Consider the following 41,986-nt stretch of genomic DNA (forward strand, 5'->3'; position numbering starts at 1 on the left):
CGGATCATGTGGCGGTGCTGCGCTAGATGCCCTGACGACTTATATCGAGCAACAAAATAGACCTAAGTAACGTTAATGCTTCGCAACAATGATTTTCATCACCGCCATGAATGACGGTGTTTTTCATCTAAATGGATAAATAAACTGCACAGAGTAAGGTAAAAGGTCTAAAATTTAATGGCGTTACTTGATGCGCTTCATGACCCAGGGGTAAAGAACGGGTGAGCTCTTTTGTGTCTCGGCAAACGCCACCATAAGTGGTGAGTAACGCAGATTTCAATTTGTCATTACTCTTAGAAAACTTAAATGTATGGTGATCATCGAGTGTTACTTTAATGGCGTTGGGAAGTTCTAGTTTTCGATAAGCAGCACTGGCATTAACCAATTCCCAGGGGGTATGTTTAGTCTGCCAATTAACTAAGTATTGCTTGGCCATATGTAAACTTTTTTCTGAAAATAATCTCGTTAGCAAACCAACCTCATCTAACCATTGCAGGTCTTTATTCTCAATTTCTTTATGGCGTAGTTGGTTAAGTAGCTTTGCGACTCTGGAGTTTTTGATCACATCAGCGATATCAAAATCTGAAAATCAATATGATTTTTCTAATGTGCAATTTTTGGTTATCTTAATTTCTCTTTCTGTTGCTGCAACTTTTCTTGCTGCTGTTTTTTTTAAATGACTTATTGCTGGCGATTAAATCCATCTATTTTGATCTGGCATTGGGACATGACAAGATCAGCAACCGCTTTGTTTGTATCGTTCGCTATTTCTGAGTTTGTATTTTTAATTCGTTTCTTTACTGCGACTTTTAATGCAAGGCCATCGGTAATAATGCTTTTCAACTTTTAGTTTATAGTCGAGCAGCAAGAAACTGACTGAAATAATATCTGTTCTTCATGGCCTAATGCTAAAGACAATATTTCCATATCAACACGTGACATATTAATATCTTTACCTGTGACCATATTGGTCAGTAAATAAATGTATTTATAATGAAAAGGATAATTAGCTTTTGGAAATAAATACTTTTGGAAATAAATAATTGGTATTCATTGTTGTCATCCTTGTTAATCGCATTGCTATTCCCAAGTAGAGCATGGGAGTGAGAAAATATCTTTTCTAACATCAGCACACCAGCTTATTGCGTTTGTTAAGGCAGTTGTTCCGTCATTATAAATCCGAATATCTATTCACTTGTTTATTCGTTACTCTGCTGAAAGCACCCTTTTATCATTTAGTTTAATGGCATTATTTTTCAATAACGCCATTTAATGAGTCACAAAACTTAACAGCAAACCTTCTGCCGTTAAGGTAACTATATTAACGTTTACAATCTGATAGTTAAACGTACTGTTAACCTTCCTCTTTGAAAATAGTAAATTCATCTATCACCTGTCCGGCAATGTTCTTGAAGTAACAATCTGCGCGATCGGGATCTCCTTTAGATCTAAAAGTGCAGAACAAGGCACCATAAGTCGCACCTTGGGTACTAGTATAGATGGATGCCCAATGCTCATTATTAGTAGTTCTTTCCTGATCTCTAATACTCTTTCCACCTAAACCGGATACAAACATAAAAGTCTCGCCGTTTTCACCGCCTTTTATCTTCATATTTTTTGAATTAGTAGAGACCACGGTTTGAGTTTCAAAATTACTTAACACATGGGTTCGGGAATAACTATGTTCATGCCCGACAGCCACAATGGCTCCCGCTTTCCTGCATGTGCTAAAAGGCGCCCAACCAGTTTCATCGTGTTTACCACCCACTTGCAATGTACTCATTGTCTTATGCCAGGAACAAATTTTCCAAGTCGCACTACTCGCCGCCAACTTTTCCTGAAGATATGCAACGTGAGTTGGATCATCTTGACCATCTCTGCCATCAGGATATGTACCTATGCCAGAAAGCACAAAGAAAATCCCTTTGTAGGTACAAGCTGAGGCTACGCCCAAATCGCCCTCGCACTTAGCACCTGCAGTATTCTTAAGTAAAGTCTGAAACCCTTCCTGGTAACCACCTGTCATTAGCCACTCATCGGTAGCAGCAAACGACTCATGATCATGATTCCCGATGGAACCAAAGTATGGCATTTTTTCACCTAACGCTTGGGCTATTTGGTCAAAAAACAGATCCACAGCAACACCTATGCGATAGTCATTATAACCAAAATCACCCTGATGAAGTACCATGTCTGTGCCCTCTGCAGCGATAAGTTGTAAAACTTTCTTGGCTCCGTCACCGACTCCCGAATCTCCGATAAAGGCGATTTTGACGGAAACGGGCTCAACTGTAATTGAGGTGCTATACGTGTTGGTAGAGCCTTCACTATCGGTAGCGACAAGTTGGAAGCCTAATAAGTCTCCCTCAAAAATAACCGGCATGACAAAAGAGGCGTTGGCAGAATCCGCGTTTAAAATTTCCACGCTGGTCCCCTTCGTTTGTGTCCACTGATAATCTGTGATTGAGCCATCCACATCGATATCTCCACTTGCAAGGTAGACAATTGCTGAACTATCTACTTCTTCTCCAGCATCTGGTAGCTGATGTAGCACATCACTATTACTTGCAACTGTTACTTGATTACCTTCATCATTACAGGCAACAAGCTGCACAAAAAAAAGAACTCCCAGCAATTGTATAATTAATTTTCCCATTATTAATAACCTCTTTAAATATCATCAAGTTACTGACAGTAATTTATCATCAGATCTGATTATGACATTGAATATAGCATGCACATTACAGGTTCTTTCTAGCCTCACTCAGTGCCATTACACTGAAAACTTTATTGGTCAATACCAAGTAGAGCAGTTTCTTGGATTTGTATTCAGTTCAATAAAATTACCCGGGTCGGTGTGAATTGAAGAACGCTTTCTATTCAAGTGTAGTATAGGCACATTCATCGCTTTTCTTTTTTTAGGCTTGGCATTTCAAGTACCCGTTGTTATTGAATTCATTTTGTTAGCAGACAAGAAAAATCCAAGGCACTGACGGTAAGGAGTACAAGTTTACCAATAAAGCGCAGCAGTATTTCTATCCGACAAGTGAAGACGATTTGGCATCATGTTATCCGCTTAGAGAAAGTCCTTAAAAAGGATATTGAGTTGCCTAAAGTAACTGCAGGTAACGGGATATGTCCGGCGGAAGATTCTGGCGGCATTTGGAACTGGGATCATATATTAAAGATGCACAACAAGAAAAGCCTGACAGATGAAGAGCTAGAGCATTTGGAATGGCTCGGATTATCACCTGATGAGCCGCTGGTACCTTTAAATAAAGAGGAAATCAATCAGCAGCTACATGTGACGAATATTTATAATCATAAATGCTCATCAAGTGCAGGATTCTTTACATTAAAGCGATGCTGCACTGTTGTATTTTTCAAGCTCTTTCACTATAAATTTGCTGATGAAAAATAAAAAAAATATATTTAACAAGTAAATTTCATTAACCGCCCTGCTGAATGATTGAAAACTTAACAGACCATTATATGTTCACTTACCGCGTTAAAAAATAACTAATAACTTATTCTTGGAGTCAAAAATTTCAGGCTAATTAGTGATTTTCTAATTAGCCTGGTCGTCTATAAAAAAACTATTTCAAATTGATAATTTTGCCTTTATTGGCTTTTTTTTCTTGTTTTTCAATACGTTTTTCTTTAAGCGTTTTTTCAGGTTTTTTCTTTTCTGATTTTTTTGAATCTTGACTTTTAGCCATGATTTTATCCTTTATGACCGTTATAGCACATTACTGATTCTTTGTTTATTACACTAAAGTGTAGTGGTTAGACGGGGTTAAGAACCCTCAACTAACGCTTTCAGCATACTCCAAATAAATAGGAAAGATATATTCAAAACACATAATTTTAATAAATATTTCACTTTTGCTCGCTGGCAGGCAAAACTTTATTTTTCATGTTCCGTATGGCAAATAAACTGGTGAAAAAGGCGAAAATTATATACTAACGAGTTGGATTTCTAGCTATTGTTGTCCCAATTTTTAATAAAGTAGTGTTCCTGCACATTCATCAGGATCGCCAAATCGTGACATTGGTGTGCCGGCAATAATTCTTTCAGAACGTGCTGTTAATGATCAGTCCTATTTTTCCATGATATGTTTATTTAGATTTGTAACAAAGAATCCAGGCGCAATTGCATTTACACGACTATCCACTAACGAAAAATAATTAGAGAGCCAGGCCGTAAAGTTACTCAGCCAGCTTTTGCTGCACAATAAATGGGAACCGTTGTTGTAGGGCTATTCCCCAAAATGATTAACTGGAAGATCGCACTATTTATCTTTGCTATTTGTCATATTGTTTATTGCAACTGCCAATATTACACCGAGCAACACTACGCCTAGTGTGGATAATGAACGCCAAACTAATCCGGTATCTCCTATATAACCCCATATACCCAAAATAGACACTGTAGTGCCGAGCAAAATACAAATTATACCAATTATTAAAGCCACTTTATTTAAATTCATAACTTCCTGCTTTTTTGTGAAACACATATTTGTATATTAGATTGTAAATTTTCCAATATGTACATTTATACTTTTATTAAAAATAGTCTGAAGCGGCAGACCAGTCCATGGGTACTTCTGAAAGCTTTTGTATCCACACCTAAGCGGTGACATGGCCGGTTATGGCAGCCTTTCCATTGTCTTTGTAGTTGGGAACATTACCTGCGTATTGGGCATCCTGCCCATAAAGAGCTTTTTATTCACTTGGGCACTTTATAGATTCACCATTGTTGTAACAGAGGCCCTGTGCAGTATCGACAATTGGGGACGTTATGGTGAATACTTTTGCCATGGCAATGCCGGAAAGACTCAGTAATGCGGCACTGCCTATTAGATATTTCTAATATTTTAGCACCTTTCTTCAACCCTGTTATTGTCTGTGAGTGCACTAAGTGTAAATATAAAATGTGCAAAAATTGAGGAAAATTACGGAAAAAGATGAAGTGGCGTCGGTTAAAGGGAATATCTAACAACCAGACGCAATTTAATTTTAAACTAATTAAATTGCGTTCAGGGTGGCTTTCCTTAGAAAGTTTTCTTATCGTTGTTAACGATTAGGCCGGAAACCTAAGTGGAGCAAGGTCTTATTGATCTCCGTGTTTGCAAATTTCGGCAAATTTTCTCAGAATAGTTGCCGCTTGAGGTGTCTCCCTGACAGTGCCGTAGATTTCCGTGAGATTCCTCCCGGCAGATTCAAGCTTCCCGGCTTGTTCTTCGATATAAGAGTTCATGATGTGCGTGTCATACTCCGGATGAAACTGTACACCCCAAGCGCACTCACCTATGCGTATCGCATGACATTTTTCGAACGCGTTAGCGGCCAGGCGTATAGCGTTACTCGGTAAAGAAAGCACTGTCTGAGAATGTGTCGTGTGGACGGGAAATTGGGAAGGAAGACCTTGAAACAACTGATCCGTTGAACTTTCCGGGAGCAATTCAATGTCGACAGTACCTATCTCCTGCCCCTGTGGGTGGTAGCCTACGGTTCCACCTGCTGCCCTTGTCAGTAATTGATGGCCGTAGCAGATCCCGAGGAATGGCACCCCCGAATCCACTAATTTGGCTATCCATTTAATAAGACGTTCGCTCCAGTCATGGCCATCGGTTACCATTGAATGGGATCCCGTTACTACGACTCCGTCGAACTCCTTTGCGCAAGGCAGACAATGATCGTGAATCGCATCGAACACCAGCACCTGTTCCGGCGGAACCCCCAGCCCCTGACGAGTCCAGTCCTCAAAATCACCATACTTGCGGGATATATTCGGGAAGGTCGCTCCCGCCTTGATAATAATAAAACGGCTCATACTCTCTCCTCTTTTTGACAGCTATCAGTTTAACAGCCGCATATGATTTGCTTACCCGCTTTGCCATTTTGGCCATGGGTCTCATAACCATCCCGAAGCCACCAATCTAAGCCCCCGAGTAATTCTTTAACCGTAAAACCAAGCTTGGTTAATTTGAGAGCCGCTTTGGTCGATGCATTACAGCCAATGCCATCACAATAGCTTACATAAGTTTTAGGTTTATCAAGGTGTGCCGTGCTATCAACATTCATAGAACGATGAGGAATATTAATCGCGCCAGAAATATGCTCAAGTTCGTATGCCTCCGGGGAGCGCGCATCAATAACATCATCGCCATTTGCAATAGCCTCACTTAGGTCCCAGGAGTCTGTTTCATATTCTAATTTAGCTTTATAAAAAGTAATTTGATCCATCAGATTATCCTTATTCTTATATAACCTCATGCACAAGACCTCTCTGCGGGTTTCCGTCCGGTAAAGAATCGCGCTAATTCAATTGTATAATTTACTGGCCCATAATTTTCAAAGCAATATATGGTACAAATATAAAAACCAAAGTGACAATTTTATAATGACTTAAAAAATCAAAATATTTTGTGTTGAGCTCTCTCTCATCCATTTTCAACATCCTGCAATGAATAGAAGATATTGATCCTCTCATGCATACAATGACTATGGTTGCCAGGAGAAGATAAGCAATATTGATAATCGAAGCCCAGCCGAAAAACTCGGTTAATTGTGAAAGTGTGATCATAACTTACTACTTGCAATTGACTACAGATTTGTTGACACACGACGTCGGTGTGCATAGGTAATTACAGCTTAACTCATTAATTTAGACACCATCTTGTAACTCTCCAGCACAACTTTTTTAAACCAAAATCATAGCACTCTGCCACTAACCAAGGGGGCCTCGGCTTCAGCCGAGCAAAATAAATTCAGAAAACTAAGAGTAAAAAAACGCGGCTAAAGAGTTTCTCCGCTCATAAGCCCAGGCTGTCGCCTGATTCGTCCACTGCCCCTGATTACGATTAAAACGTAGCTTAATGTATTCAATATGTTGCATTTTATTACTGTTGGGGGTCCCCTGACTGAAGTCCACGTCCGACAACATGAGAGTGTGAACTTTTAGCCAAAAAATAAATTGTAAACCTATTCTGAAGCATCTGTGCAAGGCAAATATTTATTAAAAAATTATTGATCTTTTTAAAGCTTTTAAACGTAAGTTACTCGAGTAAATGTAATAAAGGAATAGTTAAATGGCTGATACACAAATTGTTCAAAGGCAAAAAATTAACCGTATTAGTCCAAAGGCATTGCTGCATAGCAAATGGACAAAAACAACAGTGGTGAATAAAGAACGGCACTTTGTTGTAACTGAAATTGAATTTAATGAAGATAAAAAAATTATTCGCGCTGTTATTCAAGCTGTTATCAACCATGCAGAATATGAAATTGATTGGAGAGAGCTCAAAGATGGCAATTTGTGGTTAATTGGCTGGCAATGACCTTGCATCTGTTAACCGTTTTACAATATGTAGTTTCTTAACATGAACTAAACTTATGGTAGGTGTTATGAGGGAGGCATTCATTATGGGTGACTTTACTGAAAAAATTAAAATGAGAGGAAAGGCAGAAGAAGATCTCTATTTTGATAAATTAAACCGTAAACTGATTGAAGCGATGCATGAAAAAATGAAGCAGAAGCTTGCACAAGAGAATGATAACAAAAACAATACAAGCAAGGATGAAGATCTATCTGCTGAAGATAAATCCAAATAGTTTCTTTTCCAAGTGGTAGAAATTGATAACTCAACTCATTGCCAGTTTGCCAGCAAAGAGTCCACCCTTTTTGTTGGTGTCCTGCATAGCTTTTCAACCAGTGCAAAAGGTATGGTTTTTAATTCGTAATCCAGGCGAATTATCTCCAGCATTTTTAGCCAAATCTTTGCTGTCATTTCCGCGTCGAACAAGGCCCGGTGAAATCCCCCCTGAGTTTGAATATTCAGATAATCCACCAGAGTGCTTAGCTTATGGTTAGGTGCAGCCGTTAACACCCTTCTTGCCAACAACATTGAGCAGCATATTTTACCCGGATAAGTTCTATCAATAAGATTTAACTCCGCATCTAAAAAGTTTTTATCAAAAGAGGCATTGTGGTCAACCAGGTTAAAATAACCAATAAAATCACAAAAGTCGCTCATCATTCGCTGCAGGGAGCCGCTTCTGCCAGCATCTGATTGCTTATGCCGGTAAAATTTTCAATAAAGGAGTTCACCCTTATCCCGGGATACATAAGCGCCTGGAAGCGATCCGTTAACAGACCGTTTTCAATACGCACTGCCCCTATTTCAATAGCCCTGTCGCCCATTCTTGGAGAAAGTCCCGTGGTTTCAAAATCAAAAACCACAATATTATTCGCATCAGACAGTTACAGAACCATTTTATTAATAGATTGCAACATTCGAGAGCTTTAGCACTTACGGCGTTTGTGAAAAATAGATATCACCATAATAAGTGGTTGCCTGCTGCCCGGCATTATCACTGTCTGTCATTACTGCAACAGCATCAATATAACGCTCCTCTTTGCCGATTAGTCTTTTTAAATCCTGCCGGACATTACGGCTGTAATGTAACCATTTTCCTAAATTTTTTTCGCCTGATTCAATGGCAAACATGGTCGCATTAGCCGTAAATGGATTTGCCCAGACCTGACCTTCTCGAAATGAGGATGACCAGACATAGTTTAACGCTTCTGTTTTCCAGAAGAAAACACCGCCATCAACGACAATATAGATTCGGGCAACAAAATCATCGCCCTGCTTTTTGCCTTCGTTTAAATCTTTATAAAGTTTATCTGTTTTCCAGGACCAATGCAGATAAGGTGTTTTGCTAAGATCAATCTTTTTTTCCACAAACAGGCCGGAAGCTGAATTATTGCTTTCCGCCTTAAGTACCGACTTGGTAGTGTCTTCGCTGTCTTTAACAATACTGTATCGTGTTTGTCCGGAAAACTCTTTCTCTTCCCAGTTATCTAAGTTCCCTTGAGAAAAATTTCCCAAATAGAGGTTTTTATCGGCACTATGAGCCCCAACAGAAAACAGAAGAAATAGTGCGGACAAAGGCGGTAAATATCTGGTTATTTTCATGATTTCTCCGGTTAAATTTTTTAACAATCCATCTATTAGACCTGCATAGTGTATGTTTTATTTCCAGCAATGAAAGTTTCGTGTTGTTTATTTACATTGGAGGTTGGGTCTGTTTGTAATTTTGCAAAATTGAAAAAAATCCGCTTGATTAAATACAGTTCAATGGGTTATTTATAGCTGTATCTAATCGCTTCTTTTTTTCCATTTTTGTTTAAAGCCTGTAATCTGCTATTTTCAGCCAGAAAGATAGGCAATGAATTATGTTTTTTTCGGACTATCGCTTTGTCCAGATCATCTTTATTACGCAAGGTTGCTTTGGCTTTCGGGAAAAAAACATTGCTGTGTTTATTATGTTTTTCCAGGCCAAAATAGATCGAGTCTACGGGCTCCAGTATATGCACTAAATGACGGTACAATTCATTGGTTACAAAATGGGTAAAACCGCAGATATGATGGACAAAATAAAAGCGTTTATCCGCCTGCTTTCTGGTATCGACGTCTTTGATTGACGTAATAATTTTTTTGCATTTGTCTTTGGCGGCATTAATACGGGTAATATGCAGATCCAGCACCTCAACCGGTAAAGAGGTTTGGATAAATCCCGCTAACTTTTTAGTGTCCTGTGATGAGTCTTTCTGCAGCTCAAAACTTTTAATAAAATGCAGGGTTTCATGGACAGCACTCTCTGCAAAAAAACTCAGCACATCAAATTCTATCTGATCATCAGCCCGGTCAATAAGAGAAAAAACCACAGATTGGCGTTGTTTTTCTTTGTCCTGTAACAACAGCACTGCAGAGAAATCGGCTAGCCCCTGGCGAACATCTGCGACGGCTGTGAGTAAATCTTCTTTTAACTGCTCGCTATTTTTAATGTAATAATATTGCTGGTCCATAGTCCGCCCTTTTTGTGGTGAATATTTTCTCTTATATTGTAGGTTGGGTCTGTTTGCCTGTCTATAATTTTTCCCTTGAAAATAACCAGTTAGCAGAAAAATAAGTTTCTCAAAAAGTAACAACAGTGATAACCGGATAAAGCCAGATAAGCCGTTTTTGTTTGAAAAACAGCAGGCAGGCGAGATTCTATTTTAATAGAAATTAAGATACCCTATTCGTATATTTAATCTGAAAAAGGCTTTAATGTGAAACAGTTACAAAAAATGTTCAGCCGTTTTTTTTACCGCTCTCCCCTTTTCTGGGCCGTTATCCTACTTGGCAGTTATACATTCGGTGGTTTTATCATCTTGCCCAAGGTGGTGAAAAGCAAAATAATTGAACAGGTAGAGGTTAATTTAGGCTGGCAGACAACCATAGACAATGTCACATTTAACCCTTATACCTTCATTTTAGATATTGATAACCTGGCGATTCAGGATCAGCAGAACAAGACTGTTATCGCATTTGCACAATACCATGCTGATTTTGAAGTGCGCTCCCTGTTTGAAGGTGCTTTCACCTTTGCCGAAATGAAACTGTCAGGGCCTGCTGTCAATTTGCTTATCGACAAAAACGGTGTCACTAACCTGCAGTTGGCAGTACAGCAACAGGCGGCCAAGTCGGAAAAAATCGACGATGAGCAGACAAAAGCAGACGCAGCTTTAGTGAAACTACTGTTTGATAATATCGCCATTGCTGATGGTGCAGTTAACATTGTGGATCATAGTCCGCAAAATACTGTTAAGCACCATATTGCCCCGCTAAACTTCAGTCTGAAAAATTTTTCTACTTACGCCGCAGATGATGATGCAGAATATCAACTGAGCCTCTCTCTGGGCAAAGCACAGACACTGAAATTGACCGGTGTTGTCGGTATGGCGCCAATAGATTCTTCCGGAGAGATAGATATTGCCGGGATAAAGGCACACCAATTTTGGGATTATGTTGTCCAGCAATCACCTTATAATCTGCTGCATGGCTTGGCAAACGTAAAAGCCAACTATCGTTTCAGCATGGAAAATGATATTCCCGAATTTGCATTGTTCGATAGCAGCATTGACCTGCAGCAATTAAAGGTTGCTTTAAAAGAAGAGCCGCACAGTTTTATGGATATTGAATCAGTAGCACTGGATTCACTCGTGTTTAATTTGGCACAACAGCTTGTGCAGATAAAAGCGGTCAATATTAACGATATAAATTTACAGATTGAACGGGACAAACAAGGGCAGCTTACTTTTCTGGCCCCTTTTGCGTCTCAATCCGAGCCGGCAAGTAATGAACAAAACACAACAACTGCTGAGGAAAATCATTTCAAATGGTCAATAAACAATATAACGGTCAGTAATAGTCGGGTAAATATCGTTGATAAAGTACCGGCGACGGAAGCGCAGATTGCCATCAATAAGATCAACTTTGACCTGTTACAATTAGATCAAACACTGACTAATCCACTGCCTTTTAATCTTTCTTATCAGATTAACGATTCAGAAGTTAATAAGGTTAAAGGGCAAGTAACCCCAACGCCCCTTAACTTAACTGCGGCAATCAACTTAAATGCAATAGATTTAACCTCCCTGCAGCCTTATCTGAATGATATTGCGAGAATAAATATCGAACAGGGTAAACTTTCACTGGCCGGTGATCTGCATTTATTAGTGGATGCGCAGGGAAAAACTCAGGGTAATTTTGCCGGGGCGGTTAATGTTCTTAACTTTAATACTAAAGATAAGATAGCCAGAAAACGCTTAGTCGGCTGGCAGAAGTTAGCAGTAGAACCGTTCACGGTGAATTTCACCCCGTTATCGATCAACATTGACAAAATCAGTTTATCTGAGCCTTACAGCCGTCTGGTCGTAACAGAAGATCGCAGCCTCAATTTTGCACAGTTACTGCAGACACCTGCTGCTCAACAGAACTCTAGTCTGGCGCAGGAAAAAGCTGAATCAAAAGCAGTGGCAAAAAAACCGGCAGCAACTGAGAAAGAAAGCGAACAACCATTGGACCTGACCATCAGTGAAATTGAGTTTGTAAATGGCAATGCATTTTTTGCCGATCTCTCTCTGCAACCTGAGTTTGCCACTGCTATTGAGAATATCAACGGTAACATCAGCGGCTTATCAATGAACAACCTTGAGCGTGCAGATATCGACATTACCGGCAACGTCGATGAGTATGGCAAAATGTTTGTCGATGGTAAAATTAATCCCTTAAGCGGAGATCTGTACACCGATATTAATGTCAAATTTGAAAAGATTGAACTGCCGACACTAACCCCCTATTCCGGCCGTTATGCCGGTTATGTGATTAACAAGGGTAAACTAAATCTGGAGCTTAATTATCAAATTGCGCAGCGCCAGCTTAACGGCAGCAACCGCATGATTCTCGAGCACTTCGAACTGGGAAATAAAGTGAATAGCCCGGAGGCGGTAAACCTGCCGCTTAAGTTAGCGGTTGCGCTGTTTAAAGATCGTAATGGCATTATAGATATTAGTCTGCCCACCAAAGGGGATATGGATTCTCCGGATTTTGCCGTTGGCGGACTGCTGCTCAAGGCTTTCATGAATGTAATGACCAAAGCGGTGACATCACCATTTTCAATGCTGGCCAATTTAGCCGGCGGCGATGATTCGCAACTTAATCAAGCCGCTTTCGATTTTGGCCAGAGCAGTTTAACGACGCAACAGTTAACGAATCTAGACAGCCTCGCCGAAGTGCTGATCAAGCGTCCGCAATTAATTTTAGAAATTCATGCCAGTGTTGATAAAGAAAAGGATGGTTTAGCCTTAAAAGAGCAGAAATTAACTGAAAAATTAAACGCCCAAGCAGGTGATAATGCGCAGCAGGAAAAGCGGATCAGCACCATGGAAACGATGCTGAACAACCTGTCCGGTCAGGGAACCGTTGACGCGCTGAAAGCTCAGCTAACCGCCTCACAAACTGAAGTCAGGCCGGAAGCAGCAGGCGCTGAATATGAGGCAGCACTTTATAAAACGCTGCTGGACAATCAACCTTTAGCAACGCTGGAATTAACGCGATTAGCCAAACAGCGGGTGAGTATTATTCAGGAAGCGCTGATTAAAAATAACAGCGTGCCTGAAAATCAGGTTTTTGTTATTCGCCCCTCTTTAAACGGACGTGCGGAAAGCGATAAAGTCTTAACCACTTTTTCATTAACGACTCATTGATATTATTAATACTTTTTGCGCCAATCTACATAAAGCTGCAGGTTGGCGCAGCGCAGAATATTGTTTAGAATATATAAGATTTTGTCCTCCAATCGCCCTGCAATATATTGTATAATCTGTTTTCTTTAATTGCGAATAAGACAGATCCTGTAAAATTTTTGGAACCTTTGTGATGTATAAACTTGTTGTTTTAGATATGGATGGCACCCTACTTAATAGCCAAAAAGAGATCACCAGTAACGTGCGCGAAGCGATTAAAAGTGCGAAGGAACGAGGCGTTAAGGTGGTGCTCGCTTCAGGACGTCCCTTTGAAGGTATGCTGCCGGCATTACAAACACTTGGTTTAACCACTGAAGAAGATTATGTATTAACCTGCAACGCATCATTGATACTGAATGCAGCCTCTAAAGCTGTTATCCGCAGTGAGTTTTTAAAAGGGCAGGATGCAATAGAGTTATACCACTTATCTAATCAGTTAGGTGTTAATACCCATGCTTATTCTGCTAAAACCGGGTTAATTACCCCGAAAATCAGCAAATATACTGAGCATGAAGCAAATATAAACGGTATAGAAATTAATATCTGCGATTTTACCCAACTTGATCCTGAAGAAGAGATGATTAAGGTGATGATGATTGATGAAGCTGAAATCCTCACGGCTGCGATTAATCAGCTGCCCGACTCTCTGCAGGACAAATATCATATGGCTCAAAGTGCCCCCTTCTTTTATGAATTTATGAGCAAAAAAAGCGGCAAAGCAAATGGCGTTGCCGCCCTTGCGGCGCACCTTGGACTGAGCAATGAGCAGGTTATTTGCGTCGGTGATGCCGGTAACGATCTGGAAATGATTCGCTATGCGGGACTTGGCATCGCCATGTCTAATGCCACCGATGATGTCAAAGCGGTGGCCGATTACATTACCTTAAGTAACGATGAAGATGGCGTCGCACATGTGTTCGAAAAATTTATATTAGCCTGATAAATATTCACCACAAGGGTTATAACCCTGCGGAAAGACTCAAAAAGCACAATTAATTTGTGCTTTTTGCCCACTATTTTAAGAATGCACGGGCAAATCTATTCTGTTATTATGATGCCCCTAAGATCACGGGACAAGGCCCCCTTGTTTCATCTCATTTCGTATATAGGAAAAAGTTTTTTATGAATCTTGCCAACAAAGTATTAGCTGTTAATAATGATCTTCCAATCAGATCAGATCAACCGGTCCACAGTGGTAAAGTTCGCTCAGTTTACTGGTTAACAGAAGCTGACAGTAAGCGTTTAATCGCGGAAAAAGGTTATGATGTAGCTGCCGATGCCCCACTTGCCATTATGGTTATCAGTGATCGCATTTCAGCTTTTGATTGCATCTGGCATGGGGAAGGCGGAATGAACGGGGTACCCGGGAAAGGTGCTGCCCTGAATGCTATTTCAAACCACTGGTTCAAACTGTTCAAGGAGCAGGGTTTAGCCGACAGCCATATCCTGGATATTCCGCACCCGTTGGTATGGATTGTACAAAAAGCACGCCCGGTAATGATTGAAGCAATCTGCCGCCAGTACATTACCGGTTCAATGTGGCGCTCTTATGAAAAGGGTGAGCGTGAGTTCTGCGGAATTGAAATTCCGAACGGGCTTAAAAGAGACCAGAAGCTGCCTGAGTTGCTGATCACCCCTTCTACCAAAGGTATTCTTGAGGGCATTCCCGGCGTACCTGCAGTTGATGATGTTAATATTACCCGTCAAAACATCGAAGATAACTTTGCCGCATTTAACTTCAGCAAAGAAGATGATATTAATCTGTACGAAAAATTATTAAAAGAAGGCTTTGATGTTATCAGTGATGCATTAGCCAAAATCGATCAGATTTTCGTTGATACTAAATTTGAATTTGGTTATGTCAATGATAAAGCAGGCAATGAAAAACTGATTTATATGGACGAAGTGGGTACACCTGACTCATCACGTATTTGGGATGCCGCTGAATATAAAAAAGGCAAGATTGTCGAAAACTCTAAAGAAGATTTCCGCCAGTTACTATTAAACCACTTCCCGGATCCGGATATTCTGTTAAATAAAGATCGTATGGCAGAAAGAACAGCTTTGGCAGAAAACAATGCCCTTCCGGCTGAAGTACTGATGAAAATTTCACAGACCTATGTCGGCATTGCTGAAAAAATTATCGGTCGTAAAATTACTCTTTCAGATAATCCTAAAGCTGAGATCATTGAAATTCTTGACCAGCAATATGGTTTGATCGATTAAAGAATTGCTATTCTTTAAGATACGTAAGATCCAAAAGCAGGAAATTATTCCTGCTTTTTTTTATACTTTATTATCCGTAAGTTTTGTAAAGGAATTTAAATGAACGGCTGGGCAGTGACATTACTTATCGCATTGGTATTAGGCGTAATAGTCAGTAACTTAATGCTGTTAAAACACACCGCAAAAATGAAGGTACCCAAAGAAATATTAGACGCGATCCAAAAAAAGAAAGAGAAAGCAATACAGGAAGAAAAACAGAAAAAAAAACCAAACGATGAATAATCGATTGGTTTTTTTTCTGTTTAATTTTCTACGACACTACAAAGATTTACTTTGTGCCTCATTTAACAATAGAACATCGCGAATTTTCGGGGTAATACTGAAATAAATTTCCGATACCTTTTTATCCGCTAAAGGATTTTTCTGTGCATCTAACCAGCTAATTGAAGTGCTGCCGCTGTCCAGTTCACCCAACTGAATAAAATATTCTGCATTATTCAGCTTGAACGGATTAAGGTTATTGTCCTGCCAGTAATCATCATTCGGTGCTTTGAATTTAACTAAGAAATAACCTAAGTTTTTATCCGAATCGACCAACTCGAATCTTAACAATTTTAATAAATCGGGTAATTTCACCCAGGTATTTATAAACGCCGCATCAACAATCCAGGCCATTTGATTATTATCATCATAGCCAAGTTTGATTGGCAATGGCTTCAGACCGGCTTGTCGTAAATCAGTGGCTTCTTTTAGATCGTAAGCGTGTTTTAACAAATCATTGACAAGACGCAATTCAATACTTTTTTTACTGCGTCCGGTTAAATTCACTTTTAAAACTTTACCGTCATTCTTTTCAGAATAATTTAACGCATCAACGGTCAACGCAACACTTAAACCATCGCGCGCCTGGTTAAGAGTAAAACGATAACTGGACTCTTTTTCGACATCATTACGAAAAAGAAGACCATAGGATGATTTTTCACTGAAAATACCGGTTTTAATCTGAGAGCGGTTGCTATCTTTTGCGACAACATCAATATTATTGGCTGCGATATATGACTCTAAAATTTGCCATACTTTCACTTTCATGTTTTCAGACTGGTTAAAAGCATTAAATAATACGGTGGTTTTACCGCTATTATTTGCTTCCAGCACCACCCCATCGATCAGAGGAATTAGTTGTGCGGGAGGACGAACATCAACATCGGCAAATTTTAAACCTAGTTTTTTCTGCTGCTCAGTCAATGCGGGAATATCATAAACATTACGGGCTTCATCATTAGTGAAACCATCCTGCTTATATTTTTCATGCTGCGTATAACCATCATAATCAAAAGGCTCGTTAGCCTGCATGCGCGTATCAAAACGCGTGCAGGCAGTTAACGATAAAGCGACAACAACAGATGCAGTTATTCTGCTTGATTTAAATAATTTAATCATAAGATTAATTTAGCTTTAATGAGGGCATCGCGGACAATCGGCTGATGTTTTTCTTCTAAAATCGTTAACGGTAAACGACAGTCAGCAGTCGGGATCAGACCAAGTTCTGCACAGGCCCATTTTACAGGAATAGGGTTCGATTCGATAAACAGGTTTTCATGCACGGGTGCTAATTGGTTGTCTATCTCTTTTGCCATATCTGCATTACCGACCAGCGCATATTCACACATTTTAGCCATTTCAGCAGCGGCAATATTGGTGGTCACCGAAATAACGCCATGTCCGCCCTGCAGCATAAAATCACAACCGGTTGCATCATCACCGCTATACAGGACAAAATCATCATCAACTAAGGCTTTAATTTCAGCAAGACGCTTCAAGTCACCTGTCGCTTCTTTAATGCCGATAATATTTTTTATTTTAGATAGACGTGCAACGGTTTCCGGCAACAAATCAACCGCTGTGCGACCAGGTACGTTGTATAAAATTTGCGGCAAATCGCATGACTCAGCAATAGCTTTAAAATGTTGAAATAAGCCTTCCTGAGTTGGTTTATTGTAATAAGGAGTAACATTAAGACCGGCAACGATACCGCTATTGGCAAAAAGTTTACTTAGTAAAATAGCTTCTGAAGTGGAATTTGCACCATTGCCCGCAATAATTGGGATACGACCGGCGGCGAACTCCAGCGTTTTCATTACAACTTTCGCGTGAGTATCAACATTCAATGTTGCAGACTCCCCCGTAGTACCAACGGCAACGATAGCAGAAGTTCCGGATTTTATATGAAATTCTACAAGTTCTTTTAATGCGGGGAAATCTACTTCGCCGGTTTTATCCATTGGTGTCACGAGAGCGACAATACTACCTGTTAACATCTTAAAACTCCTATTTATTGATGCACTAATGTTACTTTTGCATGCTCTTAAAAACAAGCAATAAAGCTAATAGATTGAACTTCTTAGATCAAAAATTCGGCATTGATGCTTGCGTTCCTCTTTTTAAACGATAATCTAGGCTGAAAATACCCGAACGACCTCAATATGCACATTCAAATCATATTGATTTAGCTTGGTTATATGAACAACAGCTAACCTTTGAGGATAAAATGTATACTAACAGTCACGATATTAGCGTCTCTAATTTCCAGGAAATAATTATTGAAGGTTCTAAAGAAAAACCTGTATTAGTAGTTTTCTGGTCCCAGCAAAATGCAGTGTGCCATACCTTACTACCTTTACTTGACAAGCTGCATGCGGAAAATAAACAAGCCTTTACGCTGGCCCGTATCAATTGCGATGTAGAGCAGCAGATTGTTTCTCACTTTGGCGTACAAAGCATACCCAGTGTCTTTATGTTTATAAATGGTCAGGGTGTAGATGGCTTTGCCGGAGAACAGAGTGCAGAATTTATTAGCGCTTTTATTAAAAAGCATACACCGGATCAAAGCGCAGCTCTTCTGCAGCAGGGGCAAACTTTATTCGCCCAGGGGAAATTGCCGGAAGCAAAGGAGAAAATTATTGCAGCCGCCAAAATAGAGCCGGAGGATTTTGCAATTAAATTAGGCCTGGCACAGGTTTATCTGGCAATGGGTGAGCACGAGAATGCACAGCCTATTTTAGATAACATCCCCCCGGCAGAGCAAAATATGATTTATCACAGCTTAGTTTCGCAAATGCAGATAGCCCAACAGTCAGCACAAACCCCTGAAATTACTGCATTAGAAAAACAACTTGAAACGGCTTCTGAGAAACAACCGATTGAATATCAACTGGCGCTGCAATATAAAATGGCTAACCGTAATAAAGAAGCACTCGCTTTGCTATACAATATTTTAGTGAGCGATTTAAACTACGACGACGGCGCCCCTAAAAAGACCTTTCTTGAGATACTGGAGAGCATAGATGATCCTGCTTTAGTCAGTGAATACCGTCGAAAATTATATAGTTTGTTATATTAAACGAAACCAACCGAAGCAATTAATTAAAGCCACGCCCTCTTTCTCATATAGGGCGTTTTCTGATTATCCCTAAGAAGGGAGCATCACGGCAGCTTAATTACCCACCACCTGAATCACTCTGCTTCAAAATTACCGCACTTATACCCATTCAAATTACATTTAGTGAAAATAAATTGAGATCTTGACTATGCTCTGACCTACGAAAAATGGGATAAGGCTGATGCCGAGGACGGCTCCCCATTGAGCCGCCGTCAGCGGCGTTGTTTGTAGCACATCGGAGAGACCGGGCAGATGCACTGCGATAAACAGCAGGCTCGTACAGAGGGCGAGCGACGCCCAGATCCAGGGGTTACGCACGATATCATTGGATAGGAGTCGGGAATCCGGCTCTCGGAGGTTAAACACAAACCAAAGCTTGGCAAATCCCAGTGTGAGAAAGGACATGGTTACCGCAGTATTTTGTGGAACCTGAAACCCCTGCAATCCCGTAGCCAGTGCGGCGAGTACACAGGCGGCGATGAGGATGCTCCAGCCGGCAATGGCCTTCCATTGCTTAGCCGTCAGCACTGCTTCGCCGGGATCACGCGGAGGGTGGTGCATAACGCAGGGGTTGCCTTTATTGACGCCCAGTGCGAGCGCCGGAAAGACATCTGTGACCACATTTAAGAATAAAATCTGCAGCGGCAGCAGCGGAAGCGGCGCGCCGGAAACTGCAGTCACAGCAACAGCCAGCACCTCGGCGGCATTTGTACAGAGCATAAAGATCACCGCTTTACGAATGTTGCCAAAGATGACGCGCCCCTGCCGCACGGCGGCGACGATCGAGGAAAATGCATCATCGCGCAGCACCATGTCGGCGACTTGACGTGCGGCGTCGGTGCCGCGCTGTCCCATTGCGATACCGATGTCGGCCTTCTTCAACGCGGGGGCATCGTTCACTCCATCGCCGGTCATGGCCACAGTTTCGCCGGCATTCTGGTAGAGCTGAATAAGGTTGAGTTTTTGCTCGGGGCTGACCCGGGCGAACACGTCCGTTGCATGGATTTGCTTACGATCCTCGTGGTCAAGCTGGTTAAGATTTTTCAAATCTTTGCCGTGCATAACCGCGAGTTCTTCTTCAGGCTCCCCGAGTCCGGTCTTGCGGGCGATGGCCTCGGCGGTGCGCGGCTGATCGCCGGTTACCATAACCACACGGATCCCGGCGCGCTCGCATTCATCGATAGCGTTGCGAACATCCGGGCGCGGCGGATCGAGCAGGCCGACAAGACCAATAAAGCGAAGTTCTTGATAGGGCTCGATGTCCTTGTTATCGACCTGTTTGTCGGCAAAAGCCAGGATGCGCAGGCCCTCACCCGCCAATTCATCACAGCGTGCCTGCCAGTATTTTCGATCCTGATTGTTTAATTCCCGGGTATTTCCGTCGGATTCTGCGATCCTCGAACAGGATTCGAGCACGGCTCCCGGTGCACCTTTAACCATCACCTCACATCCGTCGCGGCTTAAGTGATAAGTCGCCATCATCATCACGCTAGGATCAAAAGGTACCTCCCTCTGCTCGGGTTGCATCTGCAGTTTTTCGGCGCGCAATATTCCATAGCGCTTGCCGGCCTCAAGCAGAGCGACTTCCATGGGATCGCCCTGGACGTCTTCATTGTCGGCCCCCTCGAGCGTCGCATTGTTACACAGCACGCCTATTTCCAAAAGGCGCAGCAAGAGCGCCTCCTGCGATCCGGACGGCTTGACGTCATCCGCTATCTCAACGCTGCCGGCATCGGTATCCAGAGTACGGAGCACCATCTTGTTATCAGTGAGTGTGCCAGTCTTGTCGGTGAAAATGATACGCGTCGCGCCGAGCGTTTCCACCGCGCTCAAACGGCGGATCAGTGCATTGCGTTGCGCCATCACCCACATACCCCGGGCAAGCGCGATGGTGGCCACAATAGGCAACCCCTCCGGCACCGCCGCAACCCCGAGAGCGATACCGGTCTCGATCATTTGCTGCAGGGGCCTGCCCATCAACAACCCCGCTGCCGTCACCGCCAAGCCGCAGCTGAGGGCAACCCAGCCAAGACGACCACCGAGCCGATCAAGACGTTTCTGCAAGGGAGCCTTCATTGCCGCAGCGTCCTGAACCATGCGTGAAATACTGCCCAGTTCGGTGTCCATCCCGGTGGCCACGACGACGGCGATGCCGCACCCTTCCGTCACCGATGTTCCCTTGAAAAGCAGTCCCGATTGCTCGGCGAGAGGCGCATCCGCCGCGACCGGTTTGACCGTCTTGCTTACGGGTACCGACTCACCGGTGAGCGCAGCTTCGTTAACCTGCAGGTTTTCGGCTTCGAGGATTCGCAGATCCGCAGCCACCAGATTTCCACGGGAGAGCAGAACGATGTCGCCAGCCACCAGCTCTTCGCTGTTGACATCTAAAGCGACGCCGTCCCGCCGGATCTTGACTTTACTTTCGCTCATCCGATACAGAGCCTGCATCGACTGCATCGCATTCCATTCACTGACGAAGCTAATGCCCGTATTAATGATAATCACCGCTGCCACCGCGATAGCTTCTGGCCATTGTCCGCTTACAATAGCCACCAGCATCGCCACCACTAGAATCAATATGACAATATTACGGACCTGATCGAGTAGCACACGCCACAGGGAGCGCTGGTGAGCCTCTTGCAGTTTGTTCGGCCCCTGCTCTTCAAGGCGCTCGGCAGCAGCAGAGGCTGACAAGCCTTTTTCCAGATCGACACCTAGTTTACGGGTGACTTCCTCTCCCGTTTGGGGTGCAAATTGTTCAGTCGCGGACATGAGCTGCTAACCAGCTATTTCGCTGATGCCGCCGGGAGCTTTGCAGCCAAAGACGATCTCGGGATGTTCTCTGCTTCGTAACATCTGGCGGCGTTGCTGGTCAGCCGAGATAAGCACGGCGAACTGAACAATGATGTTAGGTTTGCTGTTTTGCGTAGAAAATTTTATGGAAAATGGAAAATCAGCTTGAAAGTGATCATTAAAGCCACGCACAAAATAAAATAGTAAAACCTGAAAAATGGGCAAAAAATAGCTGTAAGGGAGCATATTCAATGTTTTTCATGTCGTTGAATTGAATAAAAAGCTTAGTTAGAAAATGGCTAAGAGTAAAGGAAAGATATAAGCGCTACATCTAATCTAAGCTCTGAAACAGACTTACTATCTTAATCTGCAGTGACTCTATTTCCCCCCCCCCTTTTTTTTTGCAAATATACAAAAGTTTATCGATTTTTTTAAAAATTGCATCTTTACAGTCATCACCACTAATTTCTGTAATCCCTATACTCAGTGTTAGGTTAATACTGTCTTCAACACAAATATTTTTATCAGATTAGACCATAAAACTCCGCTGCTTTAGCTCGGGGGTATAAGGTCTTGAGCACGAAGTGCTCATGTTGCTTGCAGAATTAATCAACTTGTTTTCTAATTTTTTCTACAACTATTTTACTCTCTGCCTGAAGTCTAACAATAAACTCCTCACCACCTATTCTAAAAAGCATATCACCACTCTAGTACTAGATTTTAAAGCGTTAGCTATATCTTTAAGTACAACATCTCCAAAGCGATGCCCATAAGTATCATTTATCTTTTTAAAATTATCAGCGTCAAAAATAGCGATGGAAAAAATAGTCCCATACCTTTTATCCAGGTAGACTAATTCTTCAATTTTTTCACCATAGGCTTTTCTATTTTTAATTTCTGTTAGAATGACTTAAGAATTTAACCACTCTTTTCTTATCCTGCTTCGTAATCGTTTGCACGCGTGATAAGTTATGTATTCGGTATAGCGTAAACCATAAATAAGAGAAAAAATTCATGAAAACTGTCAGTTTGATTAATATTGAAGAGGAAGGTGTAGACCTTATTTGATCATTTGCTGTCTATGAGTCAGAACCATTCGATATAGAAAGTCTGATCCTTATGAGGACGCCGGTTTATGAGCATATTCTGGATAAACATAAGCGTGGTGTTAGGTACCGATAATATTGAAATTTCTGATCAGGAAAAAAATATGTTCTGGATATGAGTCGTATCGGCAAAGAAAATATAAATAAATTAGAAGAAATCATACAGAAAATGAATTTTGATAATAGCTTCACTATAGTCAGAATCTAGCAAGACAGTATCTTAAGGCAAGAAGTTGAAAAAACGGACGTTAACATTGTTAGTTCAAGTGCAGTAGCTTCGATTACATGTACTATTTTATCTTTTCAGTATTGGCAATAATCATTGTTGGCTTATTTTTTATAGCTATCCACCTGGGTTTTCGTGCCCCTATCAACAAAGAAACAGGCAACCCCAAAGATCTTCTTGGTGTTAACTATCATCAGCTTCATATTCCGATCAATGCAGGCAAACAATTATTTGCCTGGTTGCTTCCAGTATCTGATTCCAATGAAACGCTTATTATCCTGCATGGCTGGGGCAGTAATGCGGAAATGATGCTGCCCCTTGCAGCACTCTTTTATAAAGCGGGTATTAATATTGTTCTTTTCGATGCCAGAAGCCATGGTAGCAGTGATCCGGACACTTTTTCATCATTACCCCGTTTTGCAGAAGACCTGGGAAATGTTATCGATTGGTTAAAGCAGCACCATCCCGACCGCGCTAAAAAGATTGCCTTGTCAGGGCATTCTGTTGGTGCCGGCGCGGTATTATTCGAAGCATCTAAACGTCAGGATATTGCGGCGGTTATCAGTATTTCAGCATTTGCACATCCTGAATGGATGATGCAGCGTTATTTAAAAAGGTTTTATGTACCAGCATTAGTCAGACAACTGGTCATGCGTTATGTGGAGTGGGTAATAGGACATCGCTTTGCTACATTTGCGCCGCTAAGCACGGTTTGTAAAATAAACTGCCCGATACTGATCGTTCATGGCAAAGAGGATACAACCATCCCCATCGAAGACGCCAGAGCAATCATAGCAAACTGTCCTGAACCACATTTAAGCTTGCTGGAAATAGAAAATGCGAACCATGATTCCGTTGATAAAATAGAACAACATTGTGAGAAACTTATTCACTTTCTACGAGTATCCGGGTTTAATATTTAACCCCTTCCTACATTATTAAACAATTCTCTTCACCCTGTTACATAAGCAAAGTGATTAATATCCGCTTTATCGGATACAATTACCCTGATTCAGGCTACCAGATCCAAGGTATGAATGCTTTATTGCTTTTTTGATATGTTCGGTACCCCGGATAGTGCGCGCATAAAGCTTTTTCTTCAACACGCGCTTTTAAAACCAGCACAACAATCAGCAATAACCACCCACCTAATTTCCAATAACTAAACTGGCAAAAAAGAATACCTAAACCGCCAAAGAAGAGGGAGCTGTACATAGGATGGCGAATATATTTATAAGGTCCGTGAACAATCAATATCCCCGTTTCTTTGGGATGCGGACGAACATTAAAATTACCTGGGCGGTTAGCCATTAATGCAGACAAAGCTATAAAACCGGAAAGCAGAATGAATAATAAACCGACAATGGAAACCTTTAAAGTTGCCAACGGCCAGGCAATCACCACCAGCAGTATAAATTGCGCGATCACATAAACCATAACATCCCCCTATTTTCTTCTAAAAACGCAAACAATACTATAGCCAGTCAAGTGTGTTATTTTAGCTTTTTTTGAATAAATCAGAAATAACGACCTGGCTATTACAGCGTTTTTAACTTTCCCAAAACAGATTAAATAATGCGTTGTTGTTCAGGGTTTTCTGCAGCGCTGATAACAATAGCAATTGATTTTGAATTAGGTGTAAAGGTAAAGTCACCGTAGTTACCTAACGCTACTAACGGGTTTGTTTCCGGGTAATAAGCCGCTGCATTACCGCAGGGAATGTCGTAACCTATCACCGTAAAGTTAGTGACTTTTCGGATCACATCATCTCCCCATAAGGCTTCAATATCGACTTTATCACCGCAGCTTAGCCCTAACGCACTGATATCTTCGTCGTTAAGCATAACAATATTACGATCGCCACTTAACCCGCGGTATCTGTCGCTAAAACCGTAAATCGTGGTGTTGTATTGATCATGAGATCTTAGTGTCTGCAAAACAAAGATACGATTTTTTGTTAACGCGCGTTGCGATTCAGGGACAATTGCTTCGGGTAGAGGGAAACTATGGAATTGCGCTTTATTATCACTGCTATTCCAACGACGCTGTGCAGCAGCATTACCCAAATAAAACCCGCCGGGTGATGCTAAACGCTTATTCATATCAGTAAATCCCGGAATCGTTGCGCTGATAAGATCACGAATCAGATCATAATCATTAATAAGATCAAGCCAGTTAACGGGAGTATTACCCAATGTTGCTTGCGCCATACCCGCAACAATCGCTGGCTCTGAGCGCATTTGTCGCGTATCACTTTCTACAACGCCCTGAGACGCGTGCACCATAGAGAATGAATCTTCTACGGTTATTTTTTGTGATTTTCCCGCTTGAAGATCAATATCAGTACGGCCTAAACAAGGTAGAATTAATGCTGACTTGCCCGGATATAAATGAGTGCGGTTTAATTTTGTCGCAATATTTACGGTTAAATCACATTGACTCATCGCCTGACGTGTAATTTCGGTGTCCGGCATCGCCGCAACAAAATTCCCGCCTAAACCAATAAAGACTTTACTGTCACCGCGAAGCATCGCTTCTACTGCCTGTACGGCATTGTGCCCTATTTGTGCAGAAGGTCTAAAGTTAAAGGTTTTTTCGATACTTTCCAACAGCACTTTATTCGGTTTTTCATTTATCCCCATGGTGCGATCACCCTGCACATTAGAGTGTCCACGTACCGGACACAAACCTGCGCCCTGTTTACCCACATTAGCAAACAGTAGCTGCAGATTAGTTAATTCGTGAATCGTTGCTACTGAGTGCTTATGCTGGGTCACTCCCATTGCCCAGGTAATAATAACCCTTTTTGCTTTCTGATAAATATCTGCAGCCGTTCTGATTTGTTCTTTAGATAAACCGGATTGCTGAACAATCAAATCCCAGGGCGTTTGTTTTACCTGTACTAAATAACTATCTGAACCACTGGTATGCTCGGCAATAAAATCAACATCAAACACTTGTTCATTATTTAATAATGCTTGTTCATGGCGATCCAGTAAGATTTTAACCATACCGCGAACAGCTGCCATATCACCACCTAAATTGGGCGTGAAATATTGACTTGATAATTTTGTTGCTCCCCCCAGTACCATATGTGCTGCTGATTGTGGATTAGCAAAACGTTGTAAACCACGCTCTTTTAAGGTATTGAAGCTGACAATACTTGCGCCACGTTGTGTCGCATGATTTAAAGTATGTAACATACGCGGATGGTTGGTGCCGGGGTTTTGACCAAAAATGAAAATGGCATCCGTATGTTCAAAATCTTCCATCGTTACGGTGCCTTTACCAACACCGAGCGCCTGGCCCAGAGCATAACCACTGGCTTCATGACACATATTTGAGCAATCCGGAAAATTGTTTGTACCAAATTTTCTGACAAATAATTGGTATAAAAAAGCCGCCTCATTACTGGCGCGTCCCGAAGTGTAAAACTCAGCTTGGTTGGGGTTCTCTAAGGCATTTAAATGTTGTGCAATTAATGCAAAGGCTTTATCCCAGCTGATCACCTGATATTTATCCGTTTCCGCGTTATAAACCATCGGTTCTGAAAGGCGTCCCTGATCTTCAAGGTAATAATCACTTTGCTTACGCAGCGCAGCCACGGAATAGTCTGCGAAAAACTCAGGTGTTAATCGACGCGAAGTCGCCTCCCAGTTAACCGCTTTTGCACCATTTTCACAAAAACGAAAACGCTCATTTTTATCTTCTTCACCCCAGGCACACCCGGGACAATCAAAGCCGTGATCCTGATTGGTTTTGAGCAGGTTCCTAACGTTTTTCGCTAAATTTTCGCTATGCAGCAAATGTTTCGCAGTGCTTGCAAGAGAACCCCATCCACCAGCTGCCGCCGTATATTTTTTAACACTCATGAAAACCTACCTATATGCTTTGTGCTTATTATTGATATTGATACTGTTTTTTGTAGCGATGAGGTACATCGATATACTTCATAAAACTGGCTAACTAGCTACTTTTGTTATTAAACGAAAGCCACCGTGGTAGACATTGCAGCTGTTTTCACTGACAAAACCCAGTAGCGTAATATTAAATTGTTTGGCTACAGCTATCGCCAGGCTGGATGGTGCACCGATCGCCACAACAACGGGAATTTTTGCTGCAACCGCTTTTTGCATCAATTCAAAACTGATGCGTCCACTTAGCATTAATATATGCTGATCGCTGCAAATATTTTCCGTCAATATCTCGCCAATCACCTTATCAACGGCATTATGTCTGCCGACATCTTCTTTGATAGACAAACAGCCTTGGAGAGCAAATATACCGGCACTGTGCACACTGCCGGTGGCCGAAAAAAGAGATTGCTGCTGCCTTAGCTGCTTAGGGAGAGCAAGAACAGATGAGAGAGGCAACCAGTGTGGTTTATCATCGATTTCGACATTAAAAGTACGCGCTAACTTTTTAATATCATTTGTGCCGCAAATGCCGCAACCAGAATGGCTAACAAATTGTCGGGTTAATGTTTTCCAATCAAAAATAACGGAGCGGTGTAAAGTAATATCACATTGATTATGTTCACTGCTGATAATTGACTGGATTTGTTCGGCATGGCTAATTATTGCGTAGGATAATAATAACCCGGTTACCAAAAAGGCATCTTCGCCCGGCGTCCGCATGGTAACCATAAAGGTTTTTTCGAGTTGCTGTTGTGTTTTTTGGCAGGTCCAATGTAATACAATATTTAAAGGCTCTTCACTGATAACCATATCCTCACTCAACCGCGTATCAAGGATCCCATCCGCAGATAAACGGTAACGCTGCCGATTAACATGTTGACATGGTTGTTCGTCCATTTACTTCCCTTTATATTGTTATTACTTTGAATAAATAATATTGATTGTTATTCAATCCATACAATCCAAATAACTATCTGATATTAATGAATTACTGTGCATTAATTAGAGTTCGCTTTTATAACATATTTATGATGAAAATATGAGATCCAATGCTATTTTTTGTTAATAGGTTTTTATATTCTTTAACTTTTTGGCAACAAGCAAAGTTAAAAGAGGCGCAACTAACACCTTGTTGCTTGCTTATAAAACAGGAAGAGTGAGCGTGGAAGATAGGAATGCCACTAATATACGTTGCTGGAACGGCTGTACCAAACAGTCGATCAATTTATTGATTACGTTGCGCATAGCCGTTGAAATAAACCATAACACTTTACAGCAGGGTTGGCTGGTTCAAACAGCCCTTTTCCTGAGTTTTCAGGTCGACTAGAGCGCCATATAGTTTAAAAAACGGACTGCGAATTAATTTCTCGATATCTGTAAAGTATAACTACACTTAGAGGAATATAATCATTATCAATTAAGGATTAGAGATGAAAAGATTAGTTATCAAAGTTGGGAGTGCAGTGTTAACACACAAAAATAATATTGCTAAAGAAAGAATGTTGAACCTGGTAAGTCTGATATCAAAGTTAAAAAGTAAATATGATGTCGTGCTAGTAACTTCCGGTGCTGTTGCCGCGGGTTATTCGGCACTTAAGTTAGACAAAACGATGCAGATAGGTAAAAAAGCGATAGCAGCAGCCGGCCAGCCAATACTAATGACCAGTTATAAAAAGAAATTTGATATTTATGACATAGATACAGCGCAAATACTATTGACTGAAGACGATTTCGATTCCAGAAAAAGAACTAAAATGTTTCAGGAAATTATTGATGCCCATCTTAGCAATGATATCCTGCCCATAGTAAATGAAAATGATATAACTTCAACACCGGAACAGCTTTTTGGTGATAATGACCAGCTCTCAGCCAATGTTGCACACGCGATAAAAGCTGATTTGTTAGTCATTCTTAGTGATATTGATGGTTATTATGATAAAAATCCTCAAGAGCATAAAGATGCAAAGATTTATAAAGTTATTCATGAGATTCCAAAAGATGCATTAAAAGATGATAGTACGCCAAATAATGATTTTGCAACGGGCGGCATAGTTACCAAGCTGAAAGCTGCAGACTTCATGTTAAAAAAAGGCAGAAAAATGTTTTTGTCAAATGGCTTTAAACTCTCTTATACAGAAGAGTTCTTGTTAAATGGCACCCATACTTTAGGTACACTCTTTGAAGCAAAGAAAGAAAAAATAATTTAAATATAGGGGATCGAAATGAAAGCATTTCTAGAAGAGGCAAAAGCTGCGAGTAGAGTTTTATCAATAATTAGTGGAAGTGAAAAAAACAGAATATTAAAAGAGATGGCAGATGCCCTGAGAGTAAACACAAAAGATTTACTTGCAGCAAATGCACTGGATATGACAGAGGCAGATAAAAGTAATTTAAGCCCCGCACTTAAGGATAGGCTGCTTTTAGATGAGAGTCGTGTTGATACAATGGCAGTGGCAATAGAAGAGATAGCAGCACTAAATGAACCGGTTGGTCGTGTGCTTGATGGTTGGGTAACTGAAGATGGACTTAAGATAGAGAAGACCTCTATTCCTATTGGAGTGATTGGCATTATTTACGAGTCTCGTCCAAATGTTACATCGGATACAGCAGCACTTTGTTTTAAAAGCTCGAATGTCTGCGTATTAAAAGGTGGTAAAGAAGCTGAACATTCGAATAAAGCTATTGCAAAAGTTTTGCAAGCTGTTTTAGGCAAAAACTCATTACCAAAATCTTTAATTTCCCTTATCCCCGATTCATCAAGAGAAGGGGTAGCAAGACTGATTAAGATGGACAAGTATGTCGATTTGATTATTCCTCGCGGTGGAGCGGGACTAATAAAGTATGTAAGTGAAAATGCAACTGTCAGTGTTGTTAAACATGATAAAGGGCAGTGTCATACCTATATAGATAAAGATGCAAAAATAGATCGTGCTATCGCTATAGCACTAAATGCCAAAGTACAAAGGCCAGGTGTTTGTAATGCAATGGAGACACTTTTAGTTGATAGTGCGATAGCAAAAGATACTTTACCTCTGTTAAAGATTGAGTTCGACAAAGCCCATACGGAGCTCAAAGGATGTAAAAACACTCAGGATATCATCTCAGTGAAAGATGCTACTGATGAAGATTACGATACTGAGTATTTGGCTAATATCTTAAATATAAAAGTTGTAGATGGAGTGGATGGAGCAATTGAGCATGTTGTAAAATTTAGCTCAGGTCATTCAGAAGCAATTATCACTGAAAATATATCAACAGCTGAAAAGTTTTTAAATTCAATAGACGCAGCCTGTGTATATGTTAACGCCTCAACGCGTTTCACCGATGGTGGCGCTTTTGGCTTCGGTGCAGAGGTAGGCATCAGTACTAACAAGCTTCACGCCCGTGGACCAATGGGCATAGAGGGCTTAACGACTTATAAGTTTAAGATTTATGGAAGTGGACAGGTTAGGGAATGAGCTTCCCTCCCCCACTAAACTAACTCGCTTAGGTCCAGAATAACACTGCATGATACACAGGGATGATGGGATGAACACCTCAAGTTGTATCGGCGTCACAATGCGCCATTATTGAAGTAAAGTTATCAATAACATAACAAGAGGTGTTCGATATGAAAGTTACATTAATTGGGATTGATTTAGCAAAAAATATTTTTCAACAGAAATAAAGAAACGAAATAAAGGACATCCAAACCTTTAAAAAAATATTAATAAAAAGCTAAAGCAATAACCACAAATGATCGGCTTTTTATGCGCTGAAGTTATAAAAAAGTTAATTTGTTGTAGTTGGGTAAAATAATGAGGAATTTTCAAAATTTAAGCCATTAGCATCCCTTAGAAAAATACTAATGAGAAAAAAGATTGATGCAAAGGAATTTTAATGCAGCAGTCGCTGTAACTTGTTTTTTCCGGCTATCCAACGTTTACCAGTGTGCTCAGCAAATAAAGTAAGTTCATATAATATTCGGTTATTTATTTCGATCAAGGAGCAGAATGCCAATGAAATCCCCCGTTGATAGCACGTTGCAAAAACACCAAGAGCTTGTTCATTGCGCGTTGATGCAGGTTAACTCTCATGTCCAGCGTTTTAATGGTGAATGTGTGCTCAATACCCTGATGATGGATGGATACGATTGCCCGTTTAAATACTGTCGGGATTATAAATATCAGAACCTTGAAGGCAAACAGGTCGAGCTCTCCTATTATCCCGCAATCGAACTGATCGCCGGCTTGGAAGTGGATATCATGAAGGTGGTACAGATCAAGGCCATTTGAATGTGCTGATCAGCCTTGTTGTTACTTTGATGCTAATGTTGATAAAAGGCATGTCAACCATTAATATCCCATTTATTGCGGTCCGTAAGTCGTGTTTATCACGCTCAAAATCGGGATTTGCAAACCAATACACTGTTAGATGATCATATGGAGCCCTACTAATAAAAATGAGCAATCGACCTAAAAAATATTCATTCGCCTTGAATCCAGATCCTGACTATAAGGTTAGTAAATGCCCCCAGTGCCATAAATCTACATTTAAACGAAAGTTTCCATTGGTGATTCATGTTGATAATGCAAAAAATTTACTTAATCTTGGTTTTACCTGTAAGTATTGTGCAAAATGTGAATTTATCGTAGCAGATAAATATGACTTACAAACTGAATTAACAATTGCTTTTGAAAAGTTAGATCCTGCCTGTATTGGCAATGAATACATGGTGATAGGAACTTCAGATAAAAGATTATGGAACAAACAGATGCAGCAAAACAGGACGACATCTATAGAAAACTTTCAAATAATAGAGTTCGAATCAGTATATAGTTTACAAAGTGATGGTTGAATCACCTATCAAGGCAATCAAATCGGTTGATAAATTACGGTTATAGTGATTTTTGTGCCTTGAGCACCGTATAGTTTAACGGTACGGTGAATTGTGCGACAGCATAGTGTCACGAAAAAACTCTTTTTACCTGCTTTTCTCTTACTGTTGAGTGTTGAGAGAAAAAGAACTAAGTCACCGTCATGGCGAAACACCTTGCAATTAAGGTTACACCACCAGCCAACAAACAAAGACCATCAGCAAACTTGCAAATTCATAATACATGAGTTCATGTTTAATTTATCTTTAACGCAAATTCACCCTGGGCTGGTGGTGCTGTCATCACTTTATCGAGCAAAAACATGCTTTGTGCAAAGTAAGGGTTATAGGTGAGACGGGCGTGAATTTTACCGGGTTCGCGGTAGCCCCATGCAGAGTACCAGACTTCCTCGCCCTGAGCACATAGGAGTTGCAGCCCTTCCTCCTGGCCGTTATCGCATATTCGATTGCGCCCGCTGATGCCGTATTCAGGATTGTCGGGGGAAAATAACAACCCCATATGTGAGCCATTGGAAATACGTTGTTCGGGCAGCTTCATGCTGAAGCGCACAGCCCGCTCATCATTCAAAGGGGTTTCACCCTGCCATACCAGAACGTTATCCGGGTGATCCATTTTTTCAGTGAAGACCTGCAGCGCATATTGGGTATTAATGACACTGTCACCCTCGCTGATCATCATAAAAACCGGCCGCTGAAAAGAGTTCCCGGCAAGCTTGTTACGAACGGTTTCGGAAGTCTGGTAATATACCGCAGCACCATTCATAGGCAAAGAGTTATAGCGCAGGTAATTATCTTCGGGATCCTGATCCGCCCAGGTGACAAATAAACTGGCGGCCCCAGCCCAGGAAACAATATCACTTTCCGGTTTAAAGGCCGGCGAAAACAGCAGCAGACCTTGAATATCATCATCCTGAATAGCCTCTGCCGTCACCAGATTAGCACCTGTGGAGTAGCCGCCCAGCCAGACTTTTTCGGAGACCTGCTTAAGCAGTTGACTGTGATGGTGAACCACACCCAGCCAGTCTGCTTGACTCGGCAAGATCAGATCGCCCACTTTTGAACCATGCCCCGGTAACAAAATAGTGCGCACCAGATAGCCTTTTCCCGCCAGGTGACGGGCAATATCAACAAATGAGTATGGCGAATCTCCAAGACCGTGTACCAGCAGTACCGATTCTCCATTGGGCACTTCGGGCTGGTATTCGCCTGGCAGGTTGAGAGCTATCTCACGCGCCTGGTTGTCGCTGATAAATACGCGGTTATCCTCAAGCCATCGGCGGGTATCGGCCACATATTCGCTAAAGCTGGCCTGATTAAAGCGTGGCAGTGATGCTGAAGCTGCATAACTTGGATTATCCGCTTTTCCGGAGCAGCCTTGAAGCAGAAAATAAGCGCCAGTCACAGCCAGCATAACTGCGGCTGACAACATCTTTTTATTAGCCGGGAAAGTAGCATTTTTCTTTTGCTGATATTTGTTCATAAAACTGTCCAGTAAATCCTGTGATTAGCGGATTAAAATACTTGATAAATAAGGTAATGTTGAATTTAATGATTCACCGTTTTTTCTTAGCCAGCATCCCCCGAACCGCTCCCCCTTGAATTTCTTTTCCCCCTATCCAGCGACATAAAGGAAAAGCGAGGAAAAAGCAGATATCCGAATTTTTATAAATAAAGATCTCAATTATATATGCTGATAGTCCTGTTCTCACTATGACGGCTTCTGCTGGATATACGTAAGACCATTACAAAGGGTTCACTTCTATCCTCATACTCAACATAAGAAAAAAGAACAAGATGCGGACTAAAAAAAAGGATGCGCAGTGCTTATCCGCTCATGATAGTAGACTGTCGCATAGCCACTATGGGGAATAATTGAATCACCATCGTTAACCTGCTCAACAGGCCGATTAAACCTACTTTTTAAAAGCCTGTTGCCATTGCCCTAATGTTACTGCATATGTCGTTTTTGTCGCTGCGCTAGCTTATTTGGACTTGCCGATTGTTTTTGCAGCCCAGCGTAAAGATTGAGGGTATTGAAATGACCTTTTAATTTCGTTTCGGCGTAATCTAATTCCATTTTCGAAACAACAAGTTGATGTTTTTCAGGGAATAAAGCCTCAACCGCTTGTGACACCAGTTCATATAACCTTTTAAGATTAATCTGGTGCGTTTGCTCCGTTTTGTTAAACAACCAATTTGAGATTGCCATAAAATCGTCAAAAGCATGTTCAGATAAAATATGTGCTAGCGAATGTTTAAAGCGCCCTGAGTTACCTATCATATCCCAATATCTTGCAAAGCGATTAACCCGTTGCATGGTCGAAAAATCAATACGATCTGTACTTAATATATTAAATGGAGGCAGAGGGCTGAAACGCAGATCAAATGCTTCAGTGTGCCGGATAATTGGGCTTCCTTTGAGGCGTTTTAAAATACCCATCTGAATTTCGTGAGGCTGGCATAAATAAAGTTCGTCGAAACTTTCCCTGAATGTGTCGAGAGTCTCACCCGGCAATCCAAAAATAAGATCAGCATGGATATGAGCATTAGTATTCTCTTTTAGCCACAGCAGATTTTGTTTTGACTTCGGGTTATTCTGCTTACGACTGATATTTGCCTGCACTTCCTGGTTAAAAGTTTGGATTCCCACTTCAAACTGCCTTCGGGAAAGTGAGTTACAGCACTGACAAACGGAACTGAGCGGACATGATCTTTTTTGCCAGCTTTGGGGCACAAGCGAATTAGAAAATTATTTTCTGAATAAATGATCAGACTCACTATACCGTTTCAGAGCTGAATCAATATATAACACAACCATGTACTATGATTATTTGCAGTCGTAAGATAAAATGACTTGAGAAAGTGACTGATTATCAAAACGCTTCTCACACGCGATGCTTGTGTCTACTTTACAGGTTCTACGTTAGTACAGATCATCTATGAAAAATATAAGGAAACAATTAATTATGTCAGGTTTAGACAACCAAGATAGTAACCCGAACAGTGAAAAAAACCAACTTAAAGCCTTACTCGATCAGCCTATTGAAGATTTACCACTAATATCTCTGTACCGTATCAGATACCTGGCTACTGAGCTTTCTATGGAAGGTGTAGTAGCACACGCTCAACAGATTATTGATAAACGTCAGCAACCAAAGTCGTAACAACGAACTTACCATAAACAAGAGAAGACTAAACATTAGCTATCACTTCAGGACGAAAGCGAGATAGCTTTTCACGCTCGCAGGAGTTTTCGGGCTAGCAGAAATAAAAGGCAAAATAAAAAGGCAAAATAAAGGACATCCAAACCTTTAAAAAAATATTAAAACCAAAATAAAGGACATCCAAACCTTTAAAAAAATATTAATAAAAAGCTAAAGCAATAACCACAAATGATCGGTTTTTTATGCGCTGAAGTTATAAAAAAGTTAATTTGTTGTAGTTGGGTAAAATAATGAGGAATTTTCAGAGTTTAAGCCATTAGCATCCCTTAGAAAAATGCTAATGAGAAAAAAGATTGTTGCAAAGGAATTTTAATGCAGCAGTCGCTGTAACTTGTTTTTTCCGGCTATCCAACGTTTACCAGTGTGCTCAGCAAATAAAGCAAGTTCATCAAGTGAACCTACTGCGCCATAATAATTTTTGCCAAAACTACAGGCTAATTCTAACCAAGTTTCACTGTCTAAACCGAGCGAACTAAGTAGAGTGGGTATTTGCACACTAATAGCGCCGCGTTTATCATCTCTAATAACCCGTCCAGTCCAATCTACAAGCTCTAAATAATCGATAAGAGCATAGGGGATCCCTTCTGGCTGTTCATTACATTCGCCAGCCACAAAACCAAATAAAGGTTTACAGACACTATCAGTACACACCTTGTCTTCTTCAGAAGAACGACTATGAACTCGCTCAAATATAGAGGTATATTCTGATTTTTCAAGGCGTTCAGCCAGTTTCGCACGAATAGGATTTAGATCAACATAAGCCATACAAGTTAACAAGGCCTGTTTATCGAGTAAAGCTTGTGATTTAAACCGCCCTTCCCAGAATCGTCCTTTGCAATTATCTTCTTTATTAGCTTTACGGGCAATAAACTCATTTAATGAACGCATGAACCAAGAAATATCAAGTAAGCGATGACGCCATTTCCTTATCACTTCCAATGCTACATTAATTTCAGTTTCCGGTGCTAACTCTCCTTTTAGCCAACGAGATACAATTGCTGAACCGGAATAAAGTCGATACCAACGATTGCAGATTTCCTTATCAGAACAAGCGCTGATTTCTGCTTCATTTACATGTAAAACGAGATGATAGTGGTTAGACATAATGGAGTAAGCGCAAACATCAATAGCAAAAATATCACTGAGTTGATGAATGCGATCAACCATCCATTGACGCCGGTGTTCAAAACTTTGACCACTATATTGATCTTCACCACACAAAAAAGCACGACGTACGCAACGAGAAATACAATGATAGTAAGGTGTATCAACAAGTGAAATTAACGAAGATCGAGATTGCGTCATGCTCACCCCTGTGAACTGTATATAAAAACACTGTTTATATAGTAGGTGTAAACTCGTTATCCGTCAAAAAGGTTTGGCTGTCCCCCAATTTACTACCTCAATTTACTATACGGGGATTAATTTGCGTTTACAGTATACCTACCTATATTTCTATTAACTGGCATATCATTTTATTGAAGGGTCTGCGTATCAAATAGAATAAGAGGTCACTAAAATATGTTGCTGGACCACCTGTACCAAATAGTCGATCAATTTATTGATAAAGCAAACGCTGCATTTGCCCAACCGGGTACTTACATACAAATCGGCATTATTTTAGCAATCTACGCTACTGCATTCGCGATTGCCAATCGCATCAGAAAATATGCACCATTTCTTGATACTCAATCTGATAAGGTCGCCGTTCACCCCTTGCGGAGATTTACCCGTAAGTTAGGCGGTTTGATATTTCCGGTACTCGCTATCTTTATGTTGCGGATATCGATCGAAATAAATGATAACACTGTAAACCAGGGTTGGCTGGTTCAAACTGCGTTCACCATTGCCATATTACTTTTATTTCATTCAATAATCCGTAACTTCGTCCGTAACAAAGTAGCCGCCGGTATATTCAGATGGGTGGGTCTGCCGCTGTTATTTCTGCACCTGTACGGTTTCCTGGGCAGCTTAATAGGAATACTCGAATCCATATCAGTCAATCTCGGGAATATTCAGATTTCAATCTACGGTATCGCTCGCGTAACTATTTTCGGAACGCTTTTGTTCTGGCTTGGGCGCATCAGCAGCAAAACTGGCCGTGAGTTCATCTCCCATCAGGAAAGTCTCGATAAACGCACCCGGGAAGTAGCCTCTAAACTATTCGAGATTTCGATTTTCATCATCATTTCATTGCTCATACTGCAGATTATGGGCATCAACCTGACGACACTCGCAGTGTTCGGTGGCGCTTTGGGCGTCGGAATAGGCTTGGGACTACAGGCAATTGCTTCCAATTTTATTTCAGGGATTATCATTCTGCTGGACCGGTCACTATCTATTGGAGATTATGTTGAGCTCGAAGATGGGCGTACTGGCGTCGTGCGCGAATTAAATATGCGCGCGACAACATTGGAAACATTTGATGGCAAGGATATTGTGGTCCCAAATGAAAAATTCATAGCAGGAACCTTTACAAACTGGACGCACAAGGACAAAAGCCAACGTTACCGGGTCGATTTTTCAGTCGCTTATCATTCCGATGTGAGAGAACTTGTGGATATTGTTAAGAAAGTGGTTGCCAGTCACCCGCAGGTTTTCAGTGGTGATAATGTCCCCCTGGAAGAGCGTCCCGATTGTGAAATCGACAGTTTCGGTGATTCAGGCATTAACATGTTTGTCGAGTTCTGGATGGAAGGCATAGATGACGGCAAAAATCGTGTAGGAGGTGACCTTCTGTTAATGATTCTGGAGGCCCTGCAGGAGCATGGTTTTGAAATACCATTCCCACAACGGGAAGTACGCATATTAAACAGTAACGTTCCGTGCAATAACAAGCTCAACAAGTAAGCAAGTCGCGGATAAGTTCAGGTCGAAAACACCTGCATTGAAAGAAATGATATGTGTGACAGTCGAAGGCCTATAACCAACCAGCTGAATTAGGATCCTTACATCAAGAAAAGGAAAAAGACGAGCTACCCAAACCTTCCACACTCTCTTTGTATACCGCAAGCTATAACACCAATCTGCTTTATCAGCGGTCAGGTTAAATTTATTTAACGCGACTTTATCAATGACCGCTGCAGAAAAGCCGAATAACGAAAAACAGCACAGATTAAATTTAACAAATCATTCCTCTGCAATAGAATAACCCGTTGAACATCAAACCAATATCACTTAGAGTACGGTGCTTTTAAGAAGCCAAGCAGTAAAGGAATCATTCTCCGCTCTGCAGCCTTCGCTGGCATCATAAAGATGACGCCAGGTTATGAAGTGCCTGCTTCAATGTTGCATTTTCCTTCTTTAAGAAATACTGTAATTAAAAAACAGGATTACACCTTTGTTTGCCAATATGAGAACTTATTATCCTTAAGTGCTAAAAAAATTATTCTTTAATAACCCTATGGAGACGCAAAATGCTTTTATCGAATAAAGCGTGGAGAAACAGATTCGGGCGAAAGCATATTTCCGGTGCATTTTGCCGGTTATCTATTTTCTCTGTTGCATTTTTAGGCCTGACATTAGCCACAGTTTCCCGACAAACGAAAGCAGAAGAGGCGGTCACGGTTGCCATTGCCGCCCCCATGGTGGGTAACAGTTTCTCGATTGGCATCCAGTACAATGCAGGTGTCACTGCAGCCATCGATGCCTTACCTGGAGGGTTATTACTGGGAAGAAAGTTACATATTAAAACCTACGATGACAAATGCAGTACTCCGATTGCGGAGAAGGTAGCCGAGGATCTCGTTCTTGATCCTCCGGCTGTGGTGATCGGTCATTCCTGTTCGATGGCAACAATTGCAGCTGCACCTGTTTATGCACGTCACAATATACTGCAGATCACCCCGGCGTCCACCCAACCCAAAGTGACCGAGATGGGCATCAAGACAATCTTTCGCATGATTGGCAGAGATGATGTTCAGGGCGAAATCGCTGCGCAGCGAATCGCGAAGCGTCACCCAGGTGAAAAAGTCGGTGTTTTTTACTTTCCCGGAGGTTATTCTGTGGAGCTCGCTCGAACGGCTATGGATGCCTTGGAAAAACAAGGCATTAAAGCAGTTCATACAGCGATTGGCATTGCTTCAGCGTCATCCTATGCAGAAGATATCCAGGACTTTATTGATGCGGAAGTTGATGTTCTCTACCTGGTCGGGGGCGGGCTAGATAGCGGTGTGTTTGTGCGCCAGGTTAAGCAGATGGATGCACCCTTCGATATCATCAGCAGTGATACGTTAGTGTCAAAGGTGTTTATAGAAACAGCTGGCTCGGCAGGCGAAGATATTCCATTTACATTTCCCCCTGAAGCCTCAGAATTGTTCACTGCGACGCAGGCTGTAGCTGCGCTCAAAAAACAAGGCGAAGAGCCGGCCGGTTATACTCTGTTCGCCTATGCGGCAACGCAAACTTGGATTGAAGGTGTTCGCAGAGCCAATTCTTTTGATACAAATTTAGTAGCCGCCGCGATTCGCCAGGCACCGATTGAAACCGTCCTTGGCCGGGTTTCTTTTGACATGAAAGGAGATATCCATACCAACTACCCGGCCTTTTCCTGGTATACCTGGAAAAGAGGTAAGCGTGTTTCAGTGGATTAAACCTTTCTGTTTTAAGTTGTCCAGATTGACTCGACGAGTACCTCAGTCAGCCGCAGGTTTAAGTATTCGCAGGAGCTTGCTACTGGGTTTCGCAGCCATGGCCGCGGTTATGATTCTGGCCACTCTGGTTGCGCTTTTCAGTAGCAATCAGATCAGTAAGTCAATGGACATTATTATTGAGCAGCGACTGCCGACAATGATGCACACATTACGGGTGGCCAACGCTGTGGATGCACTTGCCGCAAGCGGCATTTCGCTGCAATCCGTTAGCAGTGAAAGCGATCGGCAGCATGCCGCGCAAAAATTGAACAATGCAATAACTGAGTTTGAGCAATCCCTGAGTGGCATTGACAGCATGGCAGCGGAAATGCGGGATGTGCGTCGTTTTGCGGCTGCGTTAACCGAGAATCTGCACAGCTTGCACACCATGGCTGAGCAGCGGATTGCTATGCTGCAAGAGCGTCAATTCGCACGCGAACGGCTGTTCTCCAACCTGCAAACCTTTAAGCAGCATTTGACCTATCGCGTGCGCATCATTGAAGCAGATAATGATCTTATCAATCACTTACTGTCTCGACCCTCGCCCCCTATGGAGCGAATAGTCGCAATGGCACGAAGCTCTGCGCAATGGAATCCGGTGCAGCGTTTCTACCGGGAGGTAGAGACCATCAGCAGACACACCCTGTCGGCCACCCAGGATCCAACGCTCTCTGCACTGGGGGTTTCACGGCAAACCTTATCAATTGCTCTGCTCGAAGCCGATATTACTTTTAAAAAGCTTCCCGCCGAGATCCACTCAAAGCTTGATAGATCATTCACCGAACTTCAGGAAATAGTGCTGGCAGAAAGCGGGTTACTGACGTTTCGCAAACGAGAATTATTGCTGGCAATTGACAGCCAAAACCTGATCAGTGAGAACCACCGACTAACCCACCTTATTGATCAAGCCGCTTCGGCCCTGATGAATCAGGAGGTTTCAGAGACAAACAATGCCGGCATGACCACTGAGCAAATACAACAAAAATACATGTTCATTCTCCTTTTGGTCACCTGTATCGGATTACTCGGCATTGCCGCCCTGATGTATTTTCATATAATACGTAATGTCATACTGCGCTTGTCCTGGCTAAGCGAATCCATGCTGTCTATTGCTGCAGGAAGACTTGACACTCCCTTGCCGCCATCCGGTAATGATGAGCTCGGACGTCTGGGTGTTGCCATCCGTCAATTTCAGAAAACGGCCGTTAATGCGGAGCTCAGGGAAGCTGATTTGCGTCTCAGTAAGCAAAAAGCAGAATTCTTCTACTCAGATCTGAAACAGAAGAGCCAGGAATTGGAGATAATGAACAGCAAACTAGAGAAGCTTTCCATAACGGACTTTTTAACCGGGCTTGCAAACCGTCGTCATTTTGACGAGAGTCTTGCTACAGAATGGACCAGAGCAATGCGAACAGGCCAACCCTTAGCCCTGATCATGATCGATGTTGATCACTTTAAAAATTTCAACGACAGATATGGGCATCAGGCAGGAGATGAGTGCCTGAAAAAAGTGGCAGGCGCTTTAACGGCCAATGCGTGCAGAGCAGGTGATCTCGTGGCTCGTTACGGCGGGGAAGAGTTCAGCATTATTTCAGCCGAAACGGATTTGGCCGGAGCCCGTGAATTGGCCGAGAAACTGCGACGGGCTGTTCAGGCAATGTCTTTGGTCAATGAGGGTAGTACATTAGGCATAGTCACCATTAGTCTGGGCATCGCTGTTTGCATTCCCGACAGAAAGAATACGGCAAGCGATTTAGTTTGTGTCGCCGACAAGGCTCTTTACCAGGCCAAGACAAGCGGACGAAACCGAAGCAAAGGTTTCGCAGAGCTTCAACAACGGGAAACAGTTAAGATTAACAATATGTAAGCTCGCGATAAGCAGAGCTCCTGTGTTGCAGAAGGAATAAGCAGCTAGAGCACCATATAGTTTAAAAACGAACGCCAGAGCTGACTAAGAATCGCTCAGGCGAGAGCCCAAATGATCGCAGGTAAGGCAAATTTTTGAAGATCTAGTGGGCCTAAATCGAAAAAATTTAACGCAACATGCGATCATTTGGGCTCTCGCTGGTGCTGTTTTTTTAAACTATATGGTGCGGGTTAAAGCTGTGAGCGGTGAGTTAGGGACTGTGTCCCGGTTAGGTGTGGCTACAATTCATGTTTTGCTTAAACACTCGGATCTTATACCCATGTTACTTCAAAATGCTTTGTCAGGCACGAGCTCGGAGACCAGAGCAAGACGCAACATGAGGTAATGGTTATTCCCTTCTCGATTGGTGCAACGCAGCACTGGTTTTCGAGCTAGCGCCCCGTAGGGCAAGGTAAATTGCACCAATCTGCTTTGTTATAAAATTTCTATGTAGAATAACTATACTTCAATTTTATGCCTGGCATCTCGGCACAATTTGCC

Annotated in this window: 36 protein-coding genes and 1 pseudogene; 17 read left to right on the forward strand and 20 right to left on the reverse strand. The window is 41.8% G+C overall.

Features of this window, described 5'->3' with window-relative positions:
• Positions 1–127: 127 nt before the first annotated feature.
• Together ABZA00_RS01815 and ABZA00_RS01820 are read right to left on the reverse strand one after the other, a co-directional pair.
• Positions 128–436 (reverse strand): hypothetical protein, encoded by a 309-nt coding sequence (locus ABZA00_RS01815; protein WP_372880434.1) that lies wholly within the window; start codon positions 434–436, stop codon positions 128–130.
• Between the two features lie 918 nt (positions 437–1,354).
• A complete protein-coding gene (locus ABZA00_RS01820; protein WP_372880435.1) occupies positions 1,355–2,656 on the reverse strand; it encodes a metallophosphoesterase in 1,302 nt (433 codons plus the stop codon).
• A gap of 390 nt (positions 2,657–3,046) precedes the next feature.
• Between ABZA00_RS01820 and ABZA00_RS01825 the strand changes: the two genes are divergently transcribed.
• Positions 3,047–3,421, forward strand: coding sequence for a hypothetical protein (locus tag ABZA00_RS01825; RefSeq protein WP_372880436.1), 375 nt, complete (start codon positions 3,047–3,049; stop codon positions 3,419–3,421).
• Positions 3,422–3,596: 175 nt separating this feature from the next.
• Here the strand turns inward: ABZA00_RS01825 and ABZA00_RS01830 are convergent, their stop codons facing one another.
• The 5 genes from ABZA00_RS01830 to ABZA00_RS01850 form a co-directional block, all read right to left on the reverse strand.
• Positions 3,597–3,719 (reverse strand): hypothetical protein, encoded by a 123-nt coding sequence (locus ABZA00_RS01830; RefSeq protein ID WP_372880437.1) that lies wholly within the window; start codon positions 3,717–3,719, stop codon positions 3,597–3,599.
• 573 nt (positions 3,720–4,292) lie between these two features.
• Positions 4,293–4,490 carry a hypothetical protein gene (locus ABZA00_RS01835; RefSeq protein ID WP_372880438.1) on the reverse strand — a complete coding sequence of 66 codons (198 nt, stop codon included), beginning with the start codon at positions 4,488–4,490 and terminating at the stop codon, positions 4,293–4,295.
• Positions 4,491–5,113: 623 nt separating this feature from the next.
• The gene (locus ABZA00_RS01840) at positions 5,114–5,836 is read right to left on the reverse strand and encodes a glutamine amidotransferase (RefSeq protein ID WP_372880439.1); all 723 of its coding nucleotides are present in this window, start codon (positions 5,834–5,836) and stop codon (positions 5,114–5,116) included.
• Positions 5,837–5,865: 29 nt separating this feature from the next.
• Entirely contained in the window at positions 5,866–6,249 is a 384-nt protein-coding gene (locus tag ABZA00_RS01845) for a rhodanese-like domain-containing protein (protein WP_372880440.1), read from the reverse strand.
• A 91-nt stretch (positions 6,250–6,340) separates the two neighbouring features.
• Positions 6,341–6,589, reverse strand: a complete 249-nt coding sequence (locus tag ABZA00_RS01850; protein ID WP_372880441.1) for a DUF6868 family protein — start codon at positions 6,587–6,589, stop codon at positions 6,341–6,343.
• A 538-nt stretch (positions 6,590–7,127) separates the two neighbouring features.
• Between ABZA00_RS01850 and ABZA00_RS01855 the strand changes: the two genes are divergently transcribed.
• Positions 7,128–7,343 (forward strand): TIGR02450 family Trp-rich protein, encoded by a 216-nt coding sequence (locus ABZA00_RS01855; protein ID WP_372880468.1) that lies wholly within the window; start codon positions 7,128–7,130, stop codon positions 7,341–7,343.
• An 85-nt stretch (positions 7,344–7,428) separates the two neighbouring features.
• Positions 7,429–7,617 (forward strand): hypothetical protein, encoded by a 189-nt coding sequence (locus ABZA00_RS01860; protein WP_372880442.1) that lies wholly within the window; start codon positions 7,429–7,431, stop codon positions 7,615–7,617.
• 35 nt (positions 7,618–7,652) lie between these two features.
• Here ABZA00_RS01860 and ABZA00_RS01865 read toward each other — a convergent pair.
• From ABZA00_RS01865 to ABZA00_RS01875, 3 genes and pseudogenes are all read right to left on the reverse strand, one after another.
• Positions 7,653–8,206: pseudogene (locus tag ABZA00_RS01865) on the reverse strand (PolC-type DNA polymerase III).
• 109 nt (positions 8,207–8,315) lie between these two features.
• On the reverse strand, positions 8,316–8,984 hold the full coding sequence (locus ABZA00_RS01870; RefSeq protein ID WP_372880443.1) for a DUF3047 domain-containing protein: 669 nt from the start codon (positions 8,982–8,984) through the stop codon (positions 8,316–8,318).
• A 167-nt stretch (positions 8,985–9,151) separates the two neighbouring features.
• Positions 9,152–9,877: a DNA replication terminus site-binding protein gene (locus ABZA00_RS01875; RefSeq protein ID WP_372880444.1), complete on the reverse strand. Its 726-nt coding sequence runs from the start codon at positions 9,875–9,877 to the stop codon at positions 9,152–9,154.
• A gap of 246 nt (positions 9,878–10,123) precedes the next feature.
• Here ABZA00_RS01875 and ABZA00_RS01880 point away from each other — a divergent pair, with 246 nt between their 5' ends.
• The 4 genes from ABZA00_RS01880 (at position 10,124) to ABZA00_RS01895 (ending at position 15,649) form a co-directional block, all read left to right on the forward strand.
• Positions 10,124–13,102, forward strand: a complete 2,979-nt coding sequence (locus ABZA00_RS01880; protein WP_372880445.1) for a DUF748 domain-containing protein — start codon at positions 10,124–10,126, stop codon at positions 13,100–13,102.
• Positions 13,103–13,274: 172 nt separating this feature from the next.
• A complete protein-coding gene (yidA, locus tag ABZA00_RS01885; protein ID WP_372880446.1) occupies positions 13,275–14,081 on the forward strand; it encodes a sugar-phosphatase in 807 nt (268 codons plus the stop codon).
• Between the two features lie 182 nt (positions 14,082–14,263).
• Positions 14,264–15,367: a phosphoribosylaminoimidazolesuccinocarboxamide synthase gene (locus ABZA00_RS01890; protein ID WP_372880447.1), complete on the forward strand. Its 1,104-nt coding sequence runs from the start codon at positions 14,264–14,266 to the stop codon at positions 15,365–15,367.
• Positions 15,368–15,466: 99 nt separating this feature from the next.
• Positions 15,467–15,649, forward strand: coding sequence for a DUF2897 family protein (locus tag ABZA00_RS01895; protein WP_372880448.1), 183 nt, complete (start codon positions 15,467–15,469; stop codon positions 15,647–15,649).
• Positions 15,650–15,685: 36 nt separating this feature from the next.
• On the opposite strand, the gene bamC is transcribed toward ABZA00_RS01895, so the two are convergent.
• Together bamC and dapA are read right to left on the reverse strand one after the other, a co-directional pair.
• On the reverse strand, positions 15,686–16,807 hold the full coding sequence (bamC, locus tag ABZA00_RS01900; RefSeq protein WP_372880449.1) for an outer membrane protein assembly factor BamC: 1,122 nt from the start codon (positions 16,805–16,807) through the stop codon (positions 15,686–15,688).
• Positions 16,804–17,685: a 4-hydroxy-tetrahydrodipicolinate synthase gene (gene dapA, locus ABZA00_RS01905; RefSeq protein WP_372880450.1), complete on the reverse strand. Its 882-nt coding sequence runs from the start codon at positions 17,683–17,685 to the stop codon at positions 16,804–16,806. The genes bamC and dapA overlap by 4 nt, the downstream gene beginning before the upstream one ends.
• A 230-nt stretch (positions 17,686–17,915) precedes the next feature.
• Here dapA and ABZA00_RS01910 point away from each other — a divergent pair, with 230 nt between their 5' ends.
• Positions 17,916–18,767 carry a tetratricopeptide repeat protein gene (locus ABZA00_RS01910; protein ID WP_372880451.1) on the forward strand — a complete coding sequence of 284 codons (852 nt, stop codon included), beginning with the start codon at positions 17,916–17,918 and terminating at the stop codon, positions 18,765–18,767.
• A 159-nt stretch (positions 18,768–18,926) separates the two neighbouring features.
• Here ABZA00_RS01910 and ABZA00_RS01915 read toward each other — a convergent pair whose 3' ends face one another.
• Positions 18,927–21,578 (reverse strand): cation-translocating P-type ATPase, encoded by a 2,652-nt coding sequence (locus ABZA00_RS01915; protein ID WP_372880452.1) that lies wholly within the window; start codon positions 21,576–21,578, stop codon positions 18,927–18,929.
• Positions 21,579–22,281: 703 nt separating this feature from the next.
• Complete coding sequence (locus ABZA00_RS01920; protein WP_372880469.1) at positions 22,282–22,506, reverse strand: GGDEF domain-containing protein; 225 nt, start codon at positions 22,504–22,506, stop codon at positions 22,282–22,284.
• Positions 22,507–22,990: 484 nt separating this feature from the next.
• Here ABZA00_RS01920 and ABZA00_RS01925 point away from each other — a divergent pair, with 484 nt between their 5' ends.
• Positions 22,991–23,854 carry an alpha/beta hydrolase gene (locus ABZA00_RS01925; RefSeq protein ID WP_372880453.1) on the forward strand — a complete coding sequence of 288 codons (864 nt, stop codon included), beginning with the start codon at positions 22,991–22,993 and terminating at the stop codon, positions 23,852–23,854.
• A 94-nt stretch (positions 23,855–23,948) separates the two neighbouring features.
• On the opposite strand, the gene ABZA00_RS01930 is transcribed toward ABZA00_RS01925, so the two are convergent.
• The 3 genes from ABZA00_RS01930 to fdhD all read right to left on the reverse strand — a co-directional run bounded on the left by ABZA00_RS01930 (position 23,949) and on the right by fdhD (position 27,745).
• The gene (locus ABZA00_RS01930; protein ID WP_372880454.1) at positions 23,949–24,368 is read right to left on the reverse strand and encodes an isoprenylcysteine carboxylmethyltransferase family protein; all 420 of its coding nucleotides are present in this window, start codon (positions 24,366–24,368) and stop codon (positions 23,949–23,951) included.
• A 131-nt stretch (positions 24,369–24,499) separates the two neighbouring features.
• The gene (locus tag ABZA00_RS01935) at positions 24,500–26,803 is read right to left on the reverse strand and encodes an FdhF/YdeP family oxidoreductase (RefSeq protein ID WP_372880455.1); all 2,304 of its coding nucleotides are present in this window, start codon (positions 26,801–26,803) and stop codon (positions 24,500–24,502) included.
• A 90-nt stretch (positions 26,804–26,893) separates the two neighbouring features.
• The gene (gene fdhD, locus ABZA00_RS01940; protein WP_372880456.1) at positions 26,894–27,745 is read right to left on the reverse strand and encodes a formate dehydrogenase accessory sulfurtransferase FdhD; all 852 of its coding nucleotides are present in this window, start codon (positions 27,743–27,745) and stop codon (positions 26,894–26,896) included.
• A gap of 533 nt (positions 27,746–28,278) precedes the next feature.
• Here fdhD and proB point away from each other — a divergent pair.
• The 4 genes from proB (at position 28,279) to ABZA00_RS01960 (ending at position 31,685) form a co-directional block, all read left to right on the forward strand.
• Positions 28,279–29,055, forward strand: coding sequence for a glutamate 5-kinase (gene proB, locus ABZA00_RS01945; RefSeq protein WP_372880457.1), 777 nt, complete (start codon positions 28,279–28,281; stop codon positions 29,053–29,055).
• Between the two features lie 15 nt (positions 29,056–29,070).
• Entirely contained in the window at positions 29,071–30,306 is a 1,236-nt protein-coding gene (locus tag ABZA00_RS01950; protein WP_372880458.1) for a glutamate-5-semialdehyde dehydrogenase, read from the forward strand.
• Between the two features lie 534 nt (positions 30,307–30,840).
• Entirely contained in the window at positions 30,841–31,122 is a 282-nt protein-coding gene (locus ABZA00_RS01955; RefSeq protein WP_372880459.1) for a hypothetical protein, read from the forward strand.
• A gap of 167 nt (positions 31,123–31,289) precedes the next feature.
• Complete coding sequence (locus tag ABZA00_RS01960) at positions 31,290–31,685, forward strand: hypothetical protein (protein ID WP_372880460.1); 396 nt, start codon at positions 31,290–31,292, stop codon at positions 31,683–31,685.
• Between the two features lie 274 nt (positions 31,686–31,959).
• Here ABZA00_RS01960 and ABZA00_RS01965 read toward each other — a convergent pair whose 3' ends face one another.
• Together ABZA00_RS01965 and ABZA00_RS01970 are read right to left on the reverse strand one after the other, a co-directional pair.
• Positions 31,960–33,204, reverse strand: coding sequence for an alpha/beta hydrolase (locus ABZA00_RS01965; RefSeq protein WP_372880461.1), 1,245 nt, complete (start codon positions 33,202–33,204; stop codon positions 31,960–31,962).
• 468 nt (positions 33,205–33,672) lie between these two features.
• Complete coding sequence (locus tag ABZA00_RS01970) at positions 33,673–34,374, reverse strand: DUF4080 domain-containing protein (protein WP_372880462.1); 702 nt, start codon at positions 34,372–34,374, stop codon at positions 33,673–33,675.
• A 316-nt stretch (positions 34,375–34,690) separates the two neighbouring features.
• Here ABZA00_RS01970 and ABZA00_RS01975 point away from each other — a divergent pair, with 316 nt between their 5' ends.
• The gene (locus ABZA00_RS01975; protein WP_372880463.1) at positions 34,691–34,888 is read left to right on the forward strand and encodes a hypothetical protein; all 198 of its coding nucleotides are present in this window, start codon (positions 34,691–34,693) and stop codon (positions 34,886–34,888) included.
• Between the two features lie 369 nt (positions 34,889–35,257).
• Here the strand turns inward: ABZA00_RS01975 and ABZA00_RS01980 are convergent, their stop codons facing one another.
• Entirely contained in the window at positions 35,258–36,253 is a 996-nt protein-coding gene (locus tag ABZA00_RS01980; RefSeq protein ID WP_372880464.1) for a transposase, read from the reverse strand.
• 216 nt (positions 36,254–36,469) lie between these two features.
• On the opposite strand from ABZA00_RS01980, the gene ABZA00_RS01985 reads away from it, so the two are divergent.
• From ABZA00_RS01985 to ABZA00_RS01995, 3 genes are all read left to right on the forward strand, one after another.
• Positions 36,470–37,798 (forward strand): mechanosensitive ion channel family protein, encoded by a 1,329-nt coding sequence (locus ABZA00_RS01985; RefSeq protein ID WP_372880465.1) that lies wholly within the window; start codon positions 36,470–36,472, stop codon positions 37,796–37,798.
• A 566-nt stretch (positions 37,799–38,364) separates the two neighbouring features.
• The gene (locus ABZA00_RS01990; protein ID WP_372880466.1) at positions 38,365–39,540 is read left to right on the forward strand and encodes a branched-chain amino acid ABC transporter substrate-binding protein; all 1,176 of its coding nucleotides are present in this window, start codon (positions 38,365–38,367) and stop codon (positions 39,538–39,540) included.
• A gap of 25 nt (positions 39,541–39,565) precedes the next feature.
• Entirely contained in the window at positions 39,566–41,446 is a 1,881-nt protein-coding gene (locus ABZA00_RS01995; protein WP_372880467.1) for a diguanylate cyclase, read from the forward strand.
• The last annotated feature ends 540 nt before the right edge of the window (positions 41,447–41,986 follow it).

The sequence above is a fragment of the Psychromonas sp. genome, from assembly GCF_041586535.1.
Lineage (GTDB): Bacteria > Pseudomonadota > Gammaproteobacteria > Enterobacterales > Psychromonadaceae > Psychromonas.

Coding starts and splice junctions, on each gene's coding strand:
- ABZA00_RS01815 (WP_372880434.1), bottom strand. CDS start 436: ATGGCCAAGCAATACTTAGTTAATTGGCAGACTAAACATACCCCCTGG.
- ABZA00_RS01820 (WP_372880435.1), bottom strand. CDS start 2,656: ATGGGAAAATTAATTATACAATTGCTGGGAGTTCTTTTTTTTGTGCAG.
- ABZA00_RS01830 (WP_372880437.1), bottom strand. CDS start 3,719: ATGGCTAAAAGTCAAGATTCAAAAAAATCAGAAAAGAAAAAACCTGAA.
- ABZA00_RS01835 (WP_372880438.1), bottom strand. CDS start 4,490: ATGAATTTAAATAAAGTGGCTTTAATAATTGGTATAATTTGTATTTTG.
- ABZA00_RS01840 (WP_372880439.1), bottom strand. CDS start 5,836: ATGAGCCGTTTTATTATTATCAAGGCGGGAGCGACCTTCCCGAATATA.
- ABZA00_RS01845 (WP_372880440.1), bottom strand. CDS start 6,249: ATGGATCAAATTACTTTTTATAAAGCTAAATTAGAATATGAAACAGAC.
- ABZA00_RS01850 (WP_372880441.1), bottom strand. CDS start 6,589: ATGATCACACTTTCACAATTAACCGAGTTTTTCGGCTGGGCTTCGATT.
- ABZA00_RS01860 (WP_372880442.1), top strand. CDS start 7,429: ATGGGTGACTTTACTGAAAAAATTAAAATGAGAGGAAAGGCAGAAGAA.
- ABZA00_RS01870 (WP_372880443.1), bottom strand. CDS start 8,984: ATGAAAATAACCAGATATTTACCGCCTTTGTCCGCACTATTTCTTCTG.
- ABZA00_RS01875 (WP_372880444.1), bottom strand. CDS start 9,877: ATGGACCAGCAATATTATTACATTAAAAATAGCGAGCAGTTAAAAGAA.
- yidA (WP_372880446.1), top strand. CDS start 13,275: ATGTATAAACTTGTTGTTTTAGATATGGATGGCACCCTACTTAATAGC.
- ABZA00_RS01890 (WP_372880447.1), top strand. CDS start 14,264: ATGAATCTTGCCAACAAAGTATTAGCTGTTAATAATGATCTTCCAATC.
- ABZA00_RS01895 (WP_372880448.1), top strand. CDS start 15,467: ATGAACGGCTGGGCAGTGACATTACTTATCGCATTGGTATTAGGCGTA.
- bamC (WP_372880449.1), bottom strand. CDS start 16,807: ATGATTAAATTATTTAAATCAAGCAGAATAACTGCATCTGTTGTTGTC.
- dapA (WP_372880450.1), bottom strand. CDS start 17,685: ATGTTAACAGGTAGTATTGTCGCTCTCGTGACACCAATGGATAAAACC.
- ABZA00_RS01910 (WP_372880451.1), top strand. CDS start 17,916: ATGTATACTAACAGTCACGATATTAGCGTCTCTAATTTCCAGGAAATA.
- ABZA00_RS01915 (WP_372880452.1), bottom strand. CDS start 21,578: ATGTCCGCGACTGAACAATTTGCACCCCAAACGGGAGAGGAAGTCACC.
- ABZA00_RS01925 (WP_372880453.1), top strand. CDS start 22,991: ATGTACTATTTTATCTTTTCAGTATTGGCAATAATCATTGTTGGCTTA.
- ABZA00_RS01930 (WP_372880454.1), bottom strand. CDS start 24,368: ATGGTTTATGTGATCGCGCAATTTATACTGCTGGTGGTGATTGCCTGG.
- ABZA00_RS01935 (WP_372880455.1), bottom strand. CDS start 26,803: ATGAGTGTTAAAAAATATACGGCGGCAGCTGGTGGATGGGGTTCTCTT.
- fdhD (WP_372880456.1), bottom strand. CDS start 27,745: ATGGACGAACAACCATGTCAACATGTTAATCGGCAGCGTTACCGTTTA.
- proB (WP_372880457.1), top strand. CDS start 28,279: ATGAAAAGATTAGTTATCAAAGTTGGGAGTGCAGTGTTAACACACAAA.
- ABZA00_RS01950 (WP_372880458.1), top strand. CDS start 29,071: ATGAAAGCATTTCTAGAAGAGGCAAAAGCTGCGAGTAGAGTTTTATCA.
- ABZA00_RS01955 (WP_372880459.1), top strand. CDS start 30,841: ATGCCAATGAAATCCCCCGTTGATAGCACGTTGCAAAAACACCAAGAG.
- ABZA00_RS01960 (WP_372880460.1), top strand. CDS start 31,290: ATGAGCAATCGACCTAAAAAATATTCATTCGCCTTGAATCCAGATCCT.
- ABZA00_RS01965 (WP_372880461.1), bottom strand. CDS start 33,204: ATGAACAAATATCAGCAAAAGAAAAATGCTACTTTCCCGGCTAATAAA.
- ABZA00_RS01975 (WP_372880463.1), top strand. CDS start 34,691: ATGTCAGGTTTAGACAACCAAGATAGTAACCCGAACAGTGAAAAAAAC.
- ABZA00_RS01980 (WP_372880464.1), bottom strand. CDS start 36,253: ATGACGCAATCTCGATCTTCGTTAATTTCACTTGTTGATACACCTTAC.
- ABZA00_RS01985 (WP_372880465.1), top strand. CDS start 36,470: ATGTTGCTGGACCACCTGTACCAAATAGTCGATCAATTTATTGATAAA.
- ABZA00_RS01990 (WP_372880466.1), top strand. CDS start 38,365: ATGCTTTTATCGAATAAAGCGTGGAGAAACAGATTCGGGCGAAAGCAT.